The sequence below is a fragment of the Bradyrhizobium sp. 87 genome (assembly GCF_023073015.1).
Lineage (GTDB): Bacteria > Pseudomonadota > Alphaproteobacteria > Rhizobiales > Xanthobacteraceae > Bradyrhizobium > Bradyrhizobium canariense_D.
This window is the reverse complement of record NZ_JADPIQ010000148.1, coordinates 510,714-566,638: the sequence shown is the minus strand read 5'-3', so window position 1 is coordinate 566,638 and position 55,925 is coordinate 510,714. Positions and strand designations below refer to the sequence as shown.

Below are 55,925 nucleotides of genomic sequence, written 5' to 3'. Positions count from 1 at the left end.
GGCGGCATCCAGGATGCCATGTTCCAGTGGTGGTACGGCCACAACGCGGTCGGCTTCTTCCTGACCGCCGGCTTCCTCGCCATCATGTATTACTTCATTCCGAAGCGGGCCGAGCGGCCGATCTATTCCTACCGTCTCTCGATCATCCACTTCTGGGCGCTGATCTTCCTGTACATCTGGGCCGGCCCACACCATCTGCACTACACGGCGCTGCCGGACTGGACCCAGACGCTCGGCATGACCTTCTCGATCATGCTGTGGATGCCGTCCTGGGGCGGCATGATCAACGGCCTGATGACGCTGTCGGGCGCCTGGGACAAGCTGCGCACCGATCCCGTGCTGCGCATGCTCGTGGTCTCCGTCGCCTTCTACGGCATGTCGACCTTCGAAGGCCCGATGATGTCGATCAAGGTGGTCAACTCGCTCAGCCACTACACCGACTGGACCATCGGCCACGTGCACTCCGGCGCGCTCGGCTGGGTTGGTTTCGTCTCCTTCGGCGCGCTCTACTGCCTCGTGCCCTGGATCTGGAATCGGAAGGGCCTCTACAGCCTCAAGCTCGTCAACTGGCACTTCTGGATCGCGACGCTTGGCATCGTCCTCTACATCTCGGCGATGTGGGTGTCCGGCATCCTCCAGGGCCTGATGTGGCGCGCCTACACCTCGCTCGGCTTCCTCGAATATTCCTTCATCGAGACCGTCGAGGCGATGCATCCCTTCTACATCATCCGCGCCGCCGGCGGCGGGCTGTTCCTGATCGGCGCGCTGATCATGGCCTATAATCTCTGGATGACGGTTCGCGTCGGCGAACAGGAAGTCCAGATGCCCGTCGCTCTTCAGCCGGCGGAATGAGGAGTCTTCCATGTCGTTCTGGACACGCCACCAAATCTTCGAAAAGAACTCGATCATCCTCATCGTCGGCATCCTGCTGGTGATCGCGATCGGCGGTCTCGTCGAGATCACCCCGCTGTTCTACCTCAAGAGCACGATCGAGGCGGTCGACGGGATCAGGCCGTATACGCCGCTGGAGCTCGCCGGGCGCAACGTCTACATCCGCGAGGGCTGCTATCTCTGCCATTCGCAGATGATCCGGCCCTTGCGCGACGAGGTCGAGCGCTACGGACATTTCTCGTTGGCCGCCGAGAGCATGTACGACCATCCGTTCCAGTGGGGCTCGAAGCGCACCGGTCCCGACCTTGCCCGCGTCGGCGCCAAATATTCCGACGACTGGCATGTGACCCATCTGGCCAATCCGCGCGCGATCGTGCCGCAGTCGGTGATGCCAGGCTATCCGTTCCTCAGCCAGACCGAGGTCGATCCGGACACGATCGCCGACCACATGCGCACGCTGCGGACCGTCGGCACGCCCTACACCGACGACCAGATCGCCAATGCGGGCGCCGACATGAAGGCCCAGGCCGATCCTGACAATGCCGGCTCCGACGCTTTCACCAAGCGCTACGCCAAGGCCGTGGTGCGCAACTTCGACGGCAAGGCCGGCACGCCGACCGAGATGGACGCGCTGATCGCCTATCTCCAGATGCTCGGCACGCTGGTCGATTTCAAGATCTACAACGAGAAAGCCAATCTTCGCTGAGAAGGCACCCACGATGAAAGCCATCCTGACACTCGACAATCTCGCGTCCGGTCTCGTGACCACGATCTGGACGCCGGTGTTCGTCGCGATCTTTCTCGCGATCATCGCCTACGCATTATGGCCCCGTAACAAGGCTGCGTTCGACGAAGCAGCACACCTGCCGTTGCGGGAGGAGTGAGAGACCATGACCGATCATCATAGCGACATCGATTCCGTCACCGGCAAGTCCACGACCGGACATGAATGGGACGGCATCAAGGAGCTCAACACGCCGCTGCCGCGCTGGTGGGTGATCAGCTTCTACCTCACCATCGTCTGGTCGATCGGCTACTGGATCGTGTATCCGGCCTGGCCGCTGATCTCCAGCAATACCACGGGCCTGTTCGGCTACTCGACACGCGCCGATGTCGCGGTCGAGCTCGCCAATCTCGAGAAGATCCGCGGAGCCAAGATGGTTGCGCTGGGCGCGGCCTCGCTCGCCGACATCGAGAAGGACCCGGCGCTGCTGGCGCTCGCGCGCGCCAAGGGCAAGACCGTGTTCGGCGACAATTGCGCGCCATGTCACGGCTCAGGCGGCGCGGGTGCCAAGGGCTATCCGAATCTGAACGACGACGACTGGCTGTGGGGCGGTTCGCTCGACCAGATCATGCAGACCATCCAGTTCGGCGCACGTTCCGGCCACGCCAAGACGCATGAAGGCCAGATGCTCGCATTCGGCAAGGACGGCGTGCTGAAGCCGGATGAGATCGTCACGGCCGCCAACTATGTCCGGGCACTGTCGGGCCTTCCGACCCGCAAGGGCTATGACGCGGCCAAGGGCGAGAAGATCTTCGCGGAGAATTGCGTCGCCTGCCATGGCGGCGGCGGCAAGGGCAACCCGGAGATGGGTGCCCCCAACCTGACCGATAAGATCTGGCTCTATGGTTCGGACGAGGCGACGCTGATCGAGACCATCAGCCAGGGCCGCGCGGGCGTGATGCCGGCCTGGGAAGGGCGGCTCGATCCCGCCACCATCAAGGCGATGGCAGTTTACGTCCACTCGCTGGGCGGCGGAAAATAGCCAATCCGGGACACGCGGGGGCGAACAAAAAAGCTCCCGCTTGCGCTGGATCAACTGACGCGGCGGCGTCGGGTCTAGGTTTTATCGCACCTCTCGAAAAGCTGCAGGCGATGAACAGGACCGCGAACCCAAAAGAGCTCCCATTAGACGATGACAACGGGCCGCTCTATGTGGCCCAGAAGAAAGTCTATCCCCAGAGCACCTCCGGCACCTTCCGCCGGATCAAATGGGGCCTGATGGCCTTCTGCCTCGGCGTCTACTACTTCCTGCCGTTCGTGCGCTGGAACCGCGGACTCGGCGCTCCCAGCCAAGCGGTGCTGATCGATCTTCCCAACAGTCGCTTCTATTTCTTCTTCATCGAGCTGTGGCCGCAGGAGGTCTACTACTTCACCGGCCTGCTGATCGTCGCCGCGGTGGCGCTATTCCTGATGAACTCGGTCGGCGGCCGTATCTGGTGCGGCTATCTCTGTCCGCAGACGGTGTGGACCGACCTGTTCTATGCGGTCGAGCGTCTGATCGAGGGTGACCGGCGCGAGCGGATGAAGAAGGACAAATCGTCCGACCCGATGAAGCTGGAGCGGATCTCCGAGATCGTGCTCAAACATTCGATCTGGCTCTTGATCGGGTGGTGGACCGGCGGCGCCTGGGTGCTCTATTTCAACGACGCACCGACGCTGGTCAAGGAACTCGTCACGTTCCAGGCGCCGATGCTCGCCTATGTCTGGATCGGCATTCTCACCGCGACGACCTATCTGCTCGCCGGCTACATGCGCGAGCAGGTCTGCACCTATATGTGCCCGTGGCCGCGCATCCAGGCGGCGCTAACCGATGAATGGGCGCTCAACGTCACCTACCGCTACGACCGCGGCGAGAAGCGTACGTCGGTGAAGAAGGCGGCCGAGCTGCGCGCGCTCGGGCAGCAGGTTGGTGATTGCGTCGATTGCTACCAGTGCGTGGCGGTCTGCCCGACCGGCATCGACATCCGCAACGGACCGCAGATGGAATGCATCCAGTGCGGGCTCTGCATTGATGCCTGCGACAATGTGATGACGAAAATCGGCCGGCCGAAGCGGCTGATCGGCTATGACAACGACGTCAACATCCAGCGCCGCCAGGAAGGCAAGGCGCCGATCTACCGCATCGTCCGGGCCCGCACCGTCTCCTACAGCGCGATCATCGCGGCGGTCGGCGGCATCATGATCTATACGCTGGCGACTCGCAGCCTGCTCGACGTCAACGTGCTGCACGACCGCAACCCGGTCGCGGTCAGGCTCAGCGACGGCTCGATCCGCAATGCCTACACGGTGCGGCTGCTCAACAAGAGCGGTTACGACCGGGTCATCGCGATCGACGCGAGCGGCCCGGTCAATGCGACAATCCATGTCATCGGAATCGATTCTGTGACGCCGGACCGGCCGATGATCGTGGTTCCGCGCGACTCCACCAGCGAGCTGCGGCTGCTCGTGACCGCTTCGGTGGAGGGCAATCCGGAAAAGTCCATCCCGGTTCACTTTCACGTCACCGATATCGGCCTCGGCGAAGTCGCCAGCGCCACCGACAATTTCGTCGCGCCCTAGGATCAGGAGTTCGCCATGGCAACCAAGCCGCTGACCGGAACAAAAGTGTTTCTGATGCTGGTCGCCTTCTTCGGCGTCGTGATCGGCGTCAACGCGACCATGATGAAGCTCGCGATCGCGACGCTGCCAGGGACGGACGTCGACAGCCCCTATGCCGCTGGGCTCGCCTATGACCGCGAGATCTCGGCGGCGCAGGACCAGGCTGCGCGCAAATGGAAGGTCAACGCCCATGTCGAGCGCCGCGCCGATGGCGGCGCCGTGCTTCAGGTCGAGGCGCGCGACGCGAGCGGCCAGCCGATCGCCGGACTGAAATTCGGCGGCCGCCTGGAGCGGCCGACCGACAAGCGCGCCGATCTCGCAATCGAGCTCTCGGAGGCCGGTATCGGCCTCTATCGCGGCGATGCCGCATCGGTCGCGTCGGGCCAGTGGGACTTGGTGATCCAAGGCGAGGCGCGGGGAACGCGCGTGTTCATGTCGCGCAACCGCGTGATCCTGAACTGAAGGATTTTGCCATGCACGTCTCGCGGGACTTTTCGCATTACGTCCGGACTGCGGGCGAGGGCGTCCAGCACATCGATCTCGCGGTCGAGGGCGTGCACTGCGCCGGCTGTATGGCCAAGATCGAGCGCGGGCTGTCCGCGATTCCCGACGTCACGCTGGCGCGCGTGAACCTCACCGACCGGCGCGTTGCGCTGGAATGGAAGGCGGGCACGCTCGATCCTATCAGCTTCATCGATCGCCTCGAAGAGCTCGGCTACAAGGCCTATCCTTACGAAACCGAGAGCGCGGAGGCGACCGAGGTCGCCGAATCGCGCTTCCTGCTGCGTTGCCTCGGCGTCGCCGCGTTCGCCACCATGAACGTGATGATGCTGTCGATCCCGGTGTGGTCCGGCAACGTCTCGGACATGCTGCCGGAGCAGCGCGATTTCTTCCACTGGCTGTCGGCGCTGATCGCGCTGCCGGCGGCGGCCTATGCCGGCCAGCCGTTCTTCCGCTCGGCCTGGCGCGCGCTGTCGGCCAGGACCACCAACATGGACGTGCCGATCTCGATCGGCGTGACGCTGGCGCTCGGCATGTCCGTGGTCGAGACCATCAACCACGCCGAGCACGCCTATTTCGACGCGGCGATCATGCTGCTCACTTTCCTACTGGTCGGTCGCTTCCTCGACCAGAACATGCGGCGGCGGACCCGCGCGGTCGCGGGCAATCTCGCCGCGCTCAAGGCGGAGACCGCGGCCAAGTTCGTCGGGCCCGACGAGATATCCCAAGTGCCGGTGGCCGCGATCTATCCCGGCGACATCGTGCTGCTGCGGCCCGGCGAGCGCTGCGCGGTCGACGGCACTGTGATCGAGGGCCGTTCCGAGATCGACCAGAGCCTGATCACCGGCGAGACGCTCTACGTCACGGCAGGCCAGGGCACGCCGGTCTATGCGGGATCGATGAACATCTCGGGGACCTTGCGGGTGCGGGTCTCGGCGGCCTCCGAGGCGACGCTGCTCGCCGAGATCACGCGGCTGCTCGACAATGCGCTGCAGGCGCGCTCGCGCTACATGCGGCTCGCAGACCGCGCTTCGCGACTCTACGCGCCGGTGGTGCATGCCACCGCGCTCGTCACCATCCTCGGCTGGGTCATCGCGGGCGCCGGCTGGCATGATGCCATCGTGACCGGCGTCGCGGTGCTGATCATCACCTGTCCCTGCGCGCTCGGGCTCGCCATTCCGACGGTACAGACCGTGGCCTCTGGCGCGATGTTCAAGGCTGGTGTCCTGCTGAATTCCGGCGATGCCATCGAGCGTCTCGCGGAAGCCGATCACGTCGTCTTCGACAAGACCGGCACGCTGACGCTGCCCGATCTCGAAGTGATGAATGCGGCCGATATTCCAGCAGACATCTTCGAGCTTGCCGGGCGGCTCGCGCTGTCGAGCCATCATCCGGTCGCCGCCGCGGTCGCGCAGGCCGCCGACGCCAGATCGCCGATCGTTGGCGCGGTCGAGGAGGCCGGCCAGGGCGTGCGCGCTGTGGTCGATGGCATCGAGATTCGCCTCGGCCGTCCGTCTTTCTGCGGCGCCGAGACGCTGGTCTCGGACGTGACACATCTCGACCCCGAAGCCTCCGTCGTGGCTTTCAGCAAGGGCAGCGAAAAATTCATCCTCTCCGTGCGCCAGGGCCTCCGTCCCGATGCGCAGGCTGTGATCGCGGCGCTGAAGGCGCGCAATATCGGCATCGAGATTCTCTCCGGCGACCGTGAACCGGCGGTGATCGCGGCGGCCCACGCGCTGGGCATCTCCGAATGGCGCGCCGGGGTGACCCCGGCCGACAAGATCGCGCGGATCGAGGTCCTGAAGCAGCGGGGCATGAAGGTCCTGATGGTCGGCGACGGCATGAACGATGCGCCCTCGCTGGCGGCGGCCCATGTCTCGATATCGCCGATCTCGGCCGCGCATTTGAGCCAAGCGACCGCCGATCTCGTCTTCCTCGGTCGGCCGCTGGCCCCGGTTGTCGCCGCCATCGATGCTTCGCGCAAGGCGCTGCACCTGATGCGGCAGAATCTCTGGCTGGCGATCGGCTACAATTTCCTCGCGGTGCCGGTCGCGATCAGCGGCGTCGTCACGCCGCTGATCGCGGCTGCCGCCATGAGCGGATCGTCGATCCTGGTGATGCTGAATTCGCTGCGTGCGCGCGGCGCCCCGCGGGAGATCGTGTGATGGAAATCCTGGTCATCCTGGTGCCGCTGGCGCTGATGCTCGGTCTCGCCGGTCTGGCCGCTTTCCTTTGGTCGCTTCGAAGCGGCCAGTACGACGATCTCGACGGCGCCGCCTGGCGCGCCATCGCCGACGACGAGCCGCCGCAGGAGGCGCCGGCCAAGCGCTAGCGCTTCAAGGCGAGCGTCAGCAGGGCCGCGACAGCGAGCGCCAGGCCCACCCCGGCCACGCAGGCATGCCAGCCATACGCGTCGAACAGCCGGCCGAGGACGGCGGTGCCGACGAGCCCACCGCAGAAATAGCAGGCGAGATAGGTGCCGCTGGCGATGCCGCGGTTTACAGCCGCAGCCTGTCCGACGAATCCTGTCGCAGCCGCTTGCGCGGAAAAGGTGCCGGTTCCGACCAGAACCATCCCGGCGAGGACCGCGCCCAGGTGCGGGACCAACATCAGCGGCAAGCCGACCCCGGCGATGGCGAGCGAGCCCCAGATCGTCGGACGCGTTCCGAGGCGCGACGCCACTTTGCCAGCCAGCAACGTGGTGACCACCGACGGCAGGAAGACGAAGTAAACGAAGCCGAGGTCCATCATGCCCAGCGACAGCGGTGGTCGAACCAGAACGAAATTGACGAATGTGAAGGTGCCGATGAATGCGAACAGGATGCAGAAGCCGATGCCGTAGGCGGCACGCAGCCGTGCATCCTGCCACTGCGCGATCGTCGCGGCAAACGCCGATGCCGTCGACGTCGTTGCACGCGTCGGCTGTACGCGCGCAATGGTGAAATAGACCAGGGCGGCACCGGCCAGATTGAGGGCCGCGAAGAAGTAGAAATTCCATGCCAGGCCAAGGCTATCGGCGATCGCGGCCGAGACCAGCCGGCCGACGAGATTGCTGGCGACGTTTCCTGTGATGTAGGCGGCAAAGGCGCCGCCGGAATCCATTGCGCTGCATTGCTCGCCGAGATGAGCCAATGTCAATGCGAAGGCGGACGCCATGCAGAGACCCTGCGCGACCCGCAGGCCGGTGAAGACGGCAAGATTGGGTGCAGTCGCCAGCAGGCTCGTCGGAATCGCGAGCAGGGTCAGGCTGAGCAGGATGCCGGTCCGCCTGTCGATGTGCGGGCTGAGAAGGCCGACGACGAGGCCTGCGACGGCCATGCCGAACGTGCTGGCGTTGACGGCCAGGCTCATCGCGGCCGGCGTGACGCCGTAGCGGCGCGTCAGCGAGGGCAGGATCGCCTGCGTCGCGAAGAGATCGACGACCGTCAGGAACGCAGTGAGGCCGATCACGAGAGAGCGAAGCGCAAGACCTGGTGAATGCGCGTCCATCGCCATCGCGGTTGGTTTGATCGGCGCGGAAAGATCGGTCATGGCAGGCCTCCCTTGTGATGAATGTGGCGCCCGCATGCGGGGCAGCATGGGGATCGCGGGCGCCACATTCCGTCACGCGTGCGCTGGGGTCGCGCACCCGTTACATGTTGTGGTCGTGCGGGTCCTTGCGGACGTCGCCGACATAGAGAATGACCGTTTCCTTGCCGAGGTTCTTCCACCAGTGCGAGGTGCCGGACACCTCCGGGCGGATGTCGCCGGCCTTGTGCACGATCGGATCGACGCAGTTGGAAACGTGTTCGACGATCTCGCCTTGCTGCACGAAGATCAGGGCAGGGCGGTCGTCATGGCTGTGCCAGGGCACGATGCCGCCGGGCTCGATGGTCAGCTTGCGGAAGCGCAGCTCGCGGCCTTCGATATGCGCCGGCTGTTTGCCGAGGTCGATGGCGCCGAGCGTGACGTCGGTGACGCCGACCGGCTTGTAGTCGACCATCTGCTGCGCGTTCGGCTTGATCTTGTCGGCCGGGCATTCGCCGGCGGAGACTGGCTGCGCCGAGAGTGTCAATACGCCGAGGATGGCCAAGCCGGGCCAGACCGCACGCGACAATGTGTGATGCTTGAACATCGGGACGTCTCCTGTGTTGGCCGCAACCGCAATGGTCGCTGGCTATGTTGGGACTTTCGTCGAGAGAGCGCTCGTTCTGAAATGCTCTTTCGCTCTCGCTGCGATAGACCGGCGCTATCGGGCCCGATAGGCGCTCGCTATCGAACCGATTGGGGATTGGCATTTCCGCTTCCCGAGCGACTGGCGTTCGATGGTGGGGCGCCCGGTTGGCGGGCGTTCACGTCACTCCGGAGGAACATCTCATGACGAAATTGTCCAAGACCTTGATTGCCACGGCTGCGTTCGTGGTCATCGCCACATCGGCCTTCGCGGAAGCCACATGGGACTTCAAGGCCGGCATGGCCTATATGTATGGCGGACCCGGCAAGATGTCGGCGATGGCCATGGCCCCGGCGGAGAAGAACCACGAGGCCATGATGAAGAACGCCAAGAAAGTCCCCGACAACACCGTCTTCTTCATGGACAACGGATCGCTGTATTCCACCTCGGGGCGGCTGGACCCGACCGGCAATTTCTACGTGAACTGATCGCGTGCGCATGACGGCCGCCCCTTGCGGGCGGCCGGATCGGGCACCTAATATTCGTCCCCTGAACGCTGGAGCGCAAGATGACCTCTCTCTCGCCGGCCGATGCCGAGCGGCTTAAACACGCCTTCCAGCGCTGCCGTGACATGGATGGCACGCTGAACGAGCAGCTCCGCGCCTATGCCGACGCCAGCCGCGACGTGTTCCCGGCCTATGGCGAGGCAGTCGACAATCTGGTGACCAGATTGAATGGAAACGGCGGCGGCGAGACCGCGCCGCGTCCGGGCGAGTCGATGCCGCCGTTCATGTTGCCGGACGAGAGCGGGCGTCTCGTCGCGCTGTCCTCACTGCTGGAGAGCGGCCCGGTCGCCGTGATGTTTTTCCGCGGCCATTGGTGTCCCTATTGCCGGCTCAATGTCCGCGCGGTGGTCCAGGCGCTGGACCGCGTCGAGTCCATGGGTGCGCGCATAGTCGCGATCATGCCGGAGACGCAGGAATACACCCAGCAGCTCAAGGCGGAAGCTGGTGCCCCATTTCCGATCCTGACCGACCTCGACAACGGCTATGCGTTGTCGCTCAATCTCGCGATCTGGCTCGGTGCCGAGATCCAGCACCTGTTGTCCTATCAGGACATGGCGAAATTCCACGGCAATGATGGCTGGATGCTGCCGATCCCGGCCGTGTTCGTCGTTGGTCGCGACGGTCTCGTGAAAGCCCGCTTCGTCGATCCGGATTTCCGCAAGCGAATCGAGATCGATGATCTGCTTGAAGCGTTGGAAGGCGCGAGCAGGGAGGCCTGAAAGAGTGAGGAGCGAGCGTGGCTGCTACCCCGCAATCTCCCGCCAATCCGCACCGCGCAACATGCGCATAACGGCATTGGCCACCGCCGTGCGCTGCCGGCCGGCCACCCCGTAGAGGCTGACGGTGCGACGGGCGTCCAGCCCGGCGACCGCAGCGCGCGTCAACGTCTCCGGAACGGGCGAGGTGTGCGGCAGCATGGCGACGCCGATGTCGGCCTCGACCAGCTCGATCAAATCGCGCTCGTTCGAGATTTCGTGACCCTGCTCGATCGCGATGCCGTGCTCGCGCAGGCTCGCCGAGATACGGGCGGAATGCTCGCAAAACGTCCGGCTCAGCAGCTGCTCCGCGCGCAGATCGTCCAGTGCGATGCTGCTGCGGCCGGCCAGGCGATGTCCGTCGCTGACCACGAGCTCGAAGCTCTCGGTGAACAGCGGCCAGACATCGAGCCGCTCCCAGGCCTCGTCGATGTCCGCGGCAATCCCTAGCTCGGCCTCGCCCTTCTTCAGGAACTCGGCCACTTCACGACTCGAGCCGCGCAGGAAGCGGAATTCGAGCCGGTTGAACTGCCGCTTGATCTGGTTGAGATGCGGAATGAGGAGCGACAGGTCGATCGCATGCGTCAGCGCGACGCGGAGCGCGCCGATCTCGCCGCTCCGGAACGAGGAGGCCAGCGATCGGGCGCCGGTGGCCGCTTCGAAACACTGCTTCAGCAGCGGATGCATGCGCTGGCCGAGCTCGGTCAATTGCGCCGCGGGCCGTTCGCGGCGAAACAGATCGCCGCCGAGCTCGGCCTCGAGCTGCTTGATCGCGCGCGTCAGCGAAGGCTGCGTCACGTTGCATTCCTCGGCGGCACGCGTGAAGTTCAAGAGTTGCGCCACCGCGAGGAAATAGCGGACCTGGTGCATTTCCATGGATCGGCTCCCGGCAAGATCAGCCGAAAGCTAGCCGATCGGCGCGGAGAATGACATCCCGACCGCAATAGCGCACAGGCATGGTTTCGGAAGCCAACGGGCATTTCCGTCAAACCCGGCGATGCTTCACAGTCGGCTCAGCACAAGTCGTCATGTCAAAGGAGTTTGCCCGTGAATATGTCCGTCAAACCGCAGACGTCCGCCTCCCGGGCGCTCGCGGGCAAGGTTGCGCTGGTCACGGGCTCAACCAGTGGCATCGGCCTCGGTATCGCGCGGGCACTTGCCGCGGCCGGCGCCGACATCGTGCTGAACGGCCTTGGTGTGGCGGCCGAGCTCGACCGGACGCGCGAGCAGATCGCGGCGGAGTTCGGCGTCAAGGCAAGGTTTTCGCCGGCCGACATGACCAGACCGAATTCGATCGCCGAAATGATCGCGGCGACGGTTGCGCAGGCCGGCCGCCTGGATATCCTGATCAACAATGCCGGCATCCAGCACGTTGCGCCGCTGGAGCAGTTTCCGGTCGAGAAATGGGACCAGATCCTCGCGATCAATCTGTCGTCGGCCTTCCACACCACGCGGCTCGCGCTGCCCGCAATGCGACAGAACGGGTTCGGGCGGATCATCAACATCGCCTCCGCGCACGGCCTGGTCGCCTCGCCGTTCAAGGCGGCCTACGTCGCCGCCAAGCACGGCATCGTCGGGCTCACCAAGGTGACCGCGCTGGAGACGGCAGAAGAGGGCATTACCTGCAACGCGATCTGTCCCGGCTATGTCTATACGCCACTGGTCGAGGCGCAGATCGATGGGCAGGCCAAGGCGCATGGAATCTCGCGTGACCAGGTGATCCGTGACGTGCTGCTGGCGCAACAGCCGAACAAGCGCTTCTCGACCGTCGAGGAGCTCGGTGCGCTCAGCGTATTTCTGTCCACCAACGCAGCGGCCACGATCACCGGGATTGCGTTGCCCGTGGACGGAGGCTGGACCGCGCATTGAGGCGAGCGCGTAACATAGGGTCGCTAGGAGCGAACATGGCAAGGGTACGGGCTCTCAGGGAGCAGAATATGAACGATGTGAAGCGCGATACCAGCGTGTCGAAGGATCTGCCCGGCCAGGTGGTGCTGGTGCTTCAGGGCGGCGGTGCACTCGGATCCTATCAGGCCGGGGTGTACCAGGCGCTGCACGAGGCCGGCATCGAGCCGGACTGGATCATCGGCACCTCGATCGGCGCCATCAATGCCTGGCTCATTGCGGGCAACGCGCCTGACCAGCGGCTGCTGCGCCTGAAGCAGTTCTGGAAACGGATGGAGCAGAATCCGGTCTGGAATCTGCGCACCCCGTTTGCCGGCTTCAATGAAAAGCTCGCCTATTGGTCGACCTTGACCCACGGCATTCCCGGCTTCTTCCGTCCCAATCCATTGGCGCATGCGGGCGATTCCTATCCGCTCGGAGCCGATCACGCCGGCTTCTATTCGACGGCGCCGCTGGAGCGGACGCTGCTCGAGCTTGTCGATTTCGGCCGGATCAACCGCTGCGCGCCACGGTTGACGGTCGGCGCCGCTCACGTCCGCAGCAGCCAGATGCGCTATTTCGACAGCCGCGACGGCGAGCTGACGGTGAAGCATGTCATGGCTTCGGGCGCGCTGCCGCCGGCGTTTCCGGCGGTACGCATCGACGGCGAGCTCTATTGGGACGGCGGCATTCTGTCGAACACGCCGACCGAGGCCGTCTTCGACGACAATCCGCGCAAAAATTCGCTGATCCTCGCCGTGCATTTGTGGAATCCCGCCGGCGCCGAGCCGACCACGATGGCGGAGGTGCTGAACCGGCACAAGGATGTGCAATATTCCAGCCGGATCGCGAGCCAGATCACGCGCCAGCAGCAAACCCATCGCCTGCGCCACGTCATTAGCCAGCTCGCCGCGCGACTGCCTGAAAGCGAGCGCAGCAATCCGGCGGTGAGGGAATTGATCGACTACGGCTGCCCGACCAGGATGCATGTCGTGCGCCTGCTTGCGCCGCAGCTCGACCGCGAGAGCCACACCAAGGATATCGACTTCAGTCCGTCCGGCATCATGCGGCGCTGGGATGCCGGCTATTCGCACACAAAGTCAGTGCTTGAGCGAAGGCCGTGGGTTGGCGAGTTCGATCCGCTCGCGAGCGTGGTGCTGCACGAACATATGGACGAGATGCCGATGGCGGCGGAGTAGGGCCGCAAGCGATCGTCCCCTTCATCGAATTGCCACATGCCTTGCGGATTGTCGGTCCTGGTCCGCAATCGAAAGTCCCTGCAGGTGGTGTCCGGGAGCGAACTTGAATCTGCCCTTGATACCGTCCGCGCCAACGCGGCGGGACCGGTCGCCGGCGTGTTCGGCCCTGACACGGTGACCTGGCAAATCGACCGCGAGGCCGTGATCTTTCTCGGCGCCGGCCGGGCGCTGCTCCTTCAACTCGCGCATCCCTGGGTCGCCGCCGCCATCGCCGAGCATTCGAAAACCCTCGCTGATCCGATCGGACGATTTCACCGCACCTTCGACATCGTCTTTGCCATGGTGTTCGGTTCGCTTGACCGCGCGCTGTTGTCGTCGCGGCAATTGCACCGGCGCCACAGCATGATCGTCGGCGAGATGCCCGAGACCGTCGGTCCATTCGCGGCAGGCTCGCGCTACTGTGCCAACGACATCCCGTCGCTGCGCTGGGTTCATGCCACGCTGGTCGAGACCGCGCTGATGGCGCATGATCTGGTCTTGCCGCCGCTCTCGGCGGACGAACGCGAACGCTACTGGGCCGAGAGTCGGTTGTTCGGTGCGTTGTTCGGGTTGACGGCGCACGATCTGCCGGCGGACTGGTCCGGCTTTGCGGCCTACACCGCGGCAATGACGCAGTCGGATACGCTGACCGTCAGCCCGGCCGCGCGCGAGATCGCCGCGCAGATCTTTGGTGGAGCGCGCCCGTGGTTGCGTCCGCCGCGCTGGTATCGCGCGCTCACCGCGAGCCTGCTGCCGGAAAGCTTGCGTGTGGGATTCGGGTTCGAGCTTGACGAGCGTGACACCAGATCCGCCGAGAAGGCGCTGCGATGGATACGGCGGGTCTATCCAAGGTTGCCAGACCGGCTGCGCTATGTCGGTCCCTACCAGGAAGCGCAAGCGCGGCTGCGCGGAGAGCCGCAGCCCGACTGGATGACGCGGTGCCTCAACCGTGCCTGGATCGGACGGTCGCAGATGGATGTGCGCGGGAGGGGGTGAAGTCCTCCGCCGTTGCCACAAACCACCGTCATTGCGAGGAGCTCTTGCGACGAAGCAATCCAGGCTGCTGCCACGGAAACAGTCTGGATTGCTTCGCTACGCTCGCAATGACGAGGACACGCAGGCCTCACACCGCCGCCAGCTTCCGGTACAGCGCGTTGTAGCTGCCGGCCGGGATGCTCCAGGAGAACGACCGTCCCATCGCACTGCGACGCATGGTGTCGAGCTGGTCCTGCGCCATGAAGGCGGAGAACGCACGGCGGACGCCGCCGAGGAAGGATTCATGCGAAGGTTTTGAGAACAGGAAGCCGGTTTCGCCGTCGGTAATGGTCTCGGCGAGGCCGCCGGTCTGGTGGCCGATCGGCAGCGAGCCGAAGCGCTGGGCGTACATCTGGCTGAGCCCGCAGGGCTCGAAGCGTGACGGCATCAATGTGAAGTCGCTACCGGCGAAGATGCGGCGCGCCTGGGCCTCGTTGAAGCCGATCACGACCCCGATCGCGTCAGGCCGCCGGCGATGCGCGTCGATTAGCGCCTGCTCGAGCGCCGGCTCGCCGGAGCCGGTGACCACGATCTGCCCGCCGGCATCGACGATCTCGTCGGCCGCCGCCAGCACGAGGTCGATGCCCTTCTGGTGCACGAGGCGGGCGACGATGCCGAACATCGGGCCGCGCGACACCGCAAGCCCGAACTGCTTGCGCACGTAATCCGCATTGGCCTTCTTGCCGACCCAGTCGCCGGCGCCGAACTGCTGGGCAAGCTGGGCGCAGGAACGCGGGTCCCAGCTCTCGTCGATGCCGTTGAGGATGCCGGTGAGCTCGGCCGCGTCGGAGCGGACTCGAAGCAGGCCTTCGAGACCGCAGCCGAATTCATCCGTGGTGATCTCCCGCGCATAGGTGCCGCTGACTGTGGTGAGATGCGAGGCGTAGACCAGCCCGGCCTTGAGGAAGGAGAGCTGGTCGTAGAACTCGACGCCGTCGATGTGGAAGGAGCTCTCCGGCGCGCCGATCCGCCGCAGCGAGTCCTTCGGGAAGAGGCCCTGATAGGCGAGGTTGTGAATGGTCAGGATCGACGGCAGCTTGGAGCCGCGCCAGGCGAGGTAGGCCGGCACGAGCGAAGCCTGCCAGTCATTGGCGTGGATCAGGTCTGCTGCCCAATCCTTGTCCAGCGTGCCCATCGCCAGCTCAGCGGCGGCCGAGGCAAAGCGCGCGAAACGGATGTCGTTATCGGGCCAGTCGCGCCCGGACTCGTCGCCATAGGGGTTGCCGGGCCGGTCGTAGAGTTGCGAGCACAACAGCACATAGACCGGCAGGCCGTCCTTGGTCGCGGCGCGGCCGAGCGAGCAGGCCGGCATCTCCGCGAACGCCGGACAGCGGCCAACGACCTGAATATGCGTGAGTTGTTCGATGATGTCGCGATAGCCGGGCAACATGATCCGGATGTCGGCGAAAGGACGAAGGGCTCGGGGGAGTGCAGCGGAAACGGCTCCAAGTCCGCCGACGCGGACAAAGTCGTCCATTTCTGTCGTAACGAACAAGACCCTCAAGAACTGCTGCCCTCTGCCGGAGCCCGATTGCTGCTATGCAAGAACGGGTCCAGTTGCCCTGGAATTCCCAAACCCGCCCGCGAGACGTGTCTGTTCGGTAAAGACTTTCCTACTCAGCGGCCGCCCTCTAGGGTCGGCGCACCAACAACAGAGAACTTCGATAAGTTCCTAAGTGACTCAAGGACGCAAGCAGGCATGCAGCTATCAGATAAGCATGAGGGGACCACGCCAAAGGCCTTCGCCGGCCTTAGGGTCCTGGATTTTTCGACCACCATCGCCGGTCCCCATTGTGCGCGGATGCTCGCCGACATGGGCGCCGAGGTCATCAAGATCGAGACCGACGGCGGCGAGACGATGCGGACCCGGCCGCCGCTGCGCAAGGGCTGCAGCACCGTGTTCGGCCAGCTCAACGTCGGCAAGAAGAGCGTCGTGCTCGACCTCAAGTCCGAGGACGGCAAGGAGGCGGTCCGCCGGCTGGCCGCGACTGCCGACATCCTGGTCGAGAACTTCCGCCCGGGCGTGATGCATCGGCTGCGGCTCGACTATGACAGAATACGCACGGTCAACCCGAAGTTGATCTACTGCTCGATCTCCGGCTACGGCCAGAGCGGCCCGTCGGCCGAGCTGCCGGCCTATGCGCCGGTGATCCATGCAGCCTCGGGCTACGACATGGCGCATCTCGCCTATCAGCCCGGCCGCAGCCGCCCGGATTATTGCGGCATCTACCATGCCGACGTCGTCACCGGCACCTACGGGTTCGGCGCGATCGCGTCGGCGCTCTACCAGCGCACCCTGACTGGGCTCGGCCAGCATATCGACGTTTCCATGCTGGAATCGATGCTGACGCTGACATTGATCGAGTTGCAGAACTCGCAGTTCACCGTGAAGCCGCCGCCGCGCCCGATGTTCGGGCCGACCGAGACGGCGAGCGGTTATGTCATGATCACGGTTGCCAGCGAGAAGACGTTTCAGGGACTGATGGGAGTGATCGGCCGCCCCGAATGGATCTCCGATCCGCGCTTCTCCACCTACGCCGCGCGTCGCGATCATTGGGCCGACTTGATGGACGGTGTCGAGGCCTGGTCGCGGCAGCTCTCGACCGATGTCTGTCTTGTCGCGTTAGGTGCGGCCGGCGTGCCGGCCTCGGCCTACCGCACTGTGTCCGAAGCACTGGCCGATCCGCAGCTCGCGCACCGAGAGGCGCTCTCGTCTGTCGAGGATGAAGGCGGCTCGTTCCAGGTCCTCAATCTGCCGTTCCGGATGACCGGTGCTGATACAACACCGGGCAAGACGATAGCCGTTCTTGGCGAGCACACGGACGGACTGCGCGCGGAGATCGGGCTCACCGACAATGCGCCAATTCCGTCAGGCAAAACAGCCGTGCAAGGCTGAGGGCAAGGCTGAGGGCAAGGCTGACGGCAAGTCTCACGGGAAGTCTGACGGATACCACGCTGTGGCAAGCAATGCGGCGTTGCGCGTGGCCGGCTTGCCATCATCCGTCAGCCTAAATTAGACAGGTCCGAGTTTGTCTCGTCCTGCCGCCCATGCCATGGTGGCGACGACAACAAAAATATCCGAGAGGACGCCAATGAAAAGTTTCAAGGTCGCCGATTTCAAGGCGCCGCTGCAGGAGTTCGACGAGGCCACGCCGCAACCGTCCGGCACGCAGGTGCTGATCAAGGTGAAGGCCGCCGGCGTCTGCCATAGCGACCTTCACATTTGGGAAGGCGGCTACGATCTCGGCCACGGCCGCAAGCCGCTCTCGCTGAAGGACCGCGGCATCAACCTGCCGCTGACCATGGGGCACGAGACGGTCGGCGAGGTGCTCGCCTTCGGCCCGGACGTGAAGTCGTCGGACCAGGGCGACGTGAAGATCGGCGATGTCGGGTTGGTCTATCCCTGGATCGGTTGCGGCAAATGCGCGACCTGTCTCGCCGGTGACGAGAACATGTGCCTGACGCCGCGCTCGCTCGGCGTCTATTGCGACGGCGGCTATTCCGACCACATGCTGGTGCCGCATCCGCGCTATTTGCTCAACCTCAAAGGCCTCGATCCCGCGTCGGCTGCACCCTACGCCTGCTCGGGCGTCACGACCTACAGCGCGCTGAAGAAGCTCGAGCAGCACTTCGACACGCCGATCGTGATGTTCGGCGCCGGCGGACTTGGCCTGATGGCACTGTCGCTGCTGAAGGCGATGGGCGGCAAGGGCGCGATCATGGTCGACATCGACGCGAAGAAACGCGAAGCGGCGGAGCAAGCCGGCGCGCTCGCGACCGTCGATCCCAAGGCGCCCGACGCGCTGGAGCAGCTTGCCAAGAAAGCCGGTGGTCCCATCCGCGCCGTGCTCGATCTCGTCGGAAACGCCGCCACCACGCAACTCGGCTTCGACTGCCTGACCAAGGGCGGCAAGCTCGTCCTCGTCGGCCTGTTCGGCGGCGGTGCGACCTGGGCGCTGCCGCTGATTCCGATCAAGGCGGTGACGATCCAGGGCAGCTATGTCGGCAATTTGCGCGAGACGCAGGAGCTGCTCGACCTCGTGCGAGCGAAGAACATAGCGCCGATCCCCGTGACGCGGCAGCCGCTCGCCAAGGCCAACGACGCGCTGGTGCAGCTGCAGTAGGGCGCGGTGGTTGGCCGCACGGTGCTGACGCCGTAACCAACGCTGCTAGTTTGTCGTCATGGTCGGGCTTGACCCGACCATCCACGTCTTGCCATGGAGTTGGTATCGAGGCGTGGATGCCCGGGACGATCCCGGGCATGACGTTGGAGAGAGTAGGAAACCGATGTCCGCAAATAACGCCTTCCACATTGCCGTGCTTGCCGGTGACGGCATCGGTCCCGAAGTCATGGCGCCGGCCATCGAAGTCCTGCGCAAGATCGAGACGAAATCCGGCCTGAGCTTTCGCTTCACCGAGGCGCCGGCGGGCGCCAATCATTATCTCGCCGCCGGCAAGTCGATGCCGGACACCACCATCAAGCTGTGCGAGGAGGCGGACGCGATCCTGCTCGGCGCCTGCGGCCTGCCGTCGGTGCGCTATCCTGACAACACCGAGATCGCGCCGCAGATCGAGCTGCGCTTCATCTTCGATCTCTATGCCGGTGTGCGCCCGGCGCGGCTCATTCCGGGCGTGCCGAGCCCGATCGTCGGCGCCGACCAGCGCGGCATCGATCTCGTCGTGATCAGGGAGTCCACCGAAGGCCTGTTCGCCTCGATGGGCAAGGGCGTCGTCACCCATGAGGAGGCGCGCGAGACCATGCTGATCACGCGCAAGACGTCCGAGCGCCTGTTCGAGTTCTCGTTTCGTCTCGCCGAGCGGCGCAAGGCGCGCGGCAAGCCCGGCGCGCTGGCCTGCGTCGACAAGGCGAACGTGTTCAAGGCCTTTGCGTTCTTCCGCGGCATCTTCGACGAGATCGCCAAGCGTCATCCGGAGGTGAAGACCGACCGGCTCTATGTCGACGCCTGCTCGGCGATGCTGGTGAAGCGTCCCTGGGATTTCGACGTGATGGTGATGGAGAACATGTTCGGCGACATCGTCTCCGACATCACCGCGAGCCTGATCGGCGGCCTCGGCATGGCGCCGTCGGCCGACATCGGCGACAAATACGCCGTGTTCCAGCCGTGCCACGGCACCGCGCCCGACATCATGGGGCAGGGCAAAGCCAATCCCACCGGGATGATCCTGTCGGCTGCAATGATGCTGGACTGGCTCGCCGACAAGCACGGCGTCGAAGGAGCGGCCGAGGCCGGCGAGACCATCGAGCGTGCGGTGGACAAGGTCTATGCCGACGGTCTCAAGCCGATGGAATTTGGTGGCCGCAACGGAACCGCCGACATCACGAAGGCGGTGCTTGCGGCGCTGTAGTCAAGGAAGAGAGGCCTCGCGGCCCCTCGCAATTCACCAGCGACGCCAGTGGCGGTGGCCGCCCCAGCCCCACGGACGGCCGCCGTAGAAGCGTCGCGGGCCGCCGTAAAAACCGTAGGCGCCGTAATAATTCGGACGCCAGAAGCAGCGACCCCAGGGGTTGCAGACCCAGCGCACCTGATCGACGTCGGCTGCCGGGCCGCTCGCGATACGGTCGGCCTGCGGAATGCCGTTCGGCATCGCTGCGAGTGCCTGTCCTGATGCGAGAGCGGCGCCGCCCAGGGCAGCCAGACCAACAACAGCAAATTTCAGTTTCATCGCAATCTCCCTCGTTTGATGGCGAGAGAACTTCCAGCAAATCAGCTGGTTGCTATGGTGTTGCGGGGCCGTGGGAATTTAATCTTCCTGAATGCATGTTCAGTTTGCCCGCCGTCATCGCGAAGAGCCAAGCAGGCAGAGGCACTCTGGATTGTTTCATTTTGCTCGCTGGCGACGGAATCACTGTCCTTGGAACTGCGGCTTGCGCTTCTCCATGAAGGCCTGCCGGCCCTCGCGAAAATCCACGCTGTCCATACAGGCCGTGCCGACCGCCCTGATCGCGTCCATGTCGCGCGCGCTTTCGTCCTTCAACACTTGCGCGATGGTGAGCTTGGCGGCCTTGATCGCGAGCGGCGCATTTTGCGAGATCGTCTCGGCGATGGCCATGGTCTCGCCCCAGAGCTGATCCTCCGGAAGCACGCGCTCGACCAACCCGATGCGCAGCGCTTCCGACGCATCGATGCGCATGCCCGTATACATCAGGAGCCGTGCCCAGGACGGGCCAACCAGCGACACCAAGTGCCGCAAGCCGTCATAGCCATAAGCGATGCCGAGCTTCGCCGCGGGAATGCCGAACTGGCTGCCATGGGAGGCGATGCGGATGTCGGCGAGCATCGCCACCTGCATGCCGCCGCCGAGACAAAAACCCTGGATGCAGGCAATCGTTGGCTTGGGATAATCGGCGAGCAGCGCGCGCTGGGCGGCGCTGCGTTTTGCGTATTCCTCGGAAGCGGCGGCGTTATGGCGCGTCTTCTCGAACTGGCTGATGTCGGCGCCCGACACGAATGCCTTGCCACCGCCGCCGCGCAGGATCACGACGCGCACGGCAGCGTCATCGCGTAAGGCGGTCAGCGCCTCGCCAAATCCCTCCCACATCTCCAGCGACATCGCGTTGCGCTTGTCGGGATTGTTGAACGTGATCACGCCGACGCCACTGGCTGTGTGCTTGAGGATCTTGCCGTCGGCGTAGGGAATTTCGGTCGTGCTGGACATGTCGGACATCGCGGGCGCTTTCGTTGGCGAGGCGCAATGTTCGGCCGGGGCGAGGCCAGGGTCAACCGCGACAACGGACCTGGCTTTGCAGCCGCCTGTGCCGCGATTGCATGGCGCGATCTATCTGGTCATGTGCGCGGTCAGCGGGTGGCTGCCGGCATTGCTGAAGAAGGCCGCCTCTTCGGCGGTCGCCTCCAGCAACTGCTCGTCCTGGTGATAGACGTCGTTGCGGAACTGGACGGTCTGGTCCTTGGTCATCCACGCCGTGAGGTAGATCCAGGCCACCGGCACCTTCTTCGCCATGGCGACGTCGAGATGCTGGCCGCTGGCGATCTCCGCGTCGATCGCGGCGCGGCTCCATTTCGGCTGGTCCTTCAGCAGCCAGGCGGCGAGATCGCGCACATTGTCGACGCGCGAGCAGCCGTGGGAATCGAAGCGGTAATCATCGCTGAACAGATTGCGCTGGTTGGTGTCGTGCATGTAGACCGAATAGGAATTCGGCATGTCGATCTTGACCGCGCCGAGCGCGTTGAACGTGCCGTTGTGCTGGCGCACGGTGAAATTCGGCGTATGGGTGCCCGACCAGTCAACCGAATTCGGGTCGATCGGATTGTCGTGGGCGTCGAGCACCTCCATGTGCATGCGCGACAGATAGCTGGGATCCTTGCGCATATGCGCGGAGATCTCGGTCTTGGCGATCGAGGAGGGCACCGTCCAGGTCGGATTGAGGACGACGCTGCTGATCTGGGCCGTCAGCGTCGGCGAGGGCTTTTCGGTCTTGCCGACGATCACGCGATAGCGCCTTACCACGACGTCGTTCTCGACCGCTTCGGCAAAGGCGGCGGGGATGTTGACCACGACATAGCGCTGGCCGAAGCCGAAATTCATGTTCTCGAGCCGCTGCAGCGAAGCCTCCAGCTGCCGGATGCGCTTCTGCACCGGCACGTTCATCGCCGCGATCGTGCGCGGCGTCATCGTTCCGGTCGGCGCGAGGCCGTGGCGGGCCTGGAAGCGTTTCACGGCGTCGGCGAGATCCTGGTCGAAGGCGCCGCTCGCCTTGTCGGCGGAAAGATCGCCGGAGACGATCAGCCGCTTGCGCAGGAGATCGTCATTGGCGCCCTGGGCGCCGGGCGCGAATTTGGCGTCCGCCGGGATCGTCGGCCAGCCGCCGCGCACGGCCAGATCGGAATAGCTCAGCGCCGCATCCTTGATGCGCTGGGCGGAGCCTTCATCATAGGTCGGCTCATGCGTCAGCGCGAGCGCTGCGGCCGAACGGCTCTCCGCCGTAGATGCGGCCGCCGGCGCGGCGGTTTTCGGTGCGGCTGCGTGGGCCGGATTGGCGATGGCCGGCACCGTGCCAGCCGCAGTCGCCGGCTTGGGCCCGGCCTGTCCAATGGTCTCGGTCTGAGCAAGCGCAGAGGCGCTCGCAAGCATGCCGACGGCAATGATTATCGCATGGCGCTTCGACATGTGTCCCATCTTCCCTATGAGAGCGAGGCCCGGACAGGCGCTCGCATCGGCAATTCCCGGTTCGTCGGGCTGATTCGAGAAATCGGCGGGAGGCTAGCGCCTCCCGGTTGCGGCTCCCTTAAGCACGGCGCATCGCGAGCCCCATGCGCAAGGCACGCGGTCTCTGGATTGGGTCGCGAGAGGGCCGGAATGGGTTCGCGCAAACCGCGGGCGACGGCGGGAAAAATGGTCAACAAAAAGGGGCGGTCATGCCGCCCCGAGAAGTCCGCGCGAGCGCGCGGCCGGAGATATCTCGTCCGGATCTCGTCCAATCCAGCCGCGCCCCGTGGCGCGGCGGATTGAACATCGGGCAGAAAGGCACGAATGCCGATCGGCTCAGGCTTCGTTCGCCGCGATCGATTCCATCAGCGAGACGAGCTGACGCTGCACCGTCTGGTCCTTGATCTTGCTGTAGGCGCGCAGCAGGCGGAGGCTGAAGGCCGAGTCCAGGAAGAGCAGGCTCTCGACTTCGCGCGCCTTGTTGTCGCCGTCATAGAAGAAGGTCACGGGCACATCGAGGGCGGTGGCGATCTGCTGAAGCCGGGCCGCGCCGACGCGATTGACGCCCTTCTCGTACTTCTGGACCTGCTGGAAACTGACGCCGAGCTTCTCGCCGAGCTCGGCCTGCGAGACCTTCATCTCGACGCGCCGTAGACGGATTCGCTTGCCCAGCTCAATGTCCGGCTTGCCGGCACTGCGCTGCTTCATTCTCTTCGCCGCTGTCTTCATCTTTTTTCTCATCGGTCTTCGGTTGAAAACCCCCCGAAGAGCTGGGTCAGGGGTTCGCCCATATACTCGTCCTTGAATTCATGCGGGTGCACGAACTCTTCCTTAAACCACGGGAAACGCGCCGGATTGAAGGCTTCGATCAGCCAGTCAATCATGTGTCGTACGCGCGGAATCCGGCCGCTACCGGGATGGTAGGACAACCAGATATCCAGCGGTCTGTTCAGCTCGACCTCCAGTGGAATCAACTTCCCGCCAAGCGCAATGGCGTAGCTCGGAAACACGCCGATTCCGGCGCCATTCGCGACCGCCCAGTAGTTGGCGCTCGAGACGTTGGTCTTCATGACCAGAAGGTCACGTTCCGGAACGCCGGGGAAGAAGCTCTCGAAAGTTTGCTTGGCAGCAAGCTGGTCGGCGAACTGCAGCACCAGGCGGTGCTTGATCAACTCCATCGCCGAGCGCGGCGCGCCATGTTTCGAAATGTATTTCTCGGAGGCCCAGAACATCAGATGCATGCGGCCGAGCCGCACCAGCTTGACGTCGAGCGCCGAAGGCCGCGACAGGTGAATGGCGACGTCGGCCTCATGGCGGGAGACGTCGGCCGAACGCATCGCGCAATGCAGATCGACCAGGATCTTCGGATAGGTCTGCTGGAATTCGACCAGTCGCGGGGCGAGCCAGAATGTGCCAAGTCCCTCGGTGACGGCGACGCGGACCTCGCCGGACAGGGCGTTCGCCGTCGAATCGCTGGTGCGCAGCACGTCGAAGGCAGCCGCCTCCATTTGCTCGACGGCGGAGACCACCAGCGCGCCTTCGTCGGTCAGACGGGTGCCGTGGACGTCGCGGGTGAACAACGTGGTGCCGGTCTGGCGTTCGAAATCATCGATCCGGCGGCGAACGGCGTTGATCGACAGCGACAGGCGCTCGGCCGCCGAGCGGAAACTTCCGCATCGGACAACTTCCAGGAAAATGCGCGCCGCATCCCAGTCCGAGAGGCCGCTGACGTTTGTCTTTGGGCGTTCCTCCAGAGGAACGCCCCTTTCCGCCAAGGAGTGCATACAAGTCCCTTCGGGTCGCTAAACTGGCAGAATCTCGGGCAAACCACAACCACGGCGGGTTGGGGAACGACGAGTTTTGAACGTCATCCTTACTACGCCGCAGGTGGTATTCGGGTGCTGCCAAGCCTAGGAACAAGGGCTAGGAATCGGGCAAACCATCGCCCGTATGAGGGGTGTGGCGTGAGTTCCGTTGTGAGCCGTGACTTGCCTGCGGGATTGTCGGCATTGTCCGCAATGAACGTCCTTGCGCGAGAGCAGGTGCCTTCCGCGGTGGATCAATTGCAGCACGCCAGGCGTTTTACGAGCGAGCGTTTTACGATCGAGCGCTTTACGACTGAGCGTTTCGACGGCCGGCGGCGCGACGCGATACGCGCCGGAACCGCGGTTTCAAGGCAGAAACACACTGAAATCATGTTCGGGGGCGTAGCGGCCTCGTGTTATCCTCGACGCTCCATGGGGGCCAAAGGGGTCGTCACAACCACGTCTCACAGGCCGAATTAGCGGAAAGAACGCCGTGTCGCATTCAGACGAACAGTTGCAGTCGGTGCTGGAAACGCTCGAAGAGTGCCGCAGGGTGCTCAACGAGAGCAATAGCCGTGAGTCGGCCGAGCTGCTGTCCATTGTCATCCTGGACGTGCGGATGAAGCTCAAAGGAATTGACAGTGCCGATCTCAAGGCGCTGTGCGACGAAATGCTGCGGACGGCCACGAACGAACCGCAGCCCCCTTCCAAGCAGACGCAGGACCAGCCCCGGCGTCCGCTGCTCCGCGTGGTGAAGTAGCCGCGCCGCCGAGTTTCGCTTTTTGGCGAGATTTGTGCGTGTCCCGGTGCCGCATCTGTGATCACAGACGGCATCGGGAGGAGCCCTGGTTTTGTGCGCCTCTGTTGCGCATTCGCTGGCATCGGCTACACCAGAGCCGGTTCGGCTCCGGGCCGCGCGCATTCCCCGCGCGCCGCATCGGCGCCAGAGATGGTTCCGACTGCATCATGCAAAATGTTTCGATCCCGGCGGCGCTGATTGCCGGCCTCGTCAGCTTCCTCTCCCCGTGCGTCCTGCCGCTGGTCCCGCCCTACCTGATCTATCTGACGGGCGCGACGATCGAGCATGTCGAAAGCGAAGAGCCCGCATCGGCCTCCAAACGCGCCATCATGATGTCGGCACTCCTGTTCGTGCTCGGCTTCTCCACGGTGTTCGTGGCGCTCGGCGCCAGCGCCTCGCTGATCGGGGCGCTGATCCGGGCCTGGTCGGCCGAACTCTCGATCCTCGCCGGCATCGTCATCATCGTCATGGGCCTGCACTTCCTCGGCCTGACGCGCATCGGCCTGTTGATGCGCGAGGGACGCTTGACCGCGCCCAAGCCCGTCGGCCTCTGGGGCGCTTATGTGATGGGGCTGGCCTTTGCCTTTGGCTGGACACCTTGTATCGGCCCGATCCTCGCCGCGATCCTCTCGGTCGCCGCCGCCGAAGCGACAGTGACGAGAGGCGCCGGCCTGCTCGCGGTCTATTCGGCCGGGCTCGGCATTCCCTTCCTGATCGCTGCCCTGATGATCGAGCAGTTTTCCACCCTGTTCGCGCGCATGAAGGGCCATCTCGTCAATGTCGAGCGTGCCATGGGCGTCCTGATGGTGATCACCGGTATTGGATTCCTCACCGGCGCGGTCTCGAACGTGAGCATCTGGCTGCTGGAGACGTTTCCGACGTTGCAGACGATCGGTTAGGCCTCCGCATCAAAGCGCGCTAGCGCGGCGCGGTCGATCTCGATACCGAGGCCCGGCCCCTCGGGCACCCGCACGACGCCGCTCGCATGCTCGATCGGGTCCTGCAAAATCGCCTGCCGGATCGGATGTTCAGTGCGGTCGAATTCCAGCATCGGCTCGAGCGGTGACAGCGAAGTCGGCGTTTGCGAGGGCAGCACCGCGAGGAGCTGGAGCGAGGCGGCGATCGCAATCCCGGTGCCCCAGACGTGCGGATTGTAGCGGATGCCGAACGCCTCACTCATGTCGGCGATCTTCTTGCATTCACTCAAACCACCCGCCGCGCAGGTGTCGGGCTGGGCGATGTCGAGCGCGTGCGAGACGAACAGCTCGCGGAAGCCGAAGCGCGTGAATTCGCACTCGCCGCCGGCGACCGGAATCGTGAGCGCGGATTTCACCGCGCGATAGCCCGCGACATCCTCCGGCGGCACCGGCTCCTCAAACCATCCGATGTCATGGCGCTCGATCAGGCGGCCGAGCCGGATCGCCGCGACCGCGTCATAGGCGTGGTTCGCATCGACCATCAGCGCGACATCGGGGCCGATCGCCTCGCGCACCGCGCGGGTGATTGCGGCATCTTCGGCGATGCCGAAACCGACCTTCAACTTCACGGCACGGAATCCCTCGGCGGCATAACCCGCCGCTTCCTCCGACAGATAGGTCAGCGGATCGCCTGACTTGCGCCGGTAGAGACCGGTTGCGTAGGCGGCAACCTGCTTGCGCGCGGCGCCGCCGAGAAGCTGATGCACGGGTACGCCAAAATGCTTGCCCTTGATGTCCCATAGCGCGATGTCGATGCCGCTCATTCCCTGGATCACGACGCCCTTCTGGCCGTGATCGCGCAAGCGCGCGTAGACCATCTGCCATAGCACGTCGGTGCCCAACGGATCCTCGCCGATCAGCCATGGTTCGATGCTGCGAACTACCGCCGCCGTCATGCGTGCCGGACCGTAGCATTCGCCCCATCCGATAAGACCATTGTCGGTCTCGATCTCGACCAGCATTGCGGTGCGCGTGTCGTACCAGGCGCGCGAATAGGCAAAGGGCTGCGACAGCTTTGCTTCGAGAATGTGCGTGCGAACCCTAGTGATCTTCATTGCCGGCCTCCGTTCATCGCGCCTCGTCCAGCGCGCAAATCACCGTGCAGACCACGCCGCGGGGCAGGAAGTCGACCGTTGCCTCGCCGCCGAGCTGGTCGCGCGCGCTGCGCTCGATCAGGCGCGAGCCGAAGCCGCGTTGCACCGGCGCCGTCACCGGCGGTCCGCCGATCTCGGTCCAGATCAGGCGCAGCCGCGGCTTCGGCGCATCGGCGACGACCTGCCACTCCAGCGTCACCCGGCCGGTCTCGTTGGATAGCGCGCCGTATTTCGCCGCGTTGGTGGCGATCTCGTGCACGATCATCGACAGCACCACGGCGAGCCGCGGCGACAGCGGCACCGCGGGTCCGGCCATGCGGATGCGCTCCGGATTATTCAGCAGGAACGGCTGGAGCGCGCGGGCGATCACGTCCCGCAGCTCGGAGCCCGCCCATTTCTCCTGGCTGAGCAAATTATGCGCCTCGGCCAGCGCGCCGAGCCGGCCCTCGAATTTTACCCGCTCGTCCCGGCTGGCGCTGCGGAAGGTCTGCACCGCGATCGCCTGCATCAACGCGAGCGTGTTCTTGACGCGATGGTTGAGCTCGTCGATCAGGAGATCGTGCAGCATCTCGCCGCGCGCGATCGTGGTCGCCATCCGGACCGCGAAGGTCAGGCCGGTCAGCAGCAGGACGCCGCCGATAAAACTGGTGATCGCGATGTTGCGCCAGAGCGGAGCGATTAGCGAGGTCTCGGCGACGCCGGCCACGATGGTCCAGCCGGTCAGCCGCGACCTCGTATAGACGGTGGACAACGCGACGCCGTCGAGCGAAACCGTCGAGAGTGCGGCTTCCGGCGTGCGCAACATACTCTCGTACAGTGCGCCGGTAGCCCGTTTGCCAAAGATCTCCGTAGGGTTCGGCGTGCGCGCGAACACGATAGCCTTGGTGTCGAGCAGGGAGACCGTCCAATCCCGGTCGGGCCGTTGCTTTTCCACCAGGTCCTGAAAGGTGCTGACCGGCGGGCTGAAGCAGAGGTCGTAGATCACTTCGCCGTCGCGGAGCACCGGAACCTCGACCGTAAGCACCTGCCGGCCGTTGATCGCGCCGGTGAACAGGTCGGAATATTGCGGCGACCTGGTCGCAAACACCTTCTCGATGATCTCAAGATGACCGCGTGGCGGCAGGCTTGCGGTGTCCTCGGTCGCGGAGGAAAACAACAGCCGGCCCTTGCGATCGGAGATCAGCACGAGGCCGCCTTTGCCGTACTGGTCGACGAAGCCGAGCGCGATGCGGCGGAAGCTCTGGAAGTCGTCGTTGCGCAGCGAATTCGTCAGTGCAAGCACCTGCAGGCCGCCGGTCATCCGCTGCACCTCGGAGTCCAGCACGAGGCGCATGCTGCGCACATTCTCCAGCACGCGGCGGGTCGCGTCGTTGCGGTCCTGTTTGTAATTGTAGACGGCAATGCCGACCGCGAAGACGATCAGCGGCAACATCGTTCCCGTCACCAGAAGAGCGAGCCGGACCGGCAAAGTGAGCTTTGACAAACGCGGGCGTCCCGGTTCCAGCGCAGGGGAGCGCCGGATTTATGATTTTGGGAGACCATAGGGGCGGGATTTGCGCTACGCCAATAATTTTTGCGTTCGGACGCGCCGCCCAGGAAGAAGATTTTGCAGCGCGGTCCGCGGCTGCGCCTCAGCTCATGCTGATTGCGGTCAGTAGGAGACACATGGCGTACACGGCCGCCAGGCTGAGCCCGGCGATCCGGGCCTCTCGATGCGATTTCATAATGTCAACTCCCAGAGAGGGAGGCCGCCTCAAGGCGGCCCCCTTACACCTGGATCAATCAATTTCCTGAACGACCGTGCGCGTACCGGGATCGACGAGCATCACGCGATCGCCGGAGTAGACGTAGCGATACTTCGTCAGCGACGGACCCCAGTCTGCGGGAACGGCCTCAAGCTCGACGTCGCTCGGCACCGCCGCACCGACAACGATCTTTTCCTTCGTGGTCACCGGGCGAATGCGATGCTCGGTGACGTAGGATTTGATCTTGGTTCGGTACTGCGGCTCGATCTGGACGGCCGCCGCGTGGCCCGTCCCGGTCGTCGTCACGACGGTCGATTGCGCGAAAGCACCGGTCGACATCAGGACCGCCGCGGCGGAAAGCAGGAACAACTTCTTCATCTCGTTCTCCTCGTTTGAACATGCGCCGCAACAACCCCTCATTGCGGACAGCGTTCCCGGCTCAGGGAACTAATTGCCGCTTTTTCCCGTTTGTAGATGACCGGGCTGACGGCTCGGGCTCTGGAGGAGGACTAACAAATGAAGTTGAAGATAGTAACTGCAGCATTGATGCTTTCCGCAATATCCCTGCCGGCGTTCGCGGCCGACGAGTTCTATGTCGTGCAGGACGTCAAGACGAAGAAGTGCACAATCGTCGACAAGAAGCCGACGGACACGTCCATGACCGTCGTCAGCCCATCGGGCGCGATCTACAAATCGCGCACCGAAGCTGAAGCCGGCATGAAGACCGTCAAGGTCTGCACGTCCAACTGAGGAGGATGACAAATGCCAGTTCTGATTCTCTGGGCCGTGCCGGCCGTGCTGGTGATCGGCGGCGGCATCTATCTGATCGGCCACATGCACTAAGCGGCAGTGGAAGGCGGGTCTGTGCGTGCAGCGCACGGGCCCGCACGCCGTCTGTCTGCTAAGAGAGGCTGCTCCCCTCGGCCTGCCACGCACCGGCAGGAGCGCAAGTTGCAGTGCAGCAGTTCGCGAAAGGGGTGGCCCTGCGACGAAGAGGGCCTCCCGCGCGCGTGAAATGACTTCCGTCCCGCCGAGGTTTTCCATACGCTTCCCACTCGCAAGCCGCATACCGGCTGCGCTCACGGCCCGGCGACAGGGCCGGAGCATCAAAAGGAGGGGAGACGATGAAGCGAAGATCATTTCTCGCTGGGCTCGGCGCGACCACTGCGGCGGCTGCGATGGGCATGCCGTCAATCGTCAGGGCACAGTCGCCGATCACATTGAACGGCGCGGTCCAGTTCAACGACGACCACGCCTTCAACCGGGCCCTGCTCCGGTTCGAAGAGCTGGTCAAGAAGTACTACGGCAAGCCCGTCAACTTCACACTGCACAGGAATTCCTCGCTTGGCCTCGAAAAGCAATATTTCGAGTACATGTCGCAGGGCAAAGCCGTCGATTACGGCATCGTCTCGCCGGCTCACATGTCGACCTTCGCCAAGGCGGCCCCGTTCATCGACGCGCCCTTCGTGTTCAAGGGCATCGACCACATGAACAAGGTCGTCGAAGCCAATATCCTGGCGCCGATCGCCGACGAAGTCGCGTCCAAGGCCGAGGTCGTTCTGATCGGCTATTCCGGCGGTGGCATCCGCAATATCTTCGCCAACAAGCCGCTCAAGACTCTCGCCGACCTTAGGGGACTCAAGGTGCGCGTACAGGGCGCGCCGATCTGGTCGAAGACCTTTGCGGCCGTGGGCATGAGCCCGACGGTGATCGCCTACAACGAAATCTACAACGCGATCCAGAACGGCGTGATTGCGGCCGGCGAGAACGAGGCGGCCGGCGTCGAGGCGATGAAGTTCTACGAAGTGGCTCCGCATCTCAACCTGACCCAACACGCCGTGTCGATCCGGCCGATCTGCTTCTCGGTGAAGACGCTAAAGACCTTGCCGAAGGAGTTGCAGGACGCGATCATGAAGGCCGGCAAGGAGGCCGGCGACTACGGCCGACAACTGGAGTCGAGTGAAGAAGTCGTCAAGCTCGACACGCTGGAGAAGGCCGGGAAGCTCAAGCGCGTTCCCTTCGAAGAACGGGACGCCATGAAGAAGCTCGCCGATCCCGTGATGGCCACCTACGCCAAGGAAATTGGCGCGGAAGGCATTTTCGAGAAGATCAACGTCGTCTGAAAACTGTCGCCGCCCACGCGACAGGACGTCGGGGCAAGCCAGACGGCTTGCCCCATTGCGTGATTGTGATCCCCCGGAGTCGTGATGACTGAAATATCGATGCCACCGAACCCGTCGCCATGGCGCCGAGCAACGGCGGCCTATGCAAAACTGCTGGAAATCCTGCTCGCCGCCTCCGTCGGTATGCTGGTCATTCCGGTCACGTTGCAGATCATCTCGCGCTACACGCCTTTGATTCCGTCCTACATCTGGACCGAGGAGATGGCGCGGTTCATGTTCATCTGGACGATCATGATTGGCGCCATGGTCGGCATCAGAGAGTCGCAGCATTTTGAAGTCGACGTCTGGCCTGACCTGTCACGCCGAAGCGAAGCCATGGTCCGGATTCTCGCGCGGCTCGGCGTGCTGGCGCTGGCACTGGTGTTCGTAACCGCCGGAATCGAGTTCACCCGCTTTGCCTGGAACAGAACTTCGGAGCTGGCCGATCTGCCGCTTTGGCTGATCCACGTCGCCTGGCCGATTTCCGGCGTGACCTGGATCGTGTTCGCCGGTGAACAGATCGTCGACGAGATGCGGATTTTGTTTGGGGCAAATCAATGAGCGGCAATGTTCTTTCTGCCGGGCAGGCCGCAATGGTCCTGTTCGGTACTTTCGTTGGCCTGCTCATCATCCGCGTCCCGGTCGCCTTCGCGCTTGGCCTTGCCTGCGTGCCGATCCTGCTGATCGAGCCGCATCTGTCGCTGATGACGCTCGCGCAGGAAACCTTCAACGCCTACAATTCATTCATCCTGCTAGCGGTCCCGTTCTTCCTGCTCACCGCCAATCTGATGAGCATCGGCGGCATCACCGACCGGCTGGTCGCGCTGTCCCGCTCGATGGTCGGGCACTGGCCGGGGTCGCTGGCGCAGATCAACGTGGTGCTGTCGGTGTTCTTTGCCGGCATCTCCGGATCCTCCACCGCGGACGCGGCGAGCCAGTCCAAGATATTCATCGATGCCCAGACCAAGGAGGGCTACGACCTCTCGTTCTCGATCGCCATCACCGCGGTCTCGGCCGTGCTCGCCGTCATCATCCCACCCTCGATCCTGATGATCGTGTGGGGCGGACTGATCTCGACCTCGATCGCCGCGATGTACCTCGCAGGCATCGTGCCGGGATTGCTAATCGCGGGCGCGCAGATGGCAACAGTGCATATCTATGCCGTGCGCCGGGGCTATCCGACCTATCCGAAGGACACCTGGAGGGAGATGTGCTGCGCCATCTGGCGCTCGATACCGGCGCTTATGACGCCGTTCATCATTGTCGGCGGCATCCTGCTGGGGTGGTTCACCGCGACCGAATCCGCCTGCGTCGCAGTGCTCTATTCCGTGGCGCTGTCGACGTTCTTCTACCGTGAAACCGGCGCGCGCGAACTCTACAAGGCGCTGCTCGATACCGGGCGCCTTGCCGGCGTGGCGCTGTTCTGCGTCGGTACCGCGAGCGCGTTCGGCTGGCTGCTGGCCTATTACAGGATTCCGCAGGAACTGCTGGCTAACGTCTCGACCTGGGGCATGGGCGCGATCGGGGCCGGCTTCTTCATCGCGTTCTGCTTTCTGGTGGTGGGCTGCTTCCTCGACGCCATTCCGGCGATCATCATCGTCGGCACCGTTCTCGAACCGCTGGCGAAATCGGTCGACCTTCATCCGGTGCAGTTTGCGATCATCTCGATCGTCTCGCTCGCCTTCGGATTGGTGACGCCGCCTTATGGCCTCTGCTTGATGATCGCCTGCTCGATCGCCGGGGTACGGCTGCGCTATGCGCTTAAGGACACGGTGATCATGCTGATCCCCATGCTGCTCGTGCTGGCGGCGCTCATTATTTGGCCCAGCGTTTCCCTGTTCCTGCCGCGCCTGATCGTGCCGGAGATGTTGAAATGAGCGGGGCTTGATCCCGCGGCTCTGATGCCGCGGAATCGGTGCATTTTTCTCAGAGATTGCTCTCGGTGATCGCAGCGTAGACCATGCTGCGCAGCTCGCGCCGGAGCGGGTAGGCGCTCGACGGCAGCACCTGCGTCATGAAGATGGTGATCAATTCTTCGGCCGGGTCGATCCAGAACGAAGTCGTGGCCGCGCCGCCCCAATTGTATTCACCGGGGCTGCCGGCGACCAGCGTCTCGGCCGGGCGCATCGTCACGGCGAAGCCGAGGCCGAAGCCGATGCCGTTGTAGGCGGCTTCCGCGAACAGCGAGCGCGACACTTCCGGCAGCGAGCGTCCACCCGGAATGTGGTTGGTCGTCATAAGCGCCAGCGTCTTCGGCCCGATCAACCTGACGCCGCCGAGTTCGCCGCCATTGAGCAGCGCACGGCAGAAGGTGAGATAGTCGGCCGTCGTCGAGCACAGCCCGCCGCCGCCCGAAATCAGGGACGGCGGTGAGAGGAACGAACTCTTGGTTGGATCATCCTGCAACGTCAGGCCCTCGCGGCGCTGGCCGGCATGGAAGGTCATGCCGCCACCCGGGTCGGCCGAGTAACAGGCAGCGAACCGGTGGGCCTTGGAAGCCGGCACGTGGAAATCAGTGTCGGTCATGCCGAGTGGATCGAGAATGCGCTGTTTCAGGAACTGCTCGAAGGGTATGCCGGAGATCTTGCCAATGAGGTAGCCGAGCACGTCGGTCGAAACCGAGTAATTCCAGGCCTCGCCCGGCGAGAACTCCAGCGGGATTTTTGCAAGGCTCTCGATCATGGTCTGGAGCGTGCCGGATTTCTCGACCTCGCCGATCTTTTCGGCGCGGTAGGCGGCATCGACGTTCGAGCGCTGCTGGAAGCCGTAGGTGAGGCCGGAGGTGTGGCGCAGGAGGTCGACGATCAGCATCGGCCGCGACGGCGGCCGGGTCAGGAAGGAAGGCGCAGTGCCGGCGACGAACACACCGAGATCCTTCCATTCCGGAATGTACTTGGCGACCGGCTCATCGATCGCGACGAGGCCTTGCTCGACCAGCATCATGAAGGCGACGCTGGTGAGCGGCTTGGTCATGGAATAGATGCGATAGATCGTGTCGTCCTTGACGGGCAGCTTGCGCTCGACGTCGGCAAAACCCTGCACCGTACTGTGGGCGATCTTGCCACGGCGATAGACCAGGAGATGCGTGCCCGGGAAGCGACCGGCATCGATGTACCGGCTCTTCAGATGCGCATCGACGCGGTCGAGCGCGGCCTTGGACATGCCCACGGATTCGGGCGAGGCGGGGGTGGGGGCGAGCATCAGTTCCTCCGGGCAGTTTTGTCCGACGTTGATAGCCGATATGGCGGTCTCATTCCAACCCGGTCGCGCTTAACGCCGGCCGGCTGTTTGGTGTAGGCTTCACGTTGGAACGCCTCCAAGCAGCCCAAAAGATCCCCGACGGGCCAATGAGAAAACGCAGGCAAACGCACCATGACCCAGTTCAACGAGACCGAACTCACCGAAGCCGTCGTCCGGAGCTTTGACCGGACACCCGACCCCCGCGCGAAATTCCTGCTCCAGGAATTGGTGAAGTCGCTGCACGATTACGTGACCAAGACCGGCCTCACCTTCGAGGAGTGGGAATACGCCATCGATTTCCTGACCCGCACCGGCCAGAAATGCACGGACACCCGGCAGGAATTCATCCTCCTGTCCGACGTCCTCGGCGTCTCCATGCTGGTCGATGCGGTCAACCACCGCGAGCGCGAGGGCGCCACCCAGACTACCGTGCTCGGGCCGTTCTATGTCGGCGAGCACAAGGTGACGGCGCACGGCACCGACATCTCTCCGAACAATCAAACCGGCGAACGGATGTTCGTGCAGAGCCGTGTCACCGATCTCAAGGGCAAGCCGCTCGCGAATGTCCCCGTCGACGTCTGGCATGCCGACGATGACGGCTTCTACGACTCGCAGAAGCCGAACTATGACGAGGTCGGCGCCTCGGCGCGGGCGCGCTTCATCACCGACAGCGACGGCCGCTTCTTCTTCCGCACCATCTTGCCGTGCAGCTACCCGATCCCGACCGACGGGCCGGTCGGCGAGATGATCGTGCAGACCAACCGCCACCCGATGCGCCCGGCGCATGTGCACTTCCTGGTCAATGCCAAGGGCTACGAGCCGCTGATCACCCACGTCTTCATGGACGGCGACAAATATCTGGATTCCGACGTTGTGTTCGGCGTGAAGGACGACCTCGTCGCCAAGGTCGAGCCGCGCAACGATGCGGCGATGCCCGACGGCACCAAGGCCAACGGGCAGTGGCACCTGATGAGCTACGAATTCCACCTCAAGCCCGGCGGCGGCATGGCGCCGAAGCCGCTAGGGATGAAGGCGGAGGAGCCGGCCTGACCGTGAGGCGCGAGCGGCGAGCGCCGCGCCTCATCTCCCGATAAAGGCTGCCAGCTCGTCAGGCGTCCCCATCGGAAAGGCTTCTTTCATGAAGTCGAGGAAGGCGGATACCCGCGCGCTCAGGAGCCGGCGTGATGGATAGAGCGTCCACAACGCGATCTCTGGTCCGTCGATGTCGCCCCAATGTACCAGCGTGCCGACAGTCAGGTCGTGACTGACCAGTGACACCGGAAGGCGCGCGGCGCCGACGCCGGCCCGGACCGCGTCGCGGACCATGACGAGCGATGACAGGCGAAGGACCGGATCAATCGCGATCCGCGATCTTCCGCCTGGCATCGTCACTGCCCAGCTTGTCAGCTGGTCGCTTGGTCCGCGCATGACAGCCGGCACAGCGATACCCTCCCTCGGTCGTTTCAGGTCCGGGCTTGCCACGACCACCAGCCGATCGCGCAGAAAAATTCGTCCGACAAGGCTGTCATCTGGATCGGGATTGACCCGGATGACGAGGTCATACCCTTCCTCCACCATGTCGACGGAGCGATCTTCCGTCGTGACCTCAAGACGGACCTCCGGGTATCTGAGCGCGAACCCGGCCGCGAGGTTTCCCATTGCAGTCTGCGAGAACAGCATAGGCGCGCTGATCCGCAAGCGCCCCCGCGGCCTGTCCCCACCCGACGCGATCGCTGTCGCCGTCTCGTCGAGCTCTGTGAGCAAGGCTCCCGTCCGCTCGTAAAGGGCACGTCCTTCCTGCGTGAGTTTCAGGGCCCGCGCGCCACGCTCGAACAGGCGGAGGTCAAGCGCGGCTTCCAGCTCGGCGACCCGCCGGGACAGGGTGGCTTTCGGGCGTCCGGCGGCCCGCGCGGCCCGTCCGAACCCGCCGTGCCGGGCGACAAGATTGAAATCGGCGAGTGCGAGCAGGTCCATCGTTCCACCAGTGAGACGGTCTGTCCAGATATAGCGGCTATCGGTTCGTTTGTGGATCGCTAATTTCCGGGTGTCTTCTGACCCAACCCGGAGTGATCCCCATGACCATCCTCGTTACCGGTGCAACCGGCACCATCGGCCGCCACGTCGTCGAACAGCTCGTCAAGCGCGGCGCCGATGTCCGTGCTCTCGCCCGCGATCCAGCCAAGGCAAACCTCCCGGCAGGCGTCACCGTCGTGCAGGGCGACCTGCTCGACGTCGACTCGCTCCCCAGCGCATTCAAGGGCGTCTCGACCCTGTTCCTGCTCAACGCAGTGGTGCCGGATGAATTCACGCAAGCGCTGATCGCGCTCAACGTCGCCCGCGAGGCTGGCGTCGAGCGGGTCGTGTACCTCTCGGTGATCCACAGCGATCGTTACGTGAACGTCCCGCACTTTGCCGGCAAGTTCGGCGTCGAGCGGATGATCGAGCAGATGGGCTTCAACGCCACCATCCTGCGCCCGGCGTACTTCATGAACAACGACGTCACGATCAAGGACGTGGTGACCGGATACGGCATCTATCCGATGCCGATCGGGAGCAAGGGGCTCGCGATGATCGATGCGCGCGACATCGGCGAGATCGCGGCCCTCGAGCTCATCCGTCGTGAGCGCGCCGCATCACCGCTTCCGCTCACGCGCATCAATCTCGTCGGTCCTGATACGCTGACCGGCGCGAAAGCCGCCGCGGTCTGGTCGGAGGTGCTGGGCCGCACGGTCGCCTATCCCGGTGACGATACCGCCGGCTTCGAGAAGAATCTCCGGCAGTTCATGCCGAGCTGGATGGCCTACGACATGCGGCTGATGAGCGAGCGTTTCCTCACCGAGGGAATGGTCCCCGAAGCCGGCGACGTCGAGCGTCTGACCGCGTTGTTGGGCCGCCCCCTGCGCTCCTATCGCGACTTCGTCTCCGAAATCGCGGCCTCTGCCTGACGGCATGGGCACGTCCCCATCACGACAACGAGGACTCCCATCATGACCTCTTCAATCGCCACTGTTCCGGCGGATCCGCAAGGTGCGACGAAGATATTGGTGCTTGGAGCGACCGGTGCCACCGGTCGCCTGATCGTCAACCAGGCGGTGGCGCGAGGCTACGACGTCACCGTGCTGGTGCGTTCCGCCGAGAAGGCACGTGACATCACGGGGGCGAAGCTCATCGTCGGAGACGCCCGCGATGAAACAGCCCTGCGCGCAGCCCTCAAAGGCCGTGAGGCCGTGGTCAGTGCGCTGGGTACACCGGTAAGCCCGTTCCGCGAGGTGACGCTTCTCTCGACCGCGACGCGCGCACTCGTGAGCGCGATGAAGGCCGAGCAGGTCTCGCGGCTGGTTTGCATCACCGGAATGGGCGCCGGCGACAGTGCCGGGCACGGCGGCTTTGTCGCCGACAATGTGATCTTTCCGCTTCTCCTGAAGAAGGTGTACACCGACAAGGACCGGCAGGAAGCAATCGTCAAAGACAGCGGGCTGGACTGGGTCCTGGTTCGCCCCTCGATCCTGAACAACAAGCCCGGCCGCGGCTCGGTCCGGGCCCTGACGGATCTTTCGGGCTTCCATGGCGGTAGCATCGCGCGCGAAGACGTTGCGACATTCGTGCTGGATCAAGTGCGCGCCGATACCTGGCTGCATCGGTCTCCGCTGATCACGTGGTGATGCTTTGCGTGGCGACACCCGGATCAGCGCGCGTGCAACATCGCAAGCAGGACCACGACGACGCAGGCGAGCGCCGCCGTGGTCAATTTCCAGAACATCAGCGGGCTGCGCTCCAAGAGCGGCGTGATCCGCGTGTCGAGATAGGCCGGATTGGGTGTGCGAAGCTCGAAGACGAATTCGGACAGATCCTCGTGCCGCTTGTAGGGATCCGGATGCAGCGCACGTCTGAGCGCGCCGTCGACCCAGGCGGGCACGTTGCTGTCGTCATCGGCCGGGCGGTATTTGAGCCTCCGCACGTCCGCCTTGCGCCGGATCCTGGCGATTTGGGTGCCATAGGGAAGCTTTCCCGTCAGCATCTGGTAACAGATCACGGCGAGCGAAAACATGTCGGAGCGCGGCGAGCCGCCTTGCCCAAGAAAATATTCCGGCGCCGTGTACTGGACCGTTCCCAGAATTTCGTCGGTCTCGTCCTGCGGGGCGGCTTCCGCGACGCCTGCCACCTTGACCGATCCGAAGTCGATGATCTTCGCGGTGCCGGTCTTGTCGATCAGGATGTTGTCGGGCCTGAGGTCCTGATGCAGCATTTCCATGCGGTGGAAGGCGCGCAGGCCCGCGGCGATTTGCTCGACCAGTCCGCGCACGGTTTCGAGATCGGGGCGCGGATTGTCCGTCATCCATTGCCGCAAGGTCTGACCTTCGACGAATTCGGTCGCGACGTAGAGGTAACCGCGCCGTTTCGACTGCGACAGCGGCTTCAGCACGTGCGGGCTGTCGATCCGGCGCGCGATCCACTCCTCCATCAGGAAGCGCTTCAGGTAGGCGGCATTGTCGCGCAAATCGATCGACGGAAGCTTCAGCGCGACCGGCTCCTCGGTCACTGCGTCGACGGCAAGGTAGATATGGCTGCGGCTGCTGGCGTGGATTTCGCGGACGATTCTGTAGCCGTCGAAGATGGCCCGCGGCTCCGGCAGCGGGGGAAGCGGCAGCTGGGAGGTCTGGTTGAAGATGCCGGCCGGCTCGCGCTGCGGCACCGCATCGATGCGGAGGATCTGGACTGTGATGTTGTCGTCGCTGCCGCGCCGGTAGGCTTCCTCGACGATCGCCTTCGCCGCTCCGTCGAGCTCGGCTGCATGGTCGCTGAGCGCACTCGTGACAAAACGCGCGTCGACGAATTCATAGGCGCCGTCGGTCGCCAGCAGGAACGTGTCGCCAGTCTCGATCTCGAAACTCTGGTAGTCGATCTCGAGCTGCGGATTGATCCCGAGCGCACGGCCGAGATAGGTCTGCTCCGAGGACACGATGATCCGGTGATCGTCGGTCAGCTGTTCGAGCGCCTTGCCGGCCACGCGGTAGACGCGACAGTCGCCGACGTGGAAGATGTGCGCGGTGGTCGCCTTGATGACCATGGCGCTCAGCGTGCAGACATAACCCTTGTCACGGTCATAGGCATATTGGCTCTTGCGCGTCTGCGCGTGGAGCCAGGAATTGGTCGCGTCCAGCACGCGGCGGGCGGAGGTCTTCACCGTCCAGGATTCCGACGTGCAATAATAGTCCATCAGGAAGCTCTTGACCGCCGACTCGCTGGCGATCTGGCTCACCGTGCTGCTGGAGATGCCGTCGGCGAGGACGGCCGCAATGCCCTTCAGGCTGAGCATCGGCTCGTCCGGAACGAGGACGCCGTGAAAATCCTGGTTGATGGGCTTGCGACCCTTGTCGGAATGCTGGCCGACCGAGATCTGAAGTCCGCGGGTCATCGTCATCACCGGCAAAGGGGAGCCTCACCCTGATCGGGCGAGGCTCTCCTGTCGAGACGTATCAGGCCGCGACGCGGGGCGACGTGGCCTTGCCGGCCTGGCGCTTCGGCTTGGTCATGACGTGCGTGGCGTAGAGGGTCATGCCGGTGAAGGCGAGGCCGCCGACGAGGTTGCCGAGCACGGTCGGGATCTCGTTCCAGATCAGGTAATCCATGATCGAGAATTTTGCGTGCAGCATCAGGCCCGACGGGAACAGGAACATGTTCACGACGGAATGCTCGAACACCATGTAGAAGAACACCAGGATCGGCATCCACATCGCGATGACCTTGCCGGGGACCGAGGTCGAGATCATGGCGCCGACCACGCCGGTCGAGACCATCCAGTTGCAAAGCATGCCGCGCAGGAACAGCGTCGCCATGCCGGCCGCGCCATGCGCAGCGTAGCCCAGCGTTCGGCCTTCGCCGATATTGCCGATCGCGGTGCCGATCTTATCGGGGTCCTGCGTGAAGCCGAAGGTCGTGACGAAAGCCATCATGAAGGCCACGGTGAAGGCGCCGGCGAAGTTGCCGACGAAGACGAGGCCCCAGTTGCGCAAGACGCCACCGATGGTGACGCCGGGGCGTTTGTCGATCAGGGCGAGCGGGGAGAGCACGAACACGCCGGTCAGGAGGTCGAAGCCCAGCAGATACAGCATGACGAAGCCGACCGGGAACAGCAGCGCGCCGATCAGCGGCTGCCCCGTGTTCACGTTGATCGTGACGGCGAACCATGCCGCGAGCGCCAGGATGGCGCCGGCCATGTAGGCGCGGATGATGGTATCCCGGGTGGACATGAAGACTTTGGACTCGCCCGCATCCACCATCTTGGTGACGAATTCCGAAGGCGCGAGATACGACATCGATGGTTCCTTTTGCTTCCTAAGAAAGAGATCTCGCCCTCCTGCGAGAGCGATTGAACGTCACTGCCCGTGCGGGCTGACCTGCCGCGCACGAGGCGATGGAGAGTTGGAAGCCTTTGGGATTGCGTCACGACGACCGAGCCGAGGAGGGCCGCGAAGCAGTTGAGCTTCCGGGATGCAGCCGCCAGCGCCTGCATCAATGCGGCAAAGCCGCAGTCTTCATTGACGTAAATGGAGAAGCAAGTTGCGTGCCGCGTGCTGGGCTCATAAAAAGCAAGCAACATCAATCTGATAGAGCTTTGGCTGCCCCGGCTTTTGCGCTTGATGCGGCCTTTTGCTTGAGCTGCTGCACAACTGTTGTGCGCCGCACAAATATTGAGCAGGCCGCAAATTTCGCGAGCGGAACGGGCCTGCGACAGACTGGCGCGCTGCCTGTAGCGTATTGATCTTTCGAGATTTTCTGCGTTGTGGCGCTTGGCATGAAGCTTGAATAGTTCCAGGCCGACGCCATTGAAGCCGTCCCGCGAGACTTCTCATCCGAATTGCCGACGTCACCAGACGGGGGTCTCCCCGTCGCGCGTTCGCATGCGCTGCTTCAGGCGTCACCGGACCGGATGGGCTGCTCGTGTGCACTGACGCAATCATTCTGCAACGACGCAAAGGACGATATCGCCTATGACCAAGCGCACCCGCCGGCCGTCGGACACTGGCCTCAGCCGCCGTCAATTGTTGAAGGCCGCCGGCTCGACCGCCGCACTCCTGGCCGCCGTAAAACTCAATTTCCCCGCTGGCGCCTTCGCGCAGGACGCCGGCCCCGAGGTCAAGGGTGCCAAGCTCGGCTTCATCGCGCTGAGCGATGCCGGCCCCTTGTTCGTCGCCAAGGACAAGGGCCTGTTCGCCAAATACGGCATGCCCGACACCGACGTGCAGAAGCAGGCCTCCTGGGGCACCACGCGGGACAATCTCGTGCTCGGCTCAGAAGGCAACGGCATCGACGGTGCGCACATCCTCACCCCGATGCCGTATCTGATCTCGGCCGGCAAGGTGACGCAGAACAATCAGCCAACGCCGATGTACATCCTGGCGCGGCTCAATCTCGACAGCCAGTGCATCTCCGTCGCCAACGAATATGCCGACCTGAAGCTCGGCGTCGACGCCACGCCCTTCAAGGCGGCGCTGGAGAAGAAGAAGGCCTCGGGCAAGGCCGTGAAGGCCGCGATGACCTTCCCCGGCGGCACGCATGACCTCTGGATCCGTTACTGGCTCGCCGCCGGCGGGATCGATCCCGACAAGGACATCGAGACCATCGTGGTGCCGCCGCCGCAGATGGTGGCCAACATGAAGGTCGGCACCATGGATTGCTTCTGCGTCGGCGAGCCCTGGAATCTGCAATTGATCCATCAGAACATCGGCTACACCGCCATCAACACCGGCGAACTCTGGAACAAGCATCCGGAAAAATCCTTCGGCATGCGCGCCGCCTTCGTCGATAAATATCCAAAGGCCTCGAAGGCGCTGCTGATGGCGGTGATGGAAGCGCAGCAATGGTCGGACAAGGCCGAGAACAAGGCCGAGCTTGCCGCCATCATGGGCAAGCGGCAGTGGATGAACTGCCCCGTCGAAGACGTGCTCGACCGCACCGCTGGCAAGTTCGACTACGGCATCCCGGGCAAGGTGGTCGAGAACTCCCCGCACATCATGAAGTATTGGCGCGACTTCGCCTCCTATCCGTTCCAGAGCCACGACCTCTGGTTCCTCACGGAGGACATCCGCTGGGGCAAGTACGAGGCGAATTTCGACACCAAGGCGCTGATCGCCAAGGTCAACCGCGAGGACATGTGGCGCGATGCGGCCAAGACGCTCGGCGTCGCAAGTGCGGAGATCCCGGCCTCTACGTCGCGCGGCAAGGAGACCTTCTTCGACGGCAAGGTGTTCGATCCGGAAAATCCCGCTGCCTATCTGAAGTCGCTCGCGATCAAGCGCGTCGAAGTCTGATGGCGCCAGCGGCCGCCTCCGGGCGGCCGCATCGTCTTTTGCAGCCGGAGAGATATTGCGATGAACATGCCCGCCACGAAGATCGAGGTTGAGACCGCGAAGCCTGCGAGCGCTGCCGCGCCGGTCGTCGCGATGACACCGAAGCGGCCGCCGCGATCGGAGACTTACGCGCGGATGGCGCGGGAGACCGCCGTGCGCGTCATCCCGCCGCTCGTCGTGGTCGCGTTGCTCATGCTGATATGGGAGCTGGTCTGCCGTCGCGCCGGCTCGGCGCTGCCGCCGCCGTCAAAAGTCTTCAAGGACACCAAGGAGCTGATCCTCGATCCGTTCTTCGACCATGGCGGCATCGACAAGGGTCTGTTCTGGCATCTCTCCGCCAGTCTCCAGCGCGTCGCGCTCGGCTATTCGCTCTCCGCCATCGCCGGCATCGCGCTCGGCGTCCTAGTCGGCCAGTCGGTCTGGGCCATGCGCGGGCTCGATCCGCTGTTCCAGGTCTTGCGCACGATCCCACCGCTGGCCTGGCTGCCGCTTTCGCTCGCGGCCTTCCGTGACGGCCAGCCGTCGGCGATCTTCGTCATCTTCATTACCTCGGTCTGGCCGATCATCATCAACACCGCGGTCGGCATCCGCAACATTCCGCAGGACTATCGCAACGTCGCCGCAGTGGTGCAGCTCAACCCGCTCGAGTTCTTTGCCAAGATCATGATCCCTGCCGCCGCGCCCTACATCTTCACGGGACTTCGCATCGGCATCGGCCTGTCATGGCTCGCGATCGTCGCCGCGGAAATGCTGATCGGCGGCGTCGGCATCGGCTTCTTCATCTGGGACGCCTGGAACTCCTCGCATATCAGCGAAATCATCCTGGCGCTGTTCTATGTCGGCATCATCGGCTTCGTGCTCGACCGCCTGATCGCAGGCGCCGGCAAGATCGTCACCCGCGGCACCGCGCTGAATTAAAGGGGAAGCACATGACCGCTTATCTGAAGCTCGACCATATCGACAAGATTTTCACCCGCGGCGCAGCCTCCACGGAGGTGCTGAAGGATATCAATCTCACCATCGACAAGGGCGAATACGTCTCGATCATCGGCCATTCCGGTTGCGGCAAGTCGACCCTGCTCAACATCATCGCAGGCCTGACCAACGCCACCATGGGCGGCGTGCTGCTCGAGAACCGCGAGGTGAACTCGCCGGGACCGGATCGCGCGGTGGTGTTCCAGAACCACAGCCTGTTGCCATGGCTGACCGTGTACGAGAACGTCCGGCTCGGCGTCGACAAGGTCTTCGCCAAGACCAAGAAGCGCGCCGAACGCGACGCCTGGGTCATGCACAATCTCAACCTCGTGCAGATGGCCCATGCCAAGGACAAGCGGCCCTCGGAAATCTCCGGCGGCATGAAGCAACGCGTCGGCATTGCCCGCGCGCTTGCCATGGAGCCGAAAGTATTGCTGCTCGACGAGCCCTTCGGCGCGCTCGACGCACTGACCCGCGCGCATTTGCAGGATTCGGTGATGGCGCTGCATCAGAAGCTCGGCAACACCATTCTGATGATCACCCACGACGTCGACGAGGCGGTGCTGCTGTCCGATCGCATCGTCATGATGACGAATGGGCCGAGCGCGCGCATCGGCGAGGTGCTGGAGGTGCCGCTGGCGCGGCCGCGCAAGCGGCTCGAACTCGCGACCAACGTCACTTACCTGAAGTGCCGGCAGCGCGTGCTCGAATTCCTCTATGAGCGTCATCGCTTCGTCGAAGCCGCGTAGGCGCGTCACCAACAGGTGCTCACGCAACGCCTAATTTTGAATCATCAAGCTCAATCCTTGTGCGGCGCACAGGGATTGAGCGAATCGCAAAATTTGCGTGCGAAATAGTGCTGCAAGAATTTGGGGCACGACGAACAAGCTCCTGAATTTCCTGCGTTTCCGGAATGCGCGCAGTTGGCACGGAAATTGAAACACCGACCGCGACGCCAACGACGACGTCCCTCAACATCATCAATCAGCATCGTGAACTCGCCACCGGGGCTTGGCCTCGGCGCGCGCCTCCGTGGCCGGAGGCTGAGCCTGCAACGACGCAGCGGTGAGGCAAGAAGGGATACTCAATGACGAAGAATCCAACCTGGATTTCAGACTGGCGCCCCGAAGATGAGGCGTTCTGGAATGCGACTGGCAAGACTATCGCGCGACGCAACCTGATCTGGTCGATCGTGGCCGAACATATCGGCTTCTCGGTCTGGCTGATCTGGAGCATCGTCACCACCAAGCTGCCGCAGGCGGGCTTCCACTACACCACCGACCAGCTGTTCCAGCTCGTCGCGGTGCCCGGGCTGATCGGCGCGTTGATGCGCTTTCCCTACACCTTCGCGGTGACGACCTTCGGCGGGCGCAACTGGACCATCTTCAGCGCGGCGATCCTGCTCATTCCGACGCTTTCGCTGGCCTATTTCGTCGGCCAGCCCGACACGCCGTTCTGGCTGATGCTGCTGATTGCCTCGACCGCCGGTCTCGGTGGCGGCAATTTTGCCTCCAGCATGACGAACATCTCGTTCTTCTTCCCCGACCGGATGAAGGGGTGGGCGCTCGGACTGAATGCGGCCGGCGGCAATATCGGCGTCTCCAGCGTGCAGCTCCTGACCCCGATCCTGATGACGCTCGCCGTCATCAACCTGTTCCAGGCATCGCCCGTCGACGGCGTCTTCCTCCAGAACGCCGGCCTGATGTGGGTGCTGCCGATCGCGATCGCGGTGTTCGGCGCAGTGTTCTTCATGAACAACCTGACCACGGCCAAGTCGTCGATCAAGAACCAGCTCGCCGTGGTCAGGCGCAAGCACACCTGGATCATGGCGTATCTCTATATCGGCACGTTCGGCTCCTTCATCGGCTACTCGGCTGCATTTCCGCTGTTGATCAAGACCCAGTTCCCGCAAGTGACGATTGCGATCGCGTTCCTGGGGCCGCTGGTCGGCTCGCTGTCGCGGCCGCTCGGCGGCTGGCTTGCCGACAGGATCGGCGGCTCGGTCATCACGTTCTGGAATTTCATTGTCATGGCAGGCGCGACGATCGGCGTGCTCTACTTCGTCGGGCACAAGGATTTCATCGGCTTTCTGTCGATGTTCCTGGTCCTGTTCGTGACGACGGGCATCGGCAACGGCTCGACCTACCGCATGATCCCGTCGATCTTCCGCGAGCAGAATTTGTTCAGGGTGCGCGGCAAGGGCGATGCGGAGCGCGCGGTCGCCTTGAAGACGGCGAGCATCGAGAGCGGTGCTGCGGTCGGCTTCATCGGCGCGGTCGGCGCCGTTGGCGGCTATCTGATCCCGACCGGGTTCGGCAAGTCGATCGCGCTGACCGGCGGGCCGCAGCTCGCGCTCGCGATCTATCTCGGCTTCTACGCCTCCTGCCTCGCGCTGACCTGGTGGTTCTATCTGCGTCGCAGCCCGCAGGGCGAAGGCGCGTCAAGCCTCGCCGGCGCGCGTGTCTAATACTTGGTACGAATCTCGCTTCTCCCCATACGCGGGGAGAAGCATTGCCCGACAGTTTGACAATGAACCTGGTTCGCAATGGCGCGCACCAAGGCAAACCCAACAGGCAGGAGAACATCATGACGCCGGAACAGATCACCCTCGTGCAGCAGAGCTTTGCCAAGGTCGCGCCGATTTCCGCGCAGGCCGCGGTGCTGTTCTACGATCGCCTGTTCGAGGTGGCGCCATCCGTGCGCGCGATGTTCCCCGAGGACATGACCGAGCAGCGCAAGAAGCTGATGGGCATGCTCGCCGCCGTCGTCGGCGGTCTGTCGAATCTGGACTCGATTCTTCCGGCGGCCTCCGCGCTTGCGAAGCGTCACGTCGGCTACGGCGCCAAGGCCGAGCACTACCCCGTGGTTGGCGCGACCTTGCTGTGGACCCTGGAGAAGGGCCTTGGCGAGGCCTGGACGCCCGAACTCGCTACCGCCTGGACCGACGCCTACGGCGTGTTGTCCGGCTACATGATGTCCGAGGCCTACGGCGCACAGTCGCAGGCCGCTGAATAGGAGATGCGTTGTGAGTGAACCGCTGGTCATTGTCGGAAACGGTATGGCGGCCGCGCGTCTGGTCGACGAGCTCGCCAAGACCGCACTCGGCCGCTACGCGGTCGCCGTCATCGGCGAAGAGCCGCGGCTCGCTTACAACCGTGTTCTGCTCTCCTCCGTGCTGGCCGGCGAGACCGGCTCGCACGAGATCGAGCTCCGACCCGCCGACTGGTGGCGCCATCGCGGTGTCACGGTGCGCTACGGCTATCGGGTCACCGAGATCGACACCGGCCGACGCGAGCTCAAGATCGAAGGCGAAGAGAGCATGGAATATTCCAAGCTCGTGCTCGCCGTCGGCTCGACGCCGCTACGGCTCAACGTGCCCGGCGCCGATCTCGCCGGCGTGCACACCTTTCGCGATACCCGCGACGCCGACCTGCTGCTGACGCTCGCGGCCGCCAGGAAGCGCGTCGTCGTGGTCGGCGGTGGTCTGCTCGGACTCGAAGCGGCCTACGGCCTCGCCAAGGCCGGAGCGCCGGTGACGCTGCTGCACCTGATGGACCGGCTGATGGAGCGCCAGCTCGATGCCTCCGCCGCGGACCTGCTCAAGACACTGGTCGAGCGCAAGGGCATTCGTATCCTGCTCAATGCATCCACAGCGCGCATCCACGGCGAAGGTCATGTCCAAGCGGTCGAGCTTGCCGACGGCAGCCGCATCGAGGCCGATGCGGTGATCTTCGCCGCCGGCATCAGGCCCAACATTGCGCTCGCAAAGGACGCCGGCATCGCAGTCAACCGCGGCATCGTCGTCAACGACGAGATGCAGACGGCGTCACCCGATATCTACGCGCTTGGCGAATGCGCCGAGCATCGCGGCACCTGCTACGGCCTCGTCGAGCCTGCCTACGAGCAGGCGCGCGTGCTGGCGCGGCATCTCGCGGGCCGTCCCGCGGCCTATCAGGGCAGCGTGGTCTCGACCAATCTGAAGGTGTCGGGCGTCAGCGTATTCTCCGCGGGCGACTTCATGGGCGGGGAGGGCAGCGAGAGCCTCGTGCTGTCAGACCGCAGGCGCGGCACCTACAAGAAGCTCGTCATCTCCGACGGCCGGCTCACCGGCGCGGTGCTGATCGGCGATACCGTCGATGCGCTCTGGTATCTCGAGCTGATCCGCAATCGTGACAAGGTGGCGGCGATCCGCACCGACATGATGTTCGGCCGCGCGCTCGCGCGTCCCTCCAAAGCGGCTTGATTGAGGCGGCTCGATATGACGGCGATCGATCCCACGCTCCGCGCTACCAAAACGACCTGTCCGTATTGCGGCGTCGGCTGCGGCGTGCTGGCGACGCCAGACGGCAAGGGCGGCGCGGCGATCGCGGGCGATCCCGATCATCCTGCCAATTTCGGCCGGCTGTGCTCCAAGGGCTCGGCGCTCGGCGAGACGGTCGGGCTCGAAAGCCGGCTGCTCTATCCGATGATCCGCTGCAAGGGCGTGCTCGAACGCGTCGCCTGGAGCGATGCGCTCGATCACGTCGCCCACCGCATGCAGCACATCGTCGCGCGCGACGGCGCCGACGCGGTCGCATTCTATCTCTCGGGCCAGCTGCTGACCGAGGACTATTACGTCGCCAACAAGCTGATGAAGGGCTTTGTCGGCACTGCGAACGTCGACACCAATTCGCGGCTCTGCATGTCGTCATCGGTCGCCGGTCACCGCCGCGCCTTCGGCGCCGACACCGTGCCCGGCTGCTACGAGGATCTCGACCAGGCCGATCTTCTGGTGTTCGTCGGCTCGAATGCCGCCTGGTGCCATCCCGTGCTGTTCCAGCGCATGCTGAAGAACCGGCAGGAGCGCGGCGCGCGCATGATCGTGATCGATCCGCGCCGCACCGACACCGCGACCGACGTCGATCTGTTCCTCGGCCTCAAGCCCGGCACCGACACGGCGTTGTTCTCCGGCCTGTTCGTTCACCTCGCCGACAATGGGGCCCTGGATCAGGACTACATCGGGCAAAACACGTCGGGTTTTGACGACGCGCTGGCGCGCGCACGCAGCATCGCCGGCAGCATCACGGCGACCGCACTGGCGACCGGCCTCTCCGAGCAGGACGTTGCCACCTTCTTCAAGATGTTCCGTGACACGCCCCGCGTCGTCACGCTGTACTCGCAGGGTGTCAATCAGTCGGCGCAGGGCACCGACAAGGTCAACGCGATCCTGAACTGCCATCTCGCCACGGGGCGCATCGGCAAGCCCGGTGCCTCGCCGTTCTCGCTCACCGGCCAGCCCAACGCGATGGGCGGCCGCGAGGTCGGCGGCCTCGCCAACCAGCTCGCCGCACACATGAACTTCACGCCGCCGGACATCGATCGCGTGCGGCGGTTCTGGAAGGCGCCGCGCATCGCCACCCATGAAGGGTTGAAGGCGGTGCAGCTGTTCGAAGCCATCAACCGCGGCGAGGTTAAGGCGCTGTGGGTGATGGGCACCAACCCCGCGGTGTCGCTGCCCGACGCGGACTTCGTGCGCGAGGCGCTGAAGAAGCTCGAGCTGTTCGTGGTCTCCGAGAACGTGCTCTCCAACGACACGGTCGATGCTGGCCCGCACGTGCTGCTGCCCGCGCTCGCCTGGGGCGAGAAGTCGGGCACCGTGACCAATTCCGAGCGCCGGATCTCGCGCCAGCGTTCGTTCCTGCCGGCGCCCGGCGAGGCGCGGCCGGACTGGTGGATCCTGAGCGAAACCGCAAAACGCCTCGGCTTCGGCGACAGTTTTAATTACAAATCCGCAGCCGACATCTTTCGCGAGCACGCCGCGCTCTCGGCGTTCGAGAACGATGGCAGCCGCGACTTCGATATCGGCGCGCTGACCTCGCTGTCCGACGAGGGCTTCGACGCGTTGAAGCCCGTGCAGTGGCCCGCGCGCGAAGGCCAGGCGCCCGGCGAGCGCTTCTTCGCGGCCGGCGGGTTCTTCACCAATGACGGCAAGGGCCGCTTCGTCGCGCCGGAGGTGCCGGCGCTGCGCGGCGAGACCGGGCCGTCGCGGCCGCTGCGGCTCAACACCGGGCGCATCCGCGACCAGTGGCACACCATGACGCGCACGGGCCTCAGCCCGCGGCTCGGCGCGCATCTGCCCGAGCCGTTCGTCGAGATTCATCCCGATGACGCCGGCAGATACAACGTCGTTCATGACGGCTATGCCCGCATCACCACCGACTACGGCCAGTGCACCCTCAAGGTCGTCGTCAGCGACCACCAGCAGCGCGGCACGCTGTTCGCGCCGATCCACTGGAGTGCGATGAACGCCTCGCACGGTCGCGTCGGGGCGCTGGTCGCACCGTTCACCGATCCGTTCTCGGGGCAGCCGGAGTCGAAGGCGACACCGGCGGCGATTTCGCCTTATGAATACGTCTTCCGCGGCTTTGCGTTGTCGCGCAAGCAGCTGGAGCTGCCACCGAACCTGATGTGGACCCGCGTCACTGTTACCGGCGGCTTCGGCTACCTCTTCGCCGACAATGCGGACCTGTCGCGCTGGCCGGCCTGGCTCGGTGGCGTTGCCGGCGAGGACGTCGCCGACTATCGCGACCTCGGCGGCGGCGTTTATCGCGCGGCCTCGTTTGCCGGCGACCGCATCGAAACCTGCCTGTTCGTCGGCCCCGCGCATGATGCCGGGGACTGGGAGGTGGTGAAGAGCCTGTTCGTGGCCGATCACGTCACCGATGAGCAGCGGCGCATGCTGCTGTCCGGCAAGTCGAGCGAGGGCGCGGCTTCGACCGGTCCTGTCGTCTGTGCCTGCTTCGGCGTCGGCCGCGGCACCATCTGCGACACCATCGCCGCAGGCGCGCGCACAGCCGCCGAGATCGGCGCAAAGCTCAAGGCCGGCACCAATTGCGGCTCCTGCATCCCCGAGCTGAAGCGCCTGATCGCGACGACCGAAATTGCGCCGGCGAAGCATGCCAAGCACGCGGGCGCGGCGGGGTAGGGGCGACTTTCTCGGTCGTCGCGCATACTCCGCCGTCATCGCCCGGCTTGACCGGGCGATCCAGTACGCCGAGACGCCTGTGATCAAGCGCTAAGGCCACTGCGTACTGGATTCCCTGCTTTCGCGGGGAATGACAGCGAGGGCGGGGCGCTATGCTTCGGCCCAATCGACGCACGCCTCATTGTGCCCTATGGTGCCGCGCTCTCGCCCTCAACACGCAAAAACAACAATGATGTACCTGGAAACGCCGCCGCGCCTGATCGAGACCAGGCTCTTTTCCGCCATGCCCGACAAATTCCGCCGCAAGGGCGAGCGCACCGATTGGGCCGATGCCAACCGGCCCGGTGTGCCGACGGATTCCTTCATCGAAGGGCCGTCGTTCGACAAGGATGCCAATCTCTACATCGTCGACATTCCCTTCGGCCGCATCTTCCGCATTGCGCCTGACGGCGAGTGGTCGCTGGCGATTGAATATGAGGGCTGGCCGAACGGGCTGAAGATCGCGGCCGACGGCCGCATCCTGGTCGCCGACTACAGGCACGGCATCATGGAGTTCGACGCCAGGGCAGGGCGCATTGCGCCGGTGCTGACCTCGCGCAACTCGGAGTCTTTCCGGGGCTGCAACGATCTGCATCTCGCGTCCAACGGCGACATCTATTTCACCGACCAGGGACAGACCGGCCTGCATGACCCCAGCGGCCGCGTCTATCGCCTGACGCAAAGCGGCCGGCTCGATTGCCTGATCGACACTGGTATCAGCCCGAATGGCCTGGTGCTCGATCCAACCGAGACCGTGCTGTTCGTCGCGATGACGCGCGACAACGCGGTGTGGCGGCTGCCGTTCATGAAGGACGGCAGCGTGTCGAAGGTTGGCCGCTTCTGCTCGCTGTTCGGCACCAGCGGCCCTGATGGCATGACAATGGATGCCAAGGGCCGCCTGTTCGTCGGTCACGCCTCACTCGGCCATGTCTTCGTGTTCGCGCCCAACGGCGAATTGATTGCGCGGGTCAAGTCGTGTGCAGGTCCGAATTGCACCAATGTCGCCATTGGTGGCGCGAAGAAGGATCGGCTCTACATCACGGAGTCCGCAACCGGTAGCGTATTGGTCGCTGACATCGGCGTATTGAACTCTTGAGCGCGACGGCGGTTGCCTCAGCGAACGAGTGGTATCGGAGCAAATATGAACACGAAACCCTTCGGCAAAACGGGTGCCAGCGTCTCCGTCATCGGGCAGGGCACATGGTATCTCGACCATGGCGATCGCAAGCGCGCGATCGCGGCGCTTCAGCGCGGGCTCGACCTCGGCATGACCCACATCGATACCGCCGAGATGTATGGCGATGCCGAACTCGTCATTGGGGATGCGATCGCGGGCCGACGCGACGAGGTTTTCTTGGTGTCAAAGGTGCTGCCGAGCAACGCCTCGCGCCGCGGAACCATCACCGCCTGTGAGCGCTCGCTGAAGCGGCTGAAAACCGATCGGCTCGACTGCTATCTGCTGCATTGGCGCGGCTCGTATCCGCTGGAGGACACCGTCGCCGCATTCGAGGAACTGGTGAAGGCCGGCAAGATCAAATCCTGGGGCGTCTCCAATTTCGATGCCGATGATCTCGACGAGATCCTCGACGCCGCCGGCGAACACCGCATCGCCTGCAATCAGGTGCTCTATCATCTGAAGGAACGCGCGATTGAGCACGCGGTGATCCCGTGGTGCGAACGGCATGGTGTCGCCGTGGTCGCCTATTCGCCATTCGGCCACGATGATTTCCCTGCGAGCAACAGCAAGGGCGGCGCGGTGCTGGCGCGCATCGCGGAGGCGCGTCGCGCGACGCCGCGCCAGGTCGCACTGAGCTTCCTCACCCGTGCAACTACGGTGTTCGCGATCCCGAAGGCGTCGTCCGCGGAACATGCCGGCGACAATGCTGCGGCCGGCGATCTGGTGCTGACGAAAGACGAGATCGCGGCGCTCGATGCGGCGTTTCCGCGCGGTCCGAAGCCGCGCGGCCTGCCCATGCTGTAGTGCACAAACGCCCGTTATTAATGGAGTCTTGACGTGCGCGGACGTGAGCGCATATCGGCATCCTGTTTTCGGAAGTTGTGAAAGCGGCGCAATTATCGTTTTTTACGATCATTCCCGATTCGCATTCCTAGGTTCCAGCCGTGACCCCGCCGCCCGCCGCAGCCGCAAGGCTCGACAGTATTCCCATGCCCATGCCGGAAAAGAAGCCGCAGGCGCGACGGGCGCCGGCGCGCGTCGATCACCCGTTCAAAGGCATCGCGCTGGTGCTGCTGTCGACGATCTTTCTCGGCTGCTCCGATGTTACCGCGAAATATCTGTCGTCGAGCCTGCCGTCGATCGAGATCACCTGGATCCGCTTCGTGACGTTTGCGCTGATGTTCACGCCGGTGATGCTGCCGGGCTCGCCGCTCCATGCGATGCGCACCGAGCGCCTCGGCCTGCAGTTGATGCGCGGCGCGGCATTGCTCGGCTCTTCGCTGTTCTTCATCACCGGCCTGAGCTTCCTGCCGATCGCAGAAGCGTCCGCGACCGGCTTCGTCTCGCCGCTGTTCGTCACCGCGCTCTCGATCGTCTTCCTGAGCGAGAAGGTCGGCATGCGCCGTTGGATCGCGACCGCGATCGGCCTGACCGGCGTGCTGATCATCCTGCGCCCGGGCTCCAGCGCGTTTCACGCCGCCGCCTTCTTCCCGATCGTCTCGGCGTTCTGCTGGGCCGCGGCGCTGATCCTGACGCGCATGATGAGCGGGCGTGAAGCCGTCCTCACCACGATGGCCTATTCGGCGCTGACGGGCGTTGCGATCCTCTCCCTGATGGTACCGTTCGTCTGGGTCACGCCGACCTGGACGGCGATCGGGCTTGGCATCGTGATCGGCGTCGCCTCCACCGTCGGCCAGTGGATCATCGTGCTGGCCTATCGCTACGGCGATGCCTCGGTACTGGCGCCGTTCTCCTACACGCAGTTGCTGTGGGTCAGCATCCTCGGCTTCTTCCTGTTCGGCGAAGTGCCTGATGTCTGGACCGTCACCGGTGCGGCCTTCATCGTCGCCAGCGGCCTCTACATCGCCCATCGCGAGCGCATCCGCCGCGCCCAGCTCCTGATCCTGGAAGAGCGTTCCCCGAACCCCTGACGCAAGTTCGCGCGTCCGCTTCGTGCTATCGACGGCTCCAACAAGACGGGAGGAGCCGGATGCGCGCTGCGATTTTCAGGAACGGTGAGATTGTCGTCGACCGGATGGCCGAGCCGAAGCCCGGCCCCGGCCAGGTGCTGGTCAAGACGCTCGCCTGCGGCATCTGCGGCTCCGATCTGCACGCGCGCCAGCACGCCCACCGTATGGTGGAGATGGCGCGAAAGACCGGCCGCAAGCCGATGGATCTCGCCCGCGACGTCGTGTTCGGCCACGAGTTCTGCTGCGAGATCGTCGACTTCGGCCCGGGGACCGTGCGCAAGCTCAAGTCGGGCACGCGCGTCTGCTCGCTGCCAGCCCTCGTAACGCCGCAGGGCATCGAAGGCATCGGTTACTCCAACGACAATATTGGCGGCTATGCCGAGGCGATGCTGTTGAGCGAAGCGCTGCTGCTCGAGGTGCCCAACGGTCTCGCGCCGGAGCATGCCGCGCTCACCGAACCGCTCGCGGTCGGCGTTCACGCGGTCGCCAAGGCCAACATCCGAGGCGGCGAAGTGCCGCTCGTGATCGGCTGCGGCCCGGTCGGGCTCGCGGCGATTGCGGCGCTGAAGCTCAAGGGCCTGCATCCGATCGTCGCCGCCGACTATTCGCCGGCGCGGCGCGCGCTTGCGGCAAAGCTCGGCGCCGATGTCGTCGTGGATCCACGGGTGTCGCAGCCCTATCTGACCTGGGCCGAGCATGCGCAGATGTCGGAGGCGGAGAAGGCCGCGCGGCCGCCGTTGCTGCCCGCGCTCAAACCCGCGATCATCTTCGAATGCGTTGGCGTGCCCGGTCTCTTGCAGCAGGTGTTCGAGGGCGCTCCGCGCGATGCGAGGATCGTCGTGGTCGGTGTGTGCATGGAGACCGACAGGAGCGAGCCCATGCTCGGCATCATGAAAGAGCTCAACGTCCAGTATGTGCTCGGCTACACGCCGGACGAATTCGCGGCGTCACTGCGCCTGATCGCGGAGGGGCAGGTGGATGCGGCGGCAATGGTGACGGCGGAAGTCGGCATCGACGGCGTTGCAAAGGCTTTCGCCGATCTCGCCAATCCTGAGGCTCACACCAAGATCATCGTGCAGCCGTGGCCGTGATGCCTTACACCGGCAGCGCGATCGAATATTTCACCTGGCTGAGCGCAAAGCTGGACTCGATCGAGGCGATGCCGTCGAGCCGGGTCAGCTTGGTCTTCAGGAAAGTCTCGTAGGAGGCCAGGTCGGCGGCGACCACGCGCAAGAGATAGTCGCGATTGCCGGTCATCAGATAGCATTCCAGCACCTCGTCCCATTTCGAGATCGCGCGCGCGAAGCGGTTGAGGTCCTCCTCCTTCTGCCGCGCCAGCTTGATCGAGATGAAGACGCTGACATGCAGCCCCAGCGCCTTCTGGTCCACGGTCGCGATGTAGCGCGAGATGACGCCGCGTTCCTCGAGCAGCTTGACCCGGCGATGGCATGGCGACACCGACAGCCCGACCTTGTCGGCCAGTTCCTGCATGGTCAGGCGGCTGTCGTTCTGGAGCAGAGCGAGGATTTTTCGGTCAATGGCGTCGAGGTCGGGCATTGGGATGAACCTGTCGTTTTTGTCGGCTGATTGGTAAGCTATCCCAATATTGGCTGGTAGCGCGCGAAAAATTGAGAAGTTTGGCGCTTCCTGCAGGGGTATCATCGGGCACCTGTTTTCCGGGAGCATTGCCATGCCCGTTGATACCGCCCGCCTCGACACCTTGACCGCGCTGGCCCGCAAGACGCTGTGGCTGTCGTCATGGACCATCCATCACGCCAACCACATCCGCCCGAATGCGGACGGCCTGAAAGTCGGGGGACATCAGGCCTCGTCGGCCTCGCTCGCCACCATCATGTCGGCGCTGTATTTCCACGTGCTGAAGCCCGAAGATCGCGTCGCGGTGAAGCCGCATGCGAGCCCGGTGTTCCACGCCATCCAGTATCTGTTCGGCCGGCAGAGCCGCGAGAAGCTGGAGAATTTTCGTGGCTTCAAGGGCGCGCAGTCCTATCCCTCGCGCACCAAGGACGTCGACGAC

Annotated in this window: 54 protein-coding genes (2 of these 54 cut by a window edge); 37 read left to right on the top strand and 17 right to left on the bottom strand. The window is 64.2% G+C overall.

What is annotated here, in order from left to right; all coding sequences use genetic code 11:
* The 8 genes from ccoN to ccoS form a co-directional block, all read left to right on the top strand.
* Positions 1-852, top strand: the 3' portion of a protein-coding gene (gene ccoN / locus IVB50_RS41060) for a cytochrome-c oxidase, cbb3-type subunit I (RefSeq protein WP_007607681.1). The gene continues 798 nt to the left of window position 1, outside the view; 852 of the gene's 1,650 nt are visible here — the last part of the coding sequence; its start codon lies beyond the left edge, outside the window; it ends in the stop codon at positions 850-852.
* Positions 853-862: 10 nt separating this feature from the next.
* On the top strand, positions 863-1,597 hold the full coding sequence (gene ccoO, locus IVB50_RS41055) for a cytochrome-c oxidase, cbb3-type subunit II (protein ID WP_247300297.1): 735 nt from the start codon (positions 863-865) through the stop codon (positions 1,595-1,597).
* Positions 1,598-1,610: 13 nt separating this feature from the next.
* Positions 1,611-1,775 (top strand): CcoQ/FixQ family Cbb3-type cytochrome c oxidase assembly chaperone, encoded by a 165-nt coding sequence (locus IVB50_RS41050; RefSeq protein ID WP_018457132.1) that lies wholly within the window; start codon positions 1,611-1,613, stop codon positions 1,773-1,775.
* Positions 1,776-1,781: 6 nt separating this feature from the next.
* The gene (gene ccoP / locus IVB50_RS41045; RefSeq protein ID WP_247300295.1) at positions 1,782-2,657 is read left to right on the top strand and encodes a cytochrome-c oxidase, cbb3-type subunit III; all 876 of its coding nucleotides are present in this window, start codon (positions 1,782-1,784) and stop codon (positions 2,655-2,657) included.
* A 110-nt stretch (positions 2,658-2,767) separates the two neighbouring features.
* Positions 2,768-4,234: a cytochrome c oxidase accessory protein CcoG gene (ccoG, locus tag IVB50_RS41040; protein WP_204510567.1), complete on the top strand. Its 1,467-nt coding sequence runs from the start codon at positions 2,768-2,770 to the stop codon at positions 4,232-4,234.
* A gap of 15 nt (positions 4,235-4,249) precedes the next feature.
* Positions 4,250-4,735, top strand: a complete 486-nt coding sequence (locus IVB50_RS41035; RefSeq protein ID WP_085352098.1) for a FixH family protein — start codon at positions 4,250-4,252, stop codon at positions 4,733-4,735.
* 11 nt (positions 4,736-4,746) lie between these two features.
* The gene (locus IVB50_RS41030) at positions 4,747-6,939 is read left to right on the top strand and encodes a cation-translocating P-type ATPase (RefSeq protein ID WP_204510568.1); all 2,193 of its coding nucleotides are present in this window, start codon (positions 4,747-4,749) and stop codon (positions 6,937-6,939) included.
* Positions 6,939-7,106, top strand: coding sequence for a cbb3-type cytochrome oxidase assembly protein CcoS (ccoS, locus tag IVB50_RS41025; RefSeq protein WP_007594007.1), 168 nt, complete (start codon positions 6,939-6,941; stop codon positions 7,104-7,106). The genes IVB50_RS41030 and ccoS overlap by 1 nt, the downstream gene beginning before the upstream one ends.
* Here ccoS and IVB50_RS41020 read toward each other — a convergent pair.
* Positions 7,103-8,305: an MFS transporter gene (locus IVB50_RS41020; RefSeq protein ID WP_204510569.1), complete on the bottom strand. Its 1,203-nt coding sequence runs from the start codon at positions 8,303-8,305 to the stop codon at positions 7,103-7,105. The genes ccoS and IVB50_RS41020 overlap by 4 nt on opposite strands.
* A 100-nt stretch (positions 8,306-8,405) precedes the next feature.
* Positions 8,406-8,888 carry a cupin domain-containing protein gene (locus IVB50_RS41015; RefSeq protein WP_204510570.1) on the bottom strand — a complete coding sequence of 161 codons (483 nt, stop codon included), beginning with the start codon at positions 8,886-8,888 and terminating at the stop codon, positions 8,406-8,408.
* Positions 8,889-9,130: 242 nt separating this feature from the next.
* Between IVB50_RS41015 and IVB50_RS41010 the strand changes: the two genes are divergently transcribed.
* The gene (locus tag IVB50_RS41010) at positions 9,131-9,415 is read left to right on the top strand and encodes a hypothetical protein (RefSeq protein ID WP_204510571.1); all 285 of its coding nucleotides are present in this window, start codon (positions 9,131-9,133) and stop codon (positions 9,413-9,415) included.
* Between the two features lie 80 nt (positions 9,416-9,495).
* Positions 9,496-10,212, top strand: a complete 717-nt coding sequence (locus tag IVB50_RS41005) for a peroxiredoxin-like family protein (protein ID WP_085362251.1) — start codon at positions 9,496-9,498, stop codon at positions 10,210-10,212.
* Between the two features lie 24 nt (positions 10,213-10,236).
* Here IVB50_RS41005 and IVB50_RS41000 read toward each other — a convergent pair whose 3' ends face one another.
* Entirely contained in the window at positions 10,237-11,124 is an 888-nt protein-coding gene (locus tag IVB50_RS41000; RefSeq protein ID WP_018457123.1) for a LysR family transcriptional regulator, read from the bottom strand.
* A gap of 177 nt (positions 11,125-11,301) precedes the next feature.
* Between IVB50_RS41000 and IVB50_RS40995 the strand changes: the two genes are divergently transcribed.
* The 3 genes from IVB50_RS40995 (at position 11,302) to IVB50_RS40985 (ending at position 14,366) form a co-directional block, all read left to right on the top strand.
* Positions 11,302-12,117, top strand: coding sequence for a 3-hydroxybutyrate dehydrogenase (locus tag IVB50_RS40995; RefSeq protein WP_094183368.1), 816 nt, complete (start codon positions 11,302-11,304; stop codon positions 12,115-12,117).
* A 68-nt stretch (positions 12,118-12,185) separates the two neighbouring features.
* Entirely contained in the window at positions 12,186-13,331 is a 1,146-nt protein-coding gene (locus IVB50_RS40990; RefSeq protein ID WP_018457121.1) for a patatin-like phospholipase family protein, read from the top strand.
* Between the two features lie 84 nt (positions 13,332-13,415).
* Positions 13,416-14,366: an oxygenase MpaB family protein gene (locus IVB50_RS40985; protein ID WP_085385949.1), complete on the top strand. Its 951-nt coding sequence runs from the start codon at positions 13,416-13,418 to the stop codon at positions 14,364-14,366.
* Positions 14,367-14,493: 127 nt separating this feature from the next.
* Here IVB50_RS40985 and glgA read toward each other — a convergent pair whose 3' ends face one another.
* Positions 14,494-15,909: a glycogen synthase GlgA gene (gene glgA, locus IVB50_RS40980; protein ID WP_085352107.1), complete on the bottom strand. Its 1,416-nt coding sequence runs from the start codon at positions 15,907-15,909 to the stop codon at positions 14,494-14,496.
* 195 nt (positions 15,910-16,104) lie between these two features.
* On the opposite strand from glgA, the gene IVB50_RS40975 reads away from it, so the two are divergent.
* From IVB50_RS40975 to IVB50_RS40965, 3 genes are all read left to right on the top strand, one after another.
* Complete coding sequence (locus IVB50_RS40975) at positions 16,105-17,301, top strand: CoA transferase (RefSeq protein WP_085352108.1); 1,197 nt, start codon at positions 16,105-16,107, stop codon at positions 17,299-17,301.
* 196 nt (positions 17,302-17,497) lie between these two features.
* Complete coding sequence (locus IVB50_RS40970; RefSeq protein ID WP_247300293.1) at positions 17,498-18,529, top strand: alcohol dehydrogenase; 1,032 nt, start codon at positions 17,498-17,500, stop codon at positions 18,527-18,529.
* A 163-nt stretch (positions 18,530-18,692) separates the two neighbouring features.
* Positions 18,693-19,772 (top strand): isocitrate/isopropylmalate dehydrogenase family protein, encoded by a 1,080-nt coding sequence (locus IVB50_RS40965; protein WP_085362255.1) that lies wholly within the window; start codon positions 18,693-18,695, stop codon positions 19,770-19,772.
* 33 nt (positions 19,773-19,805) lie between these two features.
* On the opposite strand, the gene IVB50_RS40960 is transcribed toward IVB50_RS40965, so the two are convergent.
* The 5 genes from IVB50_RS40960 to IVB50_RS40940 all read right to left on the bottom strand — a co-directional run bounded on the left by IVB50_RS40960 (position 19,806) and on the right by IVB50_RS40940 (position 24,376).
* Positions 19,806-20,090: a hypothetical protein gene (locus tag IVB50_RS40960; protein ID WP_085352111.1), complete on the bottom strand. Its 285-nt coding sequence runs from the start codon at positions 20,088-20,090 to the stop codon at positions 19,806-19,808.
* A gap of 180 nt (positions 20,091-20,270) precedes the next feature.
* A complete protein-coding gene (locus IVB50_RS40955; RefSeq protein ID WP_018457114.1) occupies positions 20,271-21,092 on the bottom strand; it encodes an enoyl-CoA hydratase in 822 nt (273 codons plus the stop codon).
* A gap of 111 nt (positions 21,093-21,203) precedes the next feature.
* The gene (locus IVB50_RS40950) at positions 21,204-22,553 is read right to left on the bottom strand and encodes a L,D-transpeptidase family protein (protein ID WP_247300290.1); all 1,350 of its coding nucleotides are present in this window, start codon (positions 22,551-22,553) and stop codon (positions 21,204-21,206) included.
* A 375-nt stretch (positions 22,554-22,928) separates the two neighbouring features.
* Positions 22,929-23,300: a helix-turn-helix transcriptional regulator gene (locus IVB50_RS40945; protein WP_026233304.1), complete on the bottom strand. Its 372-nt coding sequence runs from the start codon at positions 23,298-23,300 to the stop codon at positions 22,929-22,931.
* A 29-nt stretch (positions 23,301-23,329) separates the two neighbouring features.
* A complete protein-coding gene (locus IVB50_RS40940; RefSeq protein ID WP_231188740.1) occupies positions 23,330-24,376 on the bottom strand; it encodes a LysR family transcriptional regulator in 1,047 nt (348 codons plus the stop codon).
* A gap of 514 nt (positions 24,377-24,890) precedes the next feature.
* On the opposite strand from IVB50_RS40940, the gene IVB50_RS40935 reads away from it, so the two are divergent.
* A complete protein-coding gene (locus IVB50_RS40935) occupies positions 24,891-25,157 on the top strand; it encodes a hypothetical protein (RefSeq protein WP_007593979.1) in 267 nt (88 codons plus the stop codon).
* Positions 25,158-25,363: 206 nt separating this feature from the next.
* A complete protein-coding gene (locus IVB50_RS40930) occupies positions 25,364-26,095 on the top strand; it encodes a cytochrome c biogenesis protein CcdA (RefSeq protein WP_204510575.1) in 732 nt (243 codons plus the stop codon).
* On the opposite strand, the gene IVB50_RS40925 is transcribed toward IVB50_RS40930, so the two are convergent.
* The 3 genes from IVB50_RS40925 to IVB50_RS40915 all read right to left on the bottom strand — a co-directional run bounded on the left by IVB50_RS40925 (position 26,092) and on the right by IVB50_RS40915 (position 29,390).
* Positions 26,092-27,228, bottom strand: coding sequence for a mandelate racemase/muconate lactonizing enzyme family protein (locus IVB50_RS40925; RefSeq protein WP_247300288.1), 1,137 nt, complete (start codon positions 27,226-27,228; stop codon positions 26,092-26,094). The genes IVB50_RS40930 and IVB50_RS40925 overlap by 4 nt on opposite strands.
* A gap of 13 nt (positions 27,229-27,241) precedes the next feature.
* A complete protein-coding gene (locus IVB50_RS40920) occupies positions 27,242-28,699 on the bottom strand; it encodes a sensor histidine kinase (RefSeq protein WP_247300326.1) in 1,458 nt (485 codons plus the stop codon).
* 346 nt (positions 28,700-29,045) lie between these two features.
* Complete coding sequence (locus IVB50_RS40915; protein WP_018457104.1) at positions 29,046-29,390, bottom strand: DUF1236 domain-containing protein; 345 nt, start codon at positions 29,388-29,390, stop codon at positions 29,046-29,048.
* 138 nt (positions 29,391-29,528) lie between these two features.
* Here IVB50_RS40915 and IVB50_RS40910 point away from each other — a divergent pair, with 138 nt between their 5' ends.
* From IVB50_RS40910 to IVB50_RS40895, 4 genes are all read left to right on the top strand, one after another.
* Positions 29,529-29,762, top strand: a complete 234-nt coding sequence (locus IVB50_RS40910; RefSeq protein WP_026233301.1) for a hypothetical protein — start codon at positions 29,529-29,531, stop codon at positions 29,760-29,762.
* A gap of 374 nt (positions 29,763-30,136) precedes the next feature.
* Positions 30,137-31,135: a TRAP transporter substrate-binding protein gene (locus tag IVB50_RS40905; RefSeq protein ID WP_018457102.1), complete on the top strand. Its 999-nt coding sequence runs from the start codon at positions 30,137-30,139 to the stop codon at positions 31,133-31,135.
* Between the two features lie 84 nt (positions 31,136-31,219).
* A complete protein-coding gene (locus IVB50_RS40900; RefSeq protein WP_026233300.1) occupies positions 31,220-31,735 on the top strand; it encodes a TRAP transporter small permease in 516 nt (171 codons plus the stop codon).
* On the top strand, positions 31,732-33,051 hold the full coding sequence (locus tag IVB50_RS40895; protein WP_018457100.1) for a TRAP transporter large permease: 1,320 nt from the start codon (positions 31,732-31,734) through the stop codon (positions 33,049-33,051). The genes IVB50_RS40900 and IVB50_RS40895 overlap by 4 nt, the downstream gene beginning before the upstream one ends.
* 49 nt (positions 33,052-33,100) lie before the next feature.
* On the opposite strand, the gene IVB50_RS40890 is transcribed toward IVB50_RS40895, so the two are convergent.
* Complete coding sequence (locus IVB50_RS40890) at positions 33,101-34,375, bottom strand: serine hydrolase domain-containing protein (protein WP_085352118.1); 1,275 nt, start codon at positions 34,373-34,375, stop codon at positions 33,101-33,103.
* Positions 34,376-34,546: 171 nt separating this feature from the next.
* Here IVB50_RS40890 and IVB50_RS40885 point away from each other — a divergent pair, with 171 nt between their 5' ends.
* Positions 34,547-35,464, top strand: coding sequence for an intradiol ring-cleavage dioxygenase (locus IVB50_RS40885; RefSeq protein ID WP_247300285.1), 918 nt, complete (start codon positions 34,547-34,549; stop codon positions 35,462-35,464).
* Positions 35,465-35,494: 30 nt separating this feature from the next.
* Here IVB50_RS40885 and IVB50_RS40880 read toward each other — a convergent pair whose 3' ends face one another.
* Positions 35,495-36,388 carry a LysR family transcriptional regulator gene (locus tag IVB50_RS40880; protein ID WP_247300283.1) on the bottom strand — a complete coding sequence of 298 codons (894 nt, stop codon included), beginning with the start codon at positions 36,386-36,388 and terminating at the stop codon, positions 35,495-35,497.
* Between the two features lie 101 nt (positions 36,389-36,489).
* Between IVB50_RS40880 and IVB50_RS40875 the strand changes: the two genes are divergently transcribed.
* Together IVB50_RS40875 and IVB50_RS40870 are read left to right on the top strand one after the other, a co-directional pair.
* The gene (locus IVB50_RS40875; RefSeq protein WP_247300280.1) at positions 36,490-37,359 is read left to right on the top strand and encodes an NmrA/HSCARG family protein; all 870 of its coding nucleotides are present in this window, start codon (positions 36,490-36,492) and stop codon (positions 37,357-37,359) included.
* A gap of 42 nt (positions 37,360-37,401) precedes the next feature.
* A complete protein-coding gene (locus IVB50_RS40870; RefSeq protein ID WP_247300278.1) occupies positions 37,402-38,076 on the top strand; it encodes an SDR family oxidoreductase in 675 nt (224 codons plus the stop codon).
* Positions 38,077-38,099: 23 nt separating this feature from the next.
* On the opposite strand, the gene IVB50_RS40865 is transcribed toward IVB50_RS40870, so the two are convergent.
* Together IVB50_RS40865 and IVB50_RS40860 are read right to left on the bottom strand one after the other, a co-directional pair.
* On the bottom strand, positions 38,100-39,836 hold the full coding sequence (locus IVB50_RS40865; protein WP_247300324.1) for a bifunctional protein-serine/threonine kinase/phosphatase: 1,737 nt from the start codon (positions 39,834-39,836) through the stop codon (positions 38,100-38,102).
* A gap of 55 nt (positions 39,837-39,891) precedes the next feature.
* On the bottom strand, positions 39,892-40,731 hold the full coding sequence (locus tag IVB50_RS40860; protein ID WP_018457093.1) for a formate/nitrite transporter family protein: 840 nt from the start codon (positions 40,729-40,731) through the stop codon (positions 39,892-39,894).
* A gap of 675 nt (positions 40,732-41,406) precedes the next feature.
* Between IVB50_RS40860 and IVB50_RS40855 the strand changes: the two genes are divergently transcribed.
* The 11 genes from IVB50_RS40855 (at position 41,407) to IVB50_RS40805 (ending at position 54,981) form a co-directional block, all read left to right on the top strand.
* Positions 41,407-42,726: a CmpA/NrtA family ABC transporter substrate-binding protein gene (locus IVB50_RS40855; RefSeq protein ID WP_085352121.1), complete on the top strand. Its 1,320-nt coding sequence runs from the start codon at positions 41,407-41,409 to the stop codon at positions 42,724-42,726.
* Between the two features lie 60 nt (positions 42,727-42,786).
* Positions 42,787-43,683, top strand: a complete 897-nt coding sequence (ntrB, locus tag IVB50_RS40850; RefSeq protein WP_085352122.1) for a nitrate ABC transporter permease — start codon at positions 42,787-42,789, stop codon at positions 43,681-43,683.
* Between the two features lie 11 nt (positions 43,684-43,694).
* Positions 43,695-44,489 (top strand): ABC transporter ATP-binding protein, encoded by a 795-nt coding sequence (locus IVB50_RS40845; RefSeq protein WP_085362269.1) that lies wholly within the window; start codon positions 43,695-43,697, stop codon positions 44,487-44,489.
* Positions 44,490-44,827: 338 nt separating this feature from the next.
* Positions 44,828-46,207 carry an MFS transporter gene (locus IVB50_RS40840; RefSeq protein WP_018457089.1) on the top strand — a complete coding sequence of 460 codons (1,380 nt, stop codon included), beginning with the start codon at positions 44,828-44,830 and terminating at the stop codon, positions 46,205-46,207.
* A 119-nt stretch (positions 46,208-46,326) separates the two neighbouring features.
* A complete protein-coding gene (locus IVB50_RS40835) occupies positions 46,327-46,755 on the top strand; it encodes a globin family protein (protein WP_026233298.1) in 429 nt (142 codons plus the stop codon).
* A 10-nt stretch (positions 46,756-46,765) separates the two neighbouring features.
* Positions 46,766-47,983 carry an FAD-dependent oxidoreductase gene (locus IVB50_RS40830; protein WP_346771319.1) on the top strand — a complete coding sequence of 406 codons (1,218 nt, stop codon included), beginning with the start codon at positions 46,766-46,768 and terminating at the stop codon, positions 47,981-47,983.
* Positions 47,984-47,998: 15 nt separating this feature from the next.
* Positions 47,999-50,704 (top strand): nitrate reductase, encoded by a 2,706-nt coding sequence (locus IVB50_RS40825; protein WP_085362270.1) that lies wholly within the window; start codon positions 47,999-48,001, stop codon positions 50,702-50,704.
* Positions 50,705-50,936: 232 nt separating this feature from the next.
* On the top strand, positions 50,937-51,839 hold the full coding sequence (locus IVB50_RS40820) for an SMP-30/gluconolactonase/LRE family protein (RefSeq protein ID WP_247300320.1): 903 nt from the start codon (positions 50,937-50,939) through the stop codon (positions 51,837-51,839).
* 45 nt (positions 51,840-51,884) lie between these two features.
* On the top strand, positions 51,885-52,724 hold the full coding sequence (locus IVB50_RS40815; protein WP_247300276.1) for an aldo/keto reductase: 840 nt from the start codon (positions 51,885-51,887) through the stop codon (positions 52,722-52,724).
* A gap of 185 nt (positions 52,725-52,909) precedes the next feature.
* Positions 52,910-53,851: a DMT family transporter gene (locus tag IVB50_RS40810; RefSeq protein ID WP_018457082.1), complete on the top strand. Its 942-nt coding sequence runs from the start codon at positions 52,910-52,912 to the stop codon at positions 53,849-53,851.
* Between the two features lie 59 nt (positions 53,852-53,910).
* Positions 53,911-54,981 carry a zinc-binding dehydrogenase gene (locus IVB50_RS40805; RefSeq protein WP_247300274.1) on the top strand — a complete coding sequence of 357 codons (1,071 nt, stop codon included), beginning with the start codon at positions 53,911-53,913 and terminating at the stop codon, positions 54,979-54,981.
* 4 nt (positions 54,982-54,985) lie between these two features.
* On the opposite strand, the gene IVB50_RS40800 is transcribed toward IVB50_RS40805, so the two are convergent.
* Positions 54,986-55,447 carry an Lrp/AsnC family transcriptional regulator gene (locus IVB50_RS40800; protein WP_014497003.1) on the bottom strand — a complete coding sequence of 154 codons (462 nt, stop codon included), beginning with the start codon at positions 55,445-55,447 and terminating at the stop codon, positions 54,986-54,988.
* A gap of 133 nt (positions 55,448-55,580) precedes the next feature.
* Between IVB50_RS40800 and IVB50_RS40795 the strand changes: the two genes are divergently transcribed.
* On the top strand, positions 55,581-55,925 hold the beginning of the coding sequence (locus IVB50_RS40795; RefSeq protein ID WP_247300272.1) for a transketolase. The gene runs 2,019 nt beyond the window's last position; only the first 345 of its 2,364 coding nucleotides appear in the window; its start codon is at positions 55,581-55,583; the stop codon falls past the right edge of the window.

What these genes read in the sequence shown, in the direction of transcription:
- ccoO (WP_247300297.1), top strand. Translation starts at nt 863, where the DNA reads ATGTCGTTCTGGACACGCCACCAAATCTTCGAAAAGAACTCGATCATC.
- IVB50_RS41050 (WP_018457132.1), top strand. Translation starts at nt 1,611, where the DNA reads ATGAAAGCCATCCTGACACTCGACAATCTCGCGTCCGGTCTCGTGACC.
- ccoP (WP_247300295.1), top strand. Translation starts at nt 1,782, where the DNA reads ATGACCGATCATCATAGCGACATCGATTCCGTCACCGGCAAGTCCACG.
- ccoG (WP_204510567.1), top strand. Translation starts at nt 2,768, where the DNA reads ATGAACAGGACCGCGAACCCAAAAGAGCTCCCATTAGACGATGACAAC.
- IVB50_RS41035 (WP_085352098.1), top strand. Translation starts at nt 4,250, where the DNA reads ATGGCAACCAAGCCGCTGACCGGAACAAAAGTGTTTCTGATGCTGGTC.
- IVB50_RS41030 (WP_204510568.1), top strand. Translation starts at nt 4,747, where the DNA reads ATGCACGTCTCGCGGGACTTTTCGCATTACGTCCGGACTGCGGGCGAG.
- ccoS (WP_007594007.1), top strand. Translation starts at nt 6,939, where the DNA reads ATGGAAATCCTGGTCATCCTGGTGCCGCTGGCGCTGATGCTCGGTCTC.
- IVB50_RS41020 (WP_204510569.1), bottom strand. Translation starts at nt 8,305, where the DNA reads ATGACCGATCTTTCCGCGCCGATCAAACCAACCGCGATGGCGATGGAC.
- IVB50_RS41015 (WP_204510570.1), bottom strand. Translation starts at nt 8,888, where the DNA reads ATGTTCAAGCATCACACATTGTCGCGTGCGGTCTGGCCCGGCTTGGCC.
- IVB50_RS41010 (WP_204510571.1), top strand. Translation starts at nt 9,131, where the DNA reads ATGACGAAATTGTCCAAGACCTTGATTGCCACGGCTGCGTTCGTGGTC.
- IVB50_RS41005 (WP_085362251.1), top strand. Translation starts at nt 9,496, where the DNA reads ATGACCTCTCTCTCGCCGGCCGATGCCGAGCGGCTTAAACACGCCTTC.
- IVB50_RS41000 (WP_018457123.1), bottom strand. Translation starts at nt 11,124, where the DNA reads ATGGAAATGCACCAGGTCCGCTATTTCCTCGCGGTGGCGCAACTCTTG.
- IVB50_RS40995 (WP_094183368.1), top strand. Translation starts at nt 11,302, where the DNA reads ATGTCCGTCAAACCGCAGACGTCCGCCTCCCGGGCGCTCGCGGGCAAG.
- IVB50_RS40990 (WP_018457121.1), top strand. Translation starts at nt 12,186, where the DNA reads ATGAACGATGTGAAGCGCGATACCAGCGTGTCGAAGGATCTGCCCGGC.
- IVB50_RS40975 (WP_085352108.1), top strand. Translation starts at nt 16,105, where the DNA reads ATGCAGCTATCAGATAAGCATGAGGGGACCACGCCAAAGGCCTTCGCC.
- IVB50_RS40970 (WP_247300293.1), top strand. Translation starts at nt 17,498, where the DNA reads ATGAAAAGTTTCAAGGTCGCCGATTTCAAGGCGCCGCTGCAGGAGTTC.
- IVB50_RS40965 (WP_085362255.1), top strand. Translation starts at nt 18,693, where the DNA reads ATGTCCGCAAATAACGCCTTCCACATTGCCGTGCTTGCCGGTGACGGC.
- IVB50_RS40960 (WP_085352111.1), bottom strand. Translation starts at nt 20,090, where the DNA reads ATGAAACTGAAATTTGCTGTTGTTGGTCTGGCTGCCCTGGGCGGCGCC.
- IVB50_RS40955 (WP_018457114.1), bottom strand. Translation starts at nt 21,092, where the DNA reads ATGTCCGACATGTCCAGCACGACCGAAATTCCCTACGCCGACGGCAAG.
- IVB50_RS40950 (WP_247300290.1), bottom strand. Translation starts at nt 22,553, where the DNA reads ATGTCGAAGCGCCATGCGATAATCATTGCCGTCGGCATGCTTGCGAGC.
- IVB50_RS40945 (WP_026233304.1), bottom strand. Translation starts at nt 23,300, where the DNA reads ATGAAGCAGCGCAGTGCCGGCAAGCCGGACATTGAGCTGGGCAAGCGA.
- IVB50_RS40940 (WP_231188740.1), bottom strand. Translation starts at nt 24,376, where the DNA reads ATGCACTCCTTGGCGGAAAGGGGCGTTCCTCTGGAGGAACGCCCAAAG.
- IVB50_RS40930 (WP_204510575.1), top strand. Translation starts at nt 25,364, where the DNA reads ATGCAAAATGTTTCGATCCCGGCGGCGCTGATTGCCGGCCTCGTCAGC.
- IVB50_RS40925 (WP_247300288.1), bottom strand. Translation starts at nt 27,228, where the DNA reads ATGAAGATCACTAGGGTTCGCACGCACATTCTCGAAGCAAAGCTGTCG.
- IVB50_RS40920 (WP_247300326.1), bottom strand. Translation starts at nt 28,699, where the DNA reads ATGTTGCCGCTGATCGTCTTCGCGGTCGGCATTGCCGTCTACAATTAC.
- IVB50_RS40915 (WP_018457104.1), bottom strand. Translation starts at nt 29,390, where the DNA reads ATGAAGAAGTTGTTCCTGCTTTCCGCCGCGGCGGTCCTGATGTCGACC.
- IVB50_RS40910 (WP_026233301.1), top strand. Translation starts at nt 29,529, where the DNA reads ATGAAGTTGAAGATAGTAACTGCAGCATTGATGCTTTCCGCAATATCC.
- IVB50_RS40905 (WP_018457102.1), top strand. Translation starts at nt 30,137, where the DNA reads ATGAAGCGAAGATCATTTCTCGCTGGGCTCGGCGCGACCACTGCGGCG.
- IVB50_RS40900 (WP_026233300.1), top strand. Translation starts at nt 31,220, where the DNA reads ATGACTGAAATATCGATGCCACCGAACCCGTCGCCATGGCGCCGAGCA.
- IVB50_RS40895 (WP_018457100.1), top strand. Translation starts at nt 31,732, where the DNA reads ATGAGCGGCAATGTTCTTTCTGCCGGGCAGGCCGCAATGGTCCTGTTC.
- IVB50_RS40890 (WP_085352118.1), bottom strand. Translation starts at nt 34,375, where the DNA reads ATGCTCGCCCCCACCCCCGCCTCGCCCGAATCCGTGGGCATGTCCAAG.
- IVB50_RS40885 (WP_247300285.1), top strand. Translation starts at nt 34,547, where the DNA reads ATGACCCAGTTCAACGAGACCGAACTCACCGAAGCCGTCGTCCGGAGC.
- IVB50_RS40880 (WP_247300283.1), bottom strand. Translation starts at nt 36,388, where the DNA reads ATGGACCTGCTCGCACTCGCCGATTTCAATCTTGTCGCCCGGCACGGC.
- IVB50_RS40875 (WP_247300280.1), top strand. Translation starts at nt 36,490, where the DNA reads ATGACCATCCTCGTTACCGGTGCAACCGGCACCATCGGCCGCCACGTC.
- IVB50_RS40870 (WP_247300278.1), top strand. Translation starts at nt 37,402, where the DNA reads ATGACCTCTTCAATCGCCACTGTTCCGGCGGATCCGCAAGGTGCGACG.
- IVB50_RS40865 (WP_247300324.1), bottom strand. Translation starts at nt 39,836, where the DNA reads ATGACGATGACCCGCGGACTTCAGATCTCGGTCGGCCAGCATTCCGAC.
- IVB50_RS40860 (WP_018457093.1), bottom strand. Translation starts at nt 40,731, where the DNA reads ATGTCGTATCTCGCGCCTTCGGAATTCGTCACCAAGATGGTGGATGCG.
- IVB50_RS40855 (WP_085352121.1), top strand. Translation starts at nt 41,407, where the DNA reads ATGACCAAGCGCACCCGCCGGCCGTCGGACACTGGCCTCAGCCGCCGT.
- ntrB (WP_085352122.1), top strand. Translation starts at nt 42,787, where the DNA reads ATGAACATGCCCGCCACGAAGATCGAGGTTGAGACCGCGAAGCCTGCG.
- IVB50_RS40845 (WP_085362269.1), top strand. Translation starts at nt 43,695, where the DNA reads ATGACCGCTTATCTGAAGCTCGACCATATCGACAAGATTTTCACCCGC.
- IVB50_RS40840 (WP_018457089.1), top strand. Translation starts at nt 44,828, where the DNA reads ATGACGAAGAATCCAACCTGGATTTCAGACTGGCGCCCCGAAGATGAG.
- IVB50_RS40835 (WP_026233298.1), top strand. Translation starts at nt 46,327, where the DNA reads ATGACGCCGGAACAGATCACCCTCGTGCAGCAGAGCTTTGCCAAGGTC.
- IVB50_RS40825 (WP_085362270.1), top strand. Translation starts at nt 47,999, where the DNA reads ATGACGGCGATCGATCCCACGCTCCGCGCTACCAAAACGACCTGTCCG.
- IVB50_RS40820 (WP_247300320.1), top strand. Translation starts at nt 50,937, where the DNA reads ATGTACCTGGAAACGCCGCCGCGCCTGATCGAGACCAGGCTCTTTTCC.
- IVB50_RS40815 (WP_247300276.1), top strand. Translation starts at nt 51,885, where the DNA reads ATGAACACGAAACCCTTCGGCAAAACGGGTGCCAGCGTCTCCGTCATC.
- IVB50_RS40810 (WP_018457082.1), top strand. Translation starts at nt 52,910, where the DNA reads ATGCCCATGCCGGAAAAGAAGCCGCAGGCGCGACGGGCGCCGGCGCGC.
- IVB50_RS40805 (WP_247300274.1), top strand. Translation starts at nt 53,911, where the DNA reads ATGCGCGCTGCGATTTTCAGGAACGGTGAGATTGTCGTCGACCGGATG.
- IVB50_RS40800 (WP_014497003.1), bottom strand. Translation starts at nt 55,447, where the DNA reads ATGCCCGACCTCGACGCCATTGACCGAAAAATCCTCGCTCTGCTCCAG.